This window comes from Cobetia sp. MMG027 (assembly GCF_027947415.1).
Classification (GTDB): domain Bacteria; phylum Pseudomonadota; class Gammaproteobacteria; order Pseudomonadales; family Halomonadaceae; genus Cobetia; species Cobetia marina.
The window spans coordinates 173014-229832 of sequence record NZ_JAQJIO010000007.1 but is presented as its reverse complement, the minus strand read 5'-3'; the positions used below and the strand labels follow the sequence as shown (position 1 = coordinate 229832).

General features: G+C 61.2%; 53 protein-coding genes (1 of these 53 running past the window's edge). 26 read left to right on the top strand and 27 right to left on the bottom strand.

Going from position 1 to position 56819, the window contains the following annotated elements:
- Nucleotides 1-248 precede the first annotated feature (248 nt).
- The 14 genes from PJK54_RS11705 to PJK54_RS11640 all read left to right on the top strand — a co-directional run bounded on the left by PJK54_RS11705 (nt 249) and on the right by PJK54_RS11640 (nt 9982).
- Nucleotides 249-407: a hypothetical protein gene (locus PJK54_RS11705; protein WP_271302909.1), complete on the top strand. Its 159-nt coding sequence runs from the start codon at nt 249-251 to the stop codon at nt 405-407.
- Entirely contained in the window at nt 394-960 is a 567-nt protein-coding gene (locus PJK54_RS11700) for a 3'-5' exonuclease (protein WP_271302908.1), read from the top strand. Before PJK54_RS11705 ends, PJK54_RS11700 begins: the two co-directional genes overlap by 14 nt.
- Nucleotides 961-1228: 268 nt before the next feature.
- Entirely contained in the window at nt 1229-3727 is a 2499-nt protein-coding gene (locus PJK54_RS11695) for a primase-helicase family protein (RefSeq protein ID WP_271302907.1), read from the top strand.
- 10 nt (nt 3728-3737) lie between these two features.
- Nucleotides 3738-4604 (top strand): PD-(D/E)XK nuclease family protein, encoded by an 867-nt coding sequence (locus PJK54_RS11690; RefSeq protein WP_271302906.1) that lies wholly within the window; start codon nt 3738-3740, stop codon nt 4602-4604.
- A gap of 159 nt (nt 4605-4763) precedes the next feature.
- Nucleotides 4764-4916: a hypothetical protein gene (locus PJK54_RS11685; RefSeq protein WP_271302905.1), complete on the top strand. Its 153-nt coding sequence runs from the start codon at nt 4764-4766 to the stop codon at nt 4914-4916.
- Complete coding sequence (locus PJK54_RS11680; protein ID WP_271302904.1) at nt 4913-5065, top strand: hypothetical protein; 153 nt, start codon at nt 4913-4915, stop codon at nt 5063-5065. Before PJK54_RS11685 ends, PJK54_RS11680 begins: the two co-directional genes overlap by 4 nt.
- Nucleotides 5066-5073: 8 nt before the next feature.
- A complete protein-coding gene (locus PJK54_RS11675) occupies nt 5074-6459 on the top strand; it encodes an SNF2-related protein (RefSeq protein ID WP_271302903.1) in 1386 nt (461 codons plus the stop codon).
- On the top strand, nt 6456-6728 hold the full coding sequence (locus PJK54_RS11670) for a hypothetical protein (protein WP_271302902.1): 273 nt from the start codon (nt 6456-6458) through the stop codon (nt 6726-6728). The genes PJK54_RS11675 and PJK54_RS11670 overlap by 4 nt, the downstream gene beginning before the upstream one ends.
- A gap of 1 nt (nt 6729) precedes the next feature.
- On the top strand, nt 6730-7101 hold the full coding sequence (locus PJK54_RS11665; RefSeq protein ID WP_271302901.1) for a gp33 family protein: 372 nt from the start codon (nt 6730-6732) through the stop codon (nt 7099-7101).
- 77 nt (nt 7102-7178) lie between these two features.
- The gene (locus PJK54_RS11660; RefSeq protein ID WP_141391752.1) at nt 7179-7883 is read left to right on the top strand and encodes a hypothetical protein; all 705 of its coding nucleotides are present in this window, start codon (nt 7179-7181) and stop codon (nt 7881-7883) included.
- Nucleotides 7884-8206: 323 nt separating this feature from the next.
- Nucleotides 8207-8611, top strand: a complete 405-nt coding sequence (locus tag PJK54_RS11655; RefSeq protein ID WP_271302900.1) for a hypothetical protein — start codon at nt 8207-8209, stop codon at nt 8609-8611.
- 50 nt (nt 8612-8661) lie between these two features.
- Nucleotides 8662-9303 (top strand): helix-turn-helix domain-containing protein, encoded by a 642-nt coding sequence (locus PJK54_RS11650; protein WP_271302899.1) that lies wholly within the window; start codon nt 8662-8664, stop codon nt 9301-9303.
- The gene (locus PJK54_RS11645) at nt 9300-9752 is read left to right on the top strand and encodes a hypothetical protein (RefSeq protein WP_271302898.1); all 453 of its coding nucleotides are present in this window, start codon (nt 9300-9302) and stop codon (nt 9750-9752) included. The genes PJK54_RS11650 and PJK54_RS11645 overlap by 4 nt, the downstream gene beginning before the upstream one ends.
- A gap of 8 nt (nt 9753-9760) precedes the next feature.
- On the top strand, nt 9761-9982 hold the full coding sequence (locus PJK54_RS11640; protein ID WP_271302897.1) for a pyocin activator PrtN family protein: 222 nt from the start codon (nt 9761-9763) through the stop codon (nt 9980-9982).
- A 166-nt stretch (nt 9983-10148) separates the two neighbouring features.
- Here PJK54_RS11640 and PJK54_RS11635 read toward each other — a convergent pair whose 3' ends face one another.
- Nucleotides 10149-11228: a site-specific integrase gene (locus PJK54_RS11635; RefSeq protein WP_271302896.1), complete on the bottom strand. Its 1080-nt coding sequence runs from the start codon at nt 11226-11228 to the stop codon at nt 10149-10151.
- Between the two features lie 235 nt (nt 11229-11463).
- Here PJK54_RS11635 and PJK54_RS11630 point away from each other — a divergent pair, with 235 nt between their 5' ends.
- A complete protein-coding gene (locus PJK54_RS11630; protein ID WP_442870679.1) occupies nt 11464-11874 on the top strand; it encodes an NAD(P)H-dependent oxidoreductase in 411 nt (136 codons plus the stop codon).
- A 154-nt stretch (nt 11875-12028) separates the two neighbouring features.
- On the opposite strand, the gene PJK54_RS11625 is transcribed toward PJK54_RS11630, so the two are convergent.
- The 4 genes from PJK54_RS11625 to PJK54_RS11610 all read right to left on the bottom strand — a co-directional run bounded on the left by PJK54_RS11625 (nt 12029) and on the right by PJK54_RS11610 (nt 16988).
- Complete coding sequence (locus tag PJK54_RS11625) at nt 12029-14197, bottom strand: TonB-dependent receptor domain-containing protein (RefSeq protein ID WP_271302895.1); 2169 nt, start codon at nt 14195-14197, stop codon at nt 12029-12031.
- A complete protein-coding gene (locus tag PJK54_RS11620; RefSeq protein ID WP_271302894.1) occupies nt 14194-15711 on the bottom strand; it encodes a PepSY-associated TM helix domain-containing protein in 1518 nt (505 codons plus the stop codon). The genes PJK54_RS11625 and PJK54_RS11620 overlap by 4 nt, the downstream gene beginning before the upstream one ends.
- Before the next feature lie 111 nt (nt 15712-15822).
- A complete protein-coding gene (locus PJK54_RS11615; RefSeq protein WP_271302893.1) occupies nt 15823-16296 on the bottom strand; it encodes a hypothetical protein in 474 nt (157 codons plus the stop codon).
- Entirely contained in the window at nt 16293-16988 is a 696-nt protein-coding gene (locus tag PJK54_RS11610; protein WP_271302892.1) for an SCO family protein, read from the bottom strand. Before PJK54_RS11610 ends, PJK54_RS11615 begins: the two co-directional genes overlap by 4 nt.
- A gap of 255 nt (nt 16989-17243) precedes the next feature.
- Here PJK54_RS11610 and PJK54_RS11605 point away from each other — a divergent pair, with 255 nt between their 5' ends.
- Nucleotides 17244-17666: a VOC family protein gene (locus tag PJK54_RS11605; protein WP_077371280.1), complete on the top strand. Its 423-nt coding sequence runs from the start codon at nt 17244-17246 to the stop codon at nt 17664-17666.
- Between the two features lie 52 nt (nt 17667-17718).
- On the opposite strand, the gene PJK54_RS11600 is transcribed toward PJK54_RS11605, so the two are convergent.
- The 9 genes from PJK54_RS11600 to PJK54_RS11560 form a co-directional block, all read right to left on the bottom strand.
- Nucleotides 17719-18885 (bottom strand): hypothetical protein, encoded by a 1167-nt coding sequence (locus PJK54_RS11600; protein ID WP_271302891.1) that lies wholly within the window; start codon nt 18883-18885, stop codon nt 17719-17721.
- Between the two features lie 50 nt (nt 18886-18935).
- Nucleotides 18936-19817: a type II secretion system F family protein gene (locus PJK54_RS11595; protein ID WP_271302890.1), complete on the bottom strand. Its 882-nt coding sequence runs from the start codon at nt 19815-19817 to the stop codon at nt 18936-18938.
- A complete protein-coding gene (locus PJK54_RS11590; RefSeq protein ID WP_167592994.1) occupies nt 19814-20677 on the bottom strand; it encodes a type II secretion system F family protein in 864 nt (287 codons plus the stop codon). The genes PJK54_RS11595 and PJK54_RS11590 overlap by 4 nt, the downstream gene beginning before the upstream one ends.
- A gap of 1 nt (nt 20678) precedes the next feature.
- Nucleotides 20679-22115, bottom strand: a complete 1437-nt coding sequence (locus PJK54_RS11585; protein WP_077371272.1) for a CpaF family protein — start codon at nt 22113-22115, stop codon at nt 20679-20681.
- Complete coding sequence (locus tag PJK54_RS11580; protein WP_077371270.1) at nt 22112-22879, bottom strand: tetratricopeptide repeat protein; 768 nt, start codon at nt 22877-22879, stop codon at nt 22112-22114. Before PJK54_RS11580 ends, PJK54_RS11585 begins: the two co-directional genes overlap by 4 nt.
- 10 nt (nt 22880-22889) lie before the next feature.
- The gene (locus tag PJK54_RS11575) at nt 22890-24827 is read right to left on the bottom strand and encodes a pilus assembly protein N-terminal domain-containing protein (RefSeq protein WP_077371268.1); all 1938 of its coding nucleotides are present in this window, start codon (nt 24825-24827) and stop codon (nt 22890-22892) included.
- A 131-nt stretch (nt 24828-24958) separates the two neighbouring features.
- Nucleotides 24959-25705: an SAF domain-containing protein gene (locus PJK54_RS11570; RefSeq protein ID WP_077371266.1), complete on the bottom strand. Its 747-nt coding sequence runs from the start codon at nt 25703-25705 to the stop codon at nt 24959-24961.
- A gap of 80 nt (nt 25706-25785) precedes the next feature.
- Complete coding sequence (locus tag PJK54_RS11565; RefSeq protein ID WP_077371264.1) at nt 25786-26166, bottom strand: hypothetical protein; 381 nt, start codon at nt 26164-26166, stop codon at nt 25786-25788.
- A 270-nt stretch (nt 26167-26436) separates the two neighbouring features.
- Nucleotides 26437-27207: an extensin-like domain-containing protein gene (locus PJK54_RS11560; RefSeq protein ID WP_077371262.1), complete on the bottom strand. Its 771-nt coding sequence runs from the start codon at nt 27205-27207 to the stop codon at nt 26437-26439.
- A 232-nt stretch (nt 27208-27439) separates the two neighbouring features.
- Here PJK54_RS11560 and PJK54_RS11555 point away from each other — a divergent pair, with 232 nt between their 5' ends.
- The gene (locus PJK54_RS11555) at nt 27440-28450 is read left to right on the top strand and encodes an LLM class flavin-dependent oxidoreductase (protein ID WP_176494097.1); all 1011 of its coding nucleotides are present in this window, start codon (nt 27440-27442) and stop codon (nt 28448-28450) included.
- 102 nt (nt 28451-28552) lie between these two features.
- Here PJK54_RS11555 and PJK54_RS11550 read toward each other — a convergent pair whose 3' ends face one another.
- Nucleotides 28553-30184, bottom strand: coding sequence for a BCCT family transporter (locus PJK54_RS11550; protein WP_077371258.1), 1632 nt, complete (start codon nt 30182-30184; stop codon nt 28553-28555).
- A 361-nt stretch (nt 30185-30545) separates the two neighbouring features.
- On the opposite strand from PJK54_RS11550, the gene PJK54_RS11545 reads away from it, so the two are divergent.
- Nucleotides 30546-30977 carry a hypothetical protein gene (locus PJK54_RS11545; protein WP_258038139.1) on the top strand — a complete coding sequence of 144 codons (432 nt, stop codon included), beginning with the start codon at nt 30546-30548 and terminating at the stop codon, nt 30975-30977.
- Between the two features lie 233 nt (nt 30978-31210).
- On the opposite strand, the gene PJK54_RS11540 is transcribed toward PJK54_RS11545, so the two are convergent.
- Together PJK54_RS11540 and PJK54_RS11535 are read right to left on the bottom strand one after the other, a co-directional pair.
- A complete protein-coding gene (locus PJK54_RS11540; RefSeq protein ID WP_077371256.1) occupies nt 31211-32263 on the bottom strand; it encodes a capsular polysaccharide synthesis protein in 1053 nt (350 codons plus the stop codon).
- Nucleotides 32264-32493: 230 nt separating this feature from the next.
- Complete coding sequence (locus PJK54_RS11535) at nt 32494-33222, bottom strand: HAD family hydrolase (RefSeq protein ID WP_077371254.1); 729 nt, start codon at nt 33220-33222, stop codon at nt 32494-32496.
- Between the two features lie 262 nt (nt 33223-33484).
- Here PJK54_RS11535 and PJK54_RS11530 point away from each other — a divergent pair, with 262 nt between their 5' ends.
- Nucleotides 33485-34276 (top strand): OBAP family protein, encoded by a 792-nt coding sequence (locus PJK54_RS11530; protein WP_271302889.1) that lies wholly within the window; start codon nt 33485-33487, stop codon nt 34274-34276.
- 197 nt (nt 34277-34473) lie between these two features.
- On the opposite strand, the gene PJK54_RS11525 is transcribed toward PJK54_RS11530, so the two are convergent.
- Nucleotides 34474-34668: a DUF3008 family protein gene (locus PJK54_RS11525; RefSeq protein ID WP_077371330.1), complete on the bottom strand. Its 195-nt coding sequence runs from the start codon at nt 34666-34668 to the stop codon at nt 34474-34476.
- A gap of 275 nt (nt 34669-34943) precedes the next feature.
- Here PJK54_RS11525 and PJK54_RS11520 point away from each other — a divergent pair, with 275 nt between their 5' ends.
- Nucleotides 34944-36392 carry an amidase gene (locus PJK54_RS11520; protein WP_271302888.1) on the top strand — a complete coding sequence of 483 codons (1449 nt, stop codon included), beginning with the start codon at nt 34944-34946 and terminating at the stop codon, nt 36390-36392.
- 191 nt (nt 36393-36583) lie between these two features.
- On the opposite strand, the gene PJK54_RS11515 is transcribed toward PJK54_RS11520, so the two are convergent.
- Together PJK54_RS11515 and PJK54_RS11510 are read right to left on the bottom strand one after the other, a co-directional pair.
- Nucleotides 36584-38416: a dipeptidase gene (locus PJK54_RS11515; protein WP_240704312.1), complete on the bottom strand. Its 1833-nt coding sequence runs from the start codon at nt 38414-38416 to the stop codon at nt 36584-36586.
- Nucleotides 38417-38683: 267 nt separating this feature from the next.
- The gene (locus tag PJK54_RS11510) at nt 38684-39574 is read right to left on the bottom strand and encodes a LysR family transcriptional regulator (RefSeq protein WP_077371248.1); all 891 of its coding nucleotides are present in this window, start codon (nt 39572-39574) and stop codon (nt 38684-38686) included.
- A 134-nt stretch (nt 39575-39708) separates the two neighbouring features.
- On the opposite strand from PJK54_RS11510, the gene PJK54_RS11505 reads away from it, so the two are divergent.
- The 3 genes from PJK54_RS11505 to PJK54_RS11495 all read left to right on the top strand — a co-directional run bounded on the left by PJK54_RS11505 (nt 39709) and on the right by PJK54_RS11495 (nt 44223).
- Entirely contained in the window at nt 39709-40824 is a 1116-nt protein-coding gene (locus PJK54_RS11505; RefSeq protein ID WP_271302887.1) for a 4-oxalomesaconate tautomerase, read from the top strand.
- A 206-nt stretch (nt 40825-41030) separates the two neighbouring features.
- Nucleotides 41031-42164, top strand: coding sequence for a Bug family tripartite tricarboxylate transporter substrate binding protein (locus PJK54_RS11500; protein ID WP_077371246.1), 1134 nt, complete (start codon nt 41031-41033; stop codon nt 42162-42164).
- A gap of 79 nt (nt 42165-42243) precedes the next feature.
- Nucleotides 42244-44223: a tripartite tricarboxylate transporter permease gene (locus PJK54_RS11495; RefSeq protein ID WP_271302886.1), complete on the top strand. Its 1980-nt coding sequence runs from the start codon at nt 42244-42246 to the stop codon at nt 44221-44223.
- A 132-nt stretch (nt 44224-44355) separates the two neighbouring features.
- On the opposite strand, the gene PJK54_RS11490 is transcribed toward PJK54_RS11495, so the two are convergent.
- Complete coding sequence (locus PJK54_RS11490) at nt 44356-45420, bottom strand: helix-turn-helix transcriptional regulator (RefSeq protein ID WP_271302885.1); 1065 nt, start codon at nt 45418-45420, stop codon at nt 44356-44358.
- A gap of 395 nt (nt 45421-45815) precedes the next feature.
- Between PJK54_RS11490 and PJK54_RS11485 the strand changes: the two genes are divergently transcribed.
- Nucleotides 45816-46928, top strand: a complete 1113-nt coding sequence (locus PJK54_RS11485) for a CNNM domain-containing protein (protein WP_271302884.1) — start codon at nt 45816-45818, stop codon at nt 46926-46928.
- A 144-nt stretch (nt 46929-47072) separates the two neighbouring features.
- Here PJK54_RS11485 and PJK54_RS11480 read toward each other — a convergent pair whose 3' ends face one another.
- Both PJK54_RS11480 and PJK54_RS11475 read right to left on the bottom strand, forming a co-directional pair.
- Entirely contained in the window at nt 47073-47882 is an 810-nt protein-coding gene (locus PJK54_RS11480; protein ID WP_077371238.1) for an NYN domain-containing protein, read from the bottom strand.
- Nucleotides 47883-47982: 100 nt separating this feature from the next.
- Nucleotides 47983-48876 carry a LysR family transcriptional regulator gene (locus PJK54_RS11475; RefSeq protein ID WP_271302883.1) on the bottom strand — a complete coding sequence of 298 codons (894 nt, stop codon included), beginning with the start codon at nt 48874-48876 and terminating at the stop codon, nt 47983-47985.
- A 118-nt stretch (nt 48877-48994) separates the two neighbouring features.
- Here PJK54_RS11475 and PJK54_RS11470 point away from each other — a divergent pair, with 118 nt between their 5' ends.
- Nucleotides 48995-50206 carry an NADH:flavin oxidoreductase/NADH oxidase family protein gene (locus PJK54_RS11470; protein WP_077371236.1) on the top strand — a complete coding sequence of 404 codons (1212 nt, stop codon included), beginning with the start codon at nt 48995-48997 and terminating at the stop codon, nt 50204-50206.
- 111 nt (nt 50207-50317) lie between these two features.
- Here the strand turns inward: PJK54_RS11470 and arfA are convergent, their stop codons facing one another.
- Nucleotides 50318-50497 (bottom strand): alternative ribosome rescue factor ArfA, encoded by a 180-nt coding sequence (gene arfA / locus PJK54_RS11465; RefSeq protein ID WP_077371234.1) that lies wholly within the window; start codon nt 50495-50497, stop codon nt 50318-50320.
- Nucleotides 50498-51398: 901 nt separating this feature from the next.
- On the opposite strand from arfA, the gene PJK54_RS11460 reads away from it, so the two are divergent.
- The gene (locus PJK54_RS11460; protein WP_271302882.1) at nt 51399-52808 is read left to right on the top strand and encodes an NAD(P)-binding domain-containing protein; all 1410 of its coding nucleotides are present in this window, start codon (nt 51399-51401) and stop codon (nt 52806-52808) included.
- Nucleotides 52809-52948: 140 nt separating this feature from the next.
- Here PJK54_RS11460 and PJK54_RS11455 read toward each other — a convergent pair whose 3' ends face one another.
- From PJK54_RS11455 to PJK54_RS11445, 3 genes are all read right to left on the bottom strand, one after another.
- The gene (locus tag PJK54_RS11455) at nt 52949-53116 is read right to left on the bottom strand and encodes a hypothetical protein (protein ID WP_157109453.1); all 168 of its coding nucleotides are present in this window, start codon (nt 53114-53116) and stop codon (nt 52949-52951) included.
- A gap of 138 nt (nt 53117-53254) precedes the next feature.
- A complete protein-coding gene (locus PJK54_RS11450; RefSeq protein ID WP_077371230.1) occupies nt 53255-54613 on the bottom strand; it encodes an ammonium transporter in 1359 nt (452 codons plus the stop codon).
- 355 nt (nt 54614-54968) lie between these two features.
- Nucleotides 54969-56819: the 3' portion of a DUF1989 domain-containing protein gene (locus PJK54_RS11445; protein WP_271302881.1), read on the bottom strand. The gene runs 576 nt beyond the window's last position; 1851 of the gene's 2427 nt are visible here — the last part of the coding sequence; the start codon falls outside the window, past its right edge; the stop codon is at nt 54969-54971.

The window sequence follows — 56819 nt, the reverse complement described above, 5'->3', positions numbered from 1 at the left end:
TTCAAAAACACAATAATCAACATACAATCAAAATCTTATCTATCCACTAGAAAAATTCGAGCAAAATACAACAACTAGACAGTAGCACGAAAATCATAGTAATTAAGTACTAAGTATAGTAGGTCGCATGCACGCCTAGTGTTTGTAAACACACTAAAAAAATGATTTTCAATGCAAACCAATTATTGCGCCCAGGTAATAAATCCTTGAAGTGTAGGTATTATCCAACTTCCGATATTATCCCTCTAATGAAAGCATTTAAATTTTTCACCCAGCTCAACCGTGCTCGCGCCGCCCTGGATCGCACGCTCAATTCGCCCGGCAGTAACAGCGAGGAAGCGGCCGAAGCCCTCGACAAGCTGATCGAAGTAGCTCAAGAAAGGAGCCTGCCCCATGTCCGAGTATGAACTGCCCGTTTCCATCGATCTGGAAACCCTGTCAGTCCGACAGGACGCCCGTATCACCACGATTGGTGCCGCCGCCCGCGTGAACGGCGAGCTGGAAACCTTCGTCTGCTACCTCGACGTCAAGACCTCCCAACGGGACCGCCACATCGATCCGAACACGCTGACCTGGTGGCGCAAGCAAGGTGAGCTGTTTGATCAGATGATGGCCCGTTGCGCGGACGGTGTATCGATGCGCGATGGCCTGCTGGCATTCCAGTCCTGGTACATCCAGCTGGGCGACAAGGATGCCCGCCTCACGCCCTGGGGCAACGGGTCCAGCTTCGATGTCGCCATGCTCGAGCACGCCTTCCGGTCCCACGGCATGCAACCGCCCTGGGCATTCTGGATGGCGCGTGACTTGCGCACCCTCAAGGCACTGGCCGAGGACCTGGGCGTATACACCAAGGTCGAGCGCGAAGGCACGCACCACGACGCCCGTGATGACGCCATTCACCAGCTCCGTATGATCGAGACTCTGAAAGAACAGCTGAAAGCGGCTAGACCACAACAATAAGCACTGCTTATACTCAAGCGTCACACGTCAGATTTATCAGGGGCTCTATGGATCACGACCTCGACGACGAGAAGGCGCAGGAGATCGCGGAGGCCATGATTGATCATGGCCTTCGTGCTGCACGGCAAGCCTCTCAGCTACCACCGGCCACAGGTCGGTGTTTCGACTGCCAGGAAGCACTCGACGACCCCGAGACACGCTTCTGCGACACAGACTGCCGCGATGACTGGCAAAAGCGCCAACATGCCAGCCATTTCAGGAGGGGATGATGGACCAGTTCCCAGCCACATTCGTCAATGCCCAGGTCCACCTGGGGAAAACCTACACCCTCGAGGGGCGGCAGAACCCGCCCCATGCCAAGAACCTCACCTCGATCGAGTACCCGCTGACGGCGGACTTCGAGGGACTGGACACCCTGGCCAAGCTGATCGCCCGCCACTCCGGTGGCGGCGATGCGTTCTTCACCGGGCACTTCCCGACGCCACTGGCCAACGAATCCCGTGCCGGTCGCAGCGACCCGAAGTTCCGCCCGCAGATTCTGGTCATCGACATCGATGACATGCCCCTGGGCAACATGGATCTGCCGCGCCCACTGGGCAAGCAAGCGCTGACCGCCGCTGCCAACCGCGCCCGTGATTATTTGCCGGACTCTCTACGCAATACGGCCTGCGTCGCGCACGCCAGTTCCTCCTTCGGCATGAAGCCCAAGACGGCCAGCCTGCACCTGTTCTTCCTGCTCGACGCCCCCGTGGTACCCGGCAAGCTGAAGGCGTGGCTGACCGAGGCCAACTTCGCGCACCCGGACCTGGATGCGCAGATCGAGCTGAATCCGTCCGGTCAGTCGCTGCACTTCACCCTGGACCGCTGCACGGCGGACAACAGCCGGCTGATCTATATCGCCACGCCGTTGTTCCTCGGCGAATTGATCCAGGACCCGTTCACCTCTCCCCAGGAGCGCGTGGCCCTGATCCCCGGCGAAACCCCGGTGGCCAACGTCTCCAAGGAAATCAATGCGGTTGTCCCCCAGACCGCTGACAACCTGATCAAGCAGAAGGTCAAGGAGCTACGCGCCCTGGCCCAGCTGCCCAGCCGCGTCGGCAAGACCAAGGTCATCGAGACGCGCAAGGGTCACTACCATGAACTGCTGACCAACCCGGATACGGTCAGCATCGAGATTGCCTACGAGAACGACCCATTCGTCTACGCGAACCTCAACGGCGGTGACTCCAACGCCTATTACTGGCCGAAGGACAACCCGAAGTACATCTACAACTTCAAGGACGAGCCTGTCGTCGAGATGGTCAAGGTGGCCCCGGACTTCTACCGGGATTACATGGCCTCGATCTCGGATGAAGTCGTCGATGAAACTGTCTCACCGCTGGTCTTCCGCGACCGGGATGCCGATACCTACTCGACGGTCCTCTACAACACCGAGGACAGCACCCTGGTGCATCACGCCTATGCCAGCCGTGTGGCACTTCGGGACTTCATGCTCCAGTACGGCGCCGACCTTCCTGACCCGATCGAGTCCTGGCAGGTCAGCTTCGACCCGAAGTCCACCACGGGCCAGATCGACTCAACGAACAAGCACTTCAACCTGTTCCGCCCCTCGCCGTACATGATGCGCAAGCCGGAAATCAGCGAGGAGTTCCAGGGCGTCCAGTACGGCTATGCCGCCGGCTACCTCAACCAGGTCGCGCCCAACATCCACAAGCTGATCGACCACGTCGTGGGTCACGGCCAAGCGGAGTATGAGCACTTCATCAACTGGCTCGCCTTCGCCTTCGTGTACCGCGAGAAGACGTCCGTCGCCTGGATGTTCCACGGGGTCGAGGGCACCGGCAAAGGCTTGCTGTTCCACCAGATCATCAAGCCGCTGTTCACCGAGCGCTACAGCTCCCTGAAGAAGATTTTTGACCTGGAAGACAACTATGACGGCTGGCGCGAGCAGATGCTGCTGGTCGTCATCGATGAATTCCGCATGGCCGATGCCAAGGAAGGGAGCCGGATGTACGAGAAGCTGAAGAACATGATCTCGGAAACCAGCGGCTCGGTGCGCCACATGCGTTCCAACCAGAAGAACGTCGAGCTGTTCGAGAACATGATCTTCTTCTCCAACACCCGCGACGCGCTGAAGATCAGTGCCACCGACCGCCGTTTCTGTGTCGCCCCGGCCCAGAACACGCCGATCAATGCACTGTACGACACGGCCAAGTTGATCTTTGCCATTACCCAGGAATTGCCGCAGTTCGCGGACTTCCTCACCACCTTCAAGATCGACAAGGCATTCGCCCGTATTCCGCTCCAGACCGAAGCCAAGGCGGCGATGCGTAACGCCTCGAATACCTGGGTCGATGACTACGTCGATGCACTGCGCGGTGGCGACTTCGAGTGGCTGATCAACAACGTCCTGGATGTTCGCCCGACGCAACCGGATGACGCGGTACGTCTCAGCCAGGCGAGCGAGGTGTTGGCGCGGCTGGCGATCGACATCCTCGAGGCGGGTGAGTCTCGGGATTTTCTCAACCTCGACGACGCGCTGATTCTCTACAACGCCCTGGCGGGCGACGTCACTCGAAAACTGAGTTTTTCCAAGATGATGGCCCGTTACGGCCTCAACTTCGAACGTCGTCGCATCGCAGGCCAACGGATTCGTGTCGCCCCCGTCGCATGGGAAATCAACGAGGACGTCGATCTCATGGCCTTGATCCGTGACAACGGCACCCCGGCCCAGCAGAAGTCGCTCTCTTCCATCCAGACCCACTAGGAGCCACCCCATGAACCTCTTCGGTAATGGGCGCCCCGACGGCGCCACCACGCCTGAAAAGCAACCGGCCGCGACGCCCAAGGGGCCGAGCGTCACCAACCACAGTCTATTCGCCGGCAAGCGCCCGGACGCCACTGCCCTGGCCGAGGATGCCCTGTCACTGGCCGATGCCCCGCGCGGCCCGGTACCGGCCTGGTCGTTCTCGGTCCTCAAGAAGTTCGAGGAATGCCCCTACCGCGTCTACCTCAGCAAGGTGGACAAGATCGCCGAGCCGTCCAGCGAAGCCGCCGATCGCGGTAACCGGATTCACGACGAGGCCGAGCACTTCATCCGTGGCGAGCTGGACACCGACAAGGTGCCCAAGAACCTCGAGAAGCTGGGCTTCGAGTATCGCACGCTGCGCGAAGCCTTCGACGAGTCCCCGGAGCAGTTCGAGCTGGAACAGAACTGGGGCTTCACCGCCACCTGGGGGCAGACGGGCTTCTTCGACAAGGACGTCTGGTGCCGCATGAAGCTGGACGTGTTCCGTCGCTGGGGGACCTCGGCCCACATCATCGATCACAAGACCGGCAAGAAATTCGGCAACGAGCTGAAGCACTCCGATCAGGGGCTCCAGTACGCGGTCGGTGCGTTCAAGCGCTACCCGGAGCTTGAGTTCATCAAGGTCGATTTCTACTACACCGACCAGGGCCAGAAGCTCGAGAAGTCCTTCACCCGTGAGCAGGCGATGGTCTTCCTCCCGCGTATCGAGAAGCGGGCCTTCGCGCTCACTAACGCCACAGCCGAGCAGCTGTCCCGTCCGAAGCCGTCGAAGAACAACTGCAAGTTCTGCCCGCACGCCGAGACTGGCGCCTGCCAATGGAGGGTCGCCGAATGATCACAGCCCGGTTCCTGCAGATGGTGCAACGGGACCGCCCCTTCACCGTGGCGCAGTGGGCCGAGGCCATGAACCTCGACCGCTACAAGTTCTGCCCGCCGCGCGTCTTTGCCCGCCTCTCGGGCACTCCCCTCCACCTGATAGAGAAAGGAACCACTCATGAATCTAAGCAAGCCCCTGGTCGCCATCGCCCTCACAGGCGCGATGCTGGCCGCAATCCATAACGCGATCGGCTACTTGCTGATTGCCCTGATGATCATGGCCGCTGCCCTCGGGCTGTTGTGGCTCGTGACTCCCAGGAGACGTGAATGACGTTCTTGCTCTTGCTCCAGAAAATCGCGTTCACCGCGACCACCGTCGTGCGCACCGTGATGGCCACCCTGCAAATGATCCAGTTGCTGGTCGTCGTCGTGGCAGCGCTTCTCAGTGCCAACCGTAATCGCAAGGCGTATGCCTCATAGGAGACTCCATGGAGCTGTTTGATCATCAGGAACACACCGCTGTCTTTCTGACGAACACTCCCCGCGCCTGGGTCCAGAGCGACCCGGGAACGGGCAAGACGATCAGTACGCTGGAAGCCTTCCGCCGCTGGCGCCGTGACGGTGGCCAGGGCTGCATGCTGGTCCTCGCTCCGCTCTCGATCCTCAAGCCTTCTTGGGGCGATGACATCGCCAAGTGGCTGGGTGACGAGTTCACCTACTCGATCGCCTACGCCAAGAACCGCCTGGAAGCGTTCCTCTCCGGCGCCGACATCATCATCACCAACCACGATGCGGTGAAGTGGGCCACCAAGAAGGAGAACGCCCGATTCATGCATGAAGCATTCCCCGATGACCAGGAACACTGGCTGGTCATCGATGAGGCCACGGCGTTCAAGAACGCTACTAGTCAGCGGTCCAAGGCCATGCTGACCCTTCGCACCTATTTCGACCGTCGCATCGCCATGTCCGGTACCCCAACGGCCAAGGACGTGCTCGACATCTTCCATCCGACGCTGATCATCGATGACGGCGAGCACCTGGGGAACAAGTTCTTCCAGTTCCGCAACCAGGTCACCGACCCCATCCAGGTCGGCCCAGACCCGAAGATGGTCAAGTGGGTCGCCAAGGACGGTGCCGAGGAACACGTCGCGCAGGCACTGGCCGATATCTGCATCCGCTACCGCTTCGAAGACTGCCTGGACATCCCGGCCAACCAGACCCTCACCTACCACGTCGATCTCTCCCCGAAGCAGCGGGCCCTGTACCTGCAGATGCTTGAAACCAATGTGGTTGAGAACGACGACGGCGAGCGAGTGACAGCGGTCAATGCCGGTGTCCGCGTGCGCAAGCTGCTCCAGCTCCTGACGGGTGCGGTCTACAACGGCGACGGTGATGTGACCACCTTCCACCAGGACCGTTATGACCTGGTCATGCAGCTGGTCCAGGAACGCGAACACAGCCTGGTCGCCTTCAACTGGAAGCATGAGGTCGAGGCACTGACCAAGCTGGCCGACAAGCTGAAGATTACCTACGGCGTGATCGATGGGTCGGTGAAGAACGAGGACCGCATCAAGGTGGTCGAGGACTTCCAGGCCGGTCGCCTTCAGGTGGTCTTTGCTCACCCGCAGTCCGCCGGCCACGGGCTGACCCTGACCAAGGGCACGGCCACGATCTGGTGCTCCCCGACCTACAACGCCGAGCACTACCAACAGTTCAACCGCCGCATCTATCGCGCCGGCCAGACCAAGGCCACGCAGACCATCCACATCGCTGCCCGTGACACCGCCGAGGAACAGGTCTACGAGCAGCTGGAGGGCAAGCTGACCCGGATGGATGACCTGCTCGCCCTCTTCCAGCAACGGACGGCGGCATGAAGCATGTCGTGTTCACGCATCACGCGCGGGCACGGTGGGCCGCTCGCTTCGATGACCTCGACGGCATCGAGGACGAATGGCACCAGGCACGACCCGCGTCTCGCAGAGTGCGCCAGCTCCTCGGCCACCGCGCATTCCCGCACATCCGCAACAACAAGCATGCAGGGGCCAAGCCCGGCTTCTACATCACACGGCGCTGCGTCTTCCCTGTCGTGCGCCTCTCCAACGGTAAAACGGTCGTGATGACCGTCTACAACAGAGACTTCTGACATGAGCGAACTCAACGACCTGATCACTCGTTTCAGCGAAGCCAAGGCCGAGCTGAAAGATGCCAACGACCGCGCCAAGGTGCTCAAGAAGCTGCACGACGAGCTGGAATCACAGCTGCTCGAGTACCTGAAGGAAAACGAGCTGGATCGTGTGTCTGCGGCGGGCCATACGGCCAGCTACAGCACCGAGACGGTCGCCAGCGTGGACGACTGGGAAGCGTTCTTCGGCTACGTGAAGCAGCACGATGCGTTCTACCTGCTCCAGAAACGCATCGCCAGCGCCGCCTACCGCGAGGTGCTGCAGGTAGACGGTGTGGTGCCGCCGGGCACCTCTCCGATGGAGCGAGACAAATTGTCATTCCGTAAGGTGTGACAATTCAATAAGCATTGCTTATATTTGGGGTTGTGCGTCACAACCTCAGAATCAATCGAACCAATAGGACCGATATCATGGCTAACGATCTCATCGTCAACAATGACTCCAAGAAACTGCCGTCTCACGTTGCCAACGCAACCGGCGCGGGTAACGAGAACGTCAGTTCTGCTGACATGGCCATCCCGGCCATCAAGCTGCTCCAGGACCTCTCCCCAGAAATCAAGAAGGACAAGGCGGAATACGTGCCTGGTGCAGAGCCTGGCAAGATTCTGGTCACCCTGGGCAGCGCGCTGCACGACGAGCTGATCCTGATCAACCTCTACTACGATCACGAATACGCGCTGTTCCGTAAGCGCAAGTTCGGTGGGGGTTTCCATGGTGCCTATCCGACCGCCGATGCCGCAATGGCCAAGGCCAAGGAAGAAGGCGGTGGCAGCACCGAGATGTTCGAGGTGGTGGAGACGGGTCGCCACACCGTCCTGATCGTCAACCCGGAAACCGGCGAGCTGCGCCCGGCCATCCTCAACATGAACTCTACCAAGCTCAAGATCAGCCGCCGCTGGAACACTGATCTCAATGAGTTGGGCGGTGACCGCTTCTCCAGTGTCTGGAAGTTGAGCGTCACTTCTCAGTCCAACTCCAAGGGCGACTTCTACAACTACAAGGTCGAGAACCTGGGCTGGGCGTCCGAGGACCTGTACGAGCACGCCAAGCAGTTCTACACCCAGATCAAGGCGTCCTTCGAAGAAGAAGCGGAGAAGTCGCGCGAAGCAGCATAAGCAGTGCTTACTGACCTTCAAGATAAGACCGGCTCCGGCCGGTCTTCTTGTACCCCCACCTTGAGAACGGATGACCAAGACAATGCCTGTGACACAACGAGTGGTGTACGTCGCCTCCGACGGCACCTCACACGAAACGGAGCAGGAAGCCCGGGATCACGAACTACGGCTGGACCTGGCGCCTCGAATTGACGATTTTTTACGCAGGAATGCTGTAGGATCAACCGTGCGTAGGAACAAGGTCGCTGACCTCGTTCTCGATTTTTCGTTAGAATTGCTATCGCCCCCCGTGCCGCTACCCTCCTACAGGGAGGAAAGCGACGATGAATGAGCACGGTTTTGTGCGAAAGGTACATCGGGCGCTGAAGGAAGAACGCAGGCTCACCCGCATCTGGAAGATCAATGACAACTTCCAAGGTGGGGTACCTGACGCCTTCTATTGCGCTAAAAATCAACTGTGGGTTGAATATAAATATATTAGTTGCATCCCTAAGCGGGAGAGCACAGTTGTTATCCCCGATGTATCAGAATTGCAGTACGAATGGTTGGAAGGCTTACAGAAATCTGGGATAGATGCGTGGGTCATTGTTGGTCACCCGAAGGGGGTTCTGGTCATTACTGATCTGGACGAATGCCGACAGGGTTATACGACGAAAGCGCTAGTCGAAAAATCCATTTCGTTTGCCGATTTCATACAGTCGTTACTGTATATTTGCACAAGGCCATGAGCGTTTGGGGGGTATGTAGTAGCCCCTAACTCCGTTGGAGCTGAATCACTATGACTGCCCCGAACCGCCGGATCACAGAACGCGACCGTGAAGTCGCGCAGCGAATAAAAGCCGTGTGGGACGCTAACAAGAAGAACCTGGGTCTAAGCCAGCACCAAGCTGCTGCTCGTTTGGAGATGTCACAACCCGCCCTCTCGCAGTATCTGTCTGGAAAAGTTGCTACCAACACCGACTTCATCATTCGTTTCGCCAGTCTGATGGGTGTCGAACCGCGTGAGCTGGACCCGAAAATCCTTGTCAGTGAAGCCTACCCACGGATGACGCTCGTCACACGATCTGTCATGTCTAAGGGAGGAATGATGAGCAACGCCACCAAAGGGGAAATAGTGGATGTCACCGCTGATGCCGCTATACCCGCCGAGAACCTGACGGTGATCGTGGTTGATTGCGACCACTACCAGCCTCGCTATTTCCTGGGCGAACGACTGCTGCTTCAACATGTTGATCCCAAGGAACTGAAGGAAGGTGAAGAGGTTCTTGTCTACCGGGACGATACAAACGAGCTGTTCCGTGTCGGCAGTAAGATCAGCTACATCATCCAGCTCGATGACGCCCTTAAACCGGGTCACGTTATAAGCAGTGCGGATACTCGGGAGGACATCGACTTTTATAGAGTGGTATCACGCCTATGAAAGACCTTGTTGCACTTGCCAAGAACCGCAAGTCAGGCGACAAGCTGACTCATGCGCAGCTGAGGGCATTGGCCGAGAAACATGGGCTCAAGTTCGCCACAGTACGTTCCCGGTATGTGCGCGGGCACAGGGGCGACAAGCTGGTCGCCCCCATCCGCCCATCCTTCCAGGCCCGGTGCAAGGCCCACGGTATCGCGCCCAAGACTGCCTATTACCGCATGAGTCAGCTAGGCATGACGGAAGAAGAAGCCCTGACAACCCCTCTGCGCGGGGGGTTGGTCCGTCAGGCAGTCGCCAACGGCTTGAGCCCCGATACGTTTTACCGCCGCCGCAAGCTCGGCTACCCCATCAAGCGCTGTTTGGACCCACGCCCCATTACCTACTCTGAGTCCAAGCGCTTGCGGAAATTAATAAGCACTGCTTATAATAATCACACCAGTAACCAGTAGGAGCTACCATGAAAACCGAATTCGCCCTGCTCGCCCTGTATGAAACCGTCACGCTCCCGCTGCCCAAGGTCGCGGAAGATATCCTGGGCATCGCCCTGTCCACTGCCCGGAACCAGATTTCCCAGGGCACCTTCCCGATCAAGGTTACCCGCATCAATGGCAAGCCGATGGTTCACATTACCGATGTTGCGGAGTACATCGACAAACAGCGTGCGGAAGCCGCCGCCTGACCACTTGCCGGCGGGCCTAGTGCCAAGGTCATTCATGCAGTGTCCTTTGCGCTAGGCCCGCTCTGAGGCAAGCGGCAAGGAGGTGATCCTATCTAGCCAAGGACCAGACGCTGTGAAGCGATGACTGGTACCAGCGCCCCGGACAACCGGGGCGTATTTGTTTGCCCTATTCCCCCTCTCCAGCCGGTGGGCGGTCCTTCTTTGCCAGCTGCTCACGCTCACGATTGACCAGATCTTCCGGGCGCAGATTCGTATAGCGTTTCAAACTTCCCCAGTCCCGATGACCTGACACCATTGCGACTTCCTGAATCTGATATCCCTGTTCAAACAGACGGCTAATCCCCTCATGGCGCAGGTCATGGAAACGCAGGTCCTTGATCTCCAACCGCTCACAGATACGGGTAAATCCACCGCCGATCTGCGTCTTTGTGTAGGGGAAAATCCGCTTGTCTACACGCGGCTGTCGCTGAATGATTTCCAGGCTTCGGCCCATTAACGGGACGCGCTGGTGGTTGCCCGACTTCATGGTGGGGTGTTTGCGATCGCGGATCACGATAATCCCCGACTCTGCGTCCAGGTCATCCCAACGGATCGACAGAATCTCGCCCTGGCGCATGGCGGACTCCACGGCGAAATCCACTACATCATGCAACGGTGACGTCAGCATGTGGCGGGTGTGGTACGCCGCCGTGATGATCGCGTCCAGCTCCCTGGGCGATGCACGACGCTCACGGCTCTGCGGCTTGCCGGACAAGCCTGACCGCCCGACCTGCTTGCGCCACTTCTTCATCTCCACCACATACGACGACGGCAGGTCCAGTGTCATGGTCGCCGTGGACAGTGCGCTGGACAGTGCCATCAAGGTGCGCTGGTTGGTCGCGGGGGCAACGCCATCGTGCTTGACCCGGTATTCACAGAACTTGACCAGGGCGTTGTAGTCCAGCTCGCCGATCGGCATATCGGAGCCGAAATACTCGTTCATGATCTTTGCGTCGGTCAGGTTCCGGTAGTCCCGGCGGTGCGACTGATGCTTCAGATGCTCGACGTGGGACTTCCATATCTCACCCAGCGTGATGCTCTGTAGACGCGCGTCTTCATCCATTTTTCCCGAGGCCATGTCATCCTCGATTTTTCGCGCCCACTCCTGGGCCATGCCCTTCGTGCGGAACGTTTTGCTCTGCACGGGAAACCCTTGTTTTCTAACGATTGCTCTCCAGCTGCTCCCCCGCTTTTGGTATGTTGCCACGCTGCCTCCTTGGTACAGTACCAAGCCGAAAAATGGCTCGATTCTGGGTTAAGAAACACTGTTTGAGAGTACCAAAATGTGTACCATCCCCTCTCATTTGGTACCAGTAAGTCATTTGGTACACTGATGATACAGAAAGGGCCGTAATTGGTGATATACAACGGTAGCGTGGAGGAAGACAAAAACGCCGCAAACCCGCGTGGTTGAGGCCCGCAAGTAACATTAGAGAATTAGTATGAATCGCCGGGAAAAAGCGCTATTCCCATGGTGGATGGGCCTGCCGTGGACCGTGAAGCAGTATCTCGATGATGTCCTGACAGAAGGCCATGGTGCCTTGTATGCCAGCGATGGCCGTCACCGCACCAACCCGACCCAGGGCTACGGCACGGGTGGCTTGATGCAGGGCCGCAGCTACATGCTGTCACTGACCTGGAATGCACCCCTCGAAGCCTTTGATGAAGCGGGCAACTTCTTCGAAGGCAAAGGCATCGATGCCGTCTACTATCCCGTGCACAAGGCGATGGAATTCCTGGGCATGTCGGCACTTCCGACCTATCTGGCCACTGATGTGATCAAGAATCCCGATCTGGAGGCTTACACGCGGGCCTATCGTGAGCATCTGCGCGAGCATATCGGCCGCGCCTGAAGGCTCTGAGGAGAACCCACCAGCGCTGAGAGCCATCAAGCTGTAACTTGCCTTGAACAAGAAGCCCGCCATCAGTCATGTTCGACGACCGATGGCGGGCTTCTCGCGCTCTAACGGATAACGACCAGCGCTCACTGTTGCAGTGACGCGGACCTCAGAAACTCCAGCGGGCATGCGTCCAGAAGATCCGCCCGGGCTCATTGACGCGCACGTCGCCTTGCAGCGGATCATCGTAGAAGCGATTGACGTGGTAGGCGTAGGCCTTGTCGAACAGGTTGGAGATGCCGGCGCTCAGCTCGATGGCGTCAGTGACACGATAGCCCCCTTCCAGCCCGACGATGCCGAAACCTGCCGTCTTCTGTTCGCTGTCGGAGATGCGTGATTGGCGTGCTGCCGTATCGAGACGTGCACCGGCCCACCAGGCATCGGCGTCATAGCGTGTCGCCAGATAGCCATTGAACGGTGCCACCTGGGACAACGGCGTGCCATCGCTCAGGTTGGTGCCGTGGGTGGCGGCGACGCCTGCCGAATGCCGCCAGCCATGCTGCTGCCAGCTGGCCTCCAGCTCGAGACCATAGATCTCGGCTTCGACATTGTCATAGGTGGTCAGCGAGTCCCCTTCGCGCAACTCGATCCAGTCATGCACCCGGTTGTAGTAGGTGTCCGCCGAATAACGCCAGGCGCCCTGCCTGACTGCCACGCCCAGTTCGAGCTGCTGATGGATCTCGGGCTCAAGCTCGGGATTGCCCAGCCAACCGTCAGTCTCGGACTGGCGGTTGTAATAACGCTCGGTGGCGGTAGGGAAGCGCACGCTGCGACTGAGCGCCGCGTAGCCTTTCACCTCATCATTGACGCGATGCTCCAGGCGCGCCAGCGCACTGAATTCCCCATCCCGCTGACTGGCCTCGACATCCTCTCCGTACTGATCCCTCCAGGCGGAGATGGCCGAGGCATTGCTGCCCACCACCTCATCGGCATCTCGCGCATCGCTTAGGGAGACGTCATAGCGCGCGCCAGTCACCAGACGATTGTCCTGATCCAGCGTGGTATCCAGCTCGGCAAATACGCCACCGCGCGTGCGCACGACATCCGGCCAGGTCTGACTGTCCGAGAGGCTGTCCAGCGACATGCCCATCCGGGAGTCGGCGTTGCTTTCCAGACGCTCGGCGTCAGCGCCCAATGTCAGTGTCGCGTCACGCCCGGCGACGGTCAGCGGGATATCGCCCTGGGTGCTGGCATACCAGGTCTCGGTGGTCGCGCTGGAGAACATGGCCATGTCGCTCATGTCCATGTCCGAGCTCATGTCCATGCTCGAGCTCATGTCCATGCTCGATCTGGAGTCATCAACGTCACGCAGGGTGACGTTGTCCATGTCGTGCACGACGCGAGCATGGTTGATCTGCGATTCGGTATGCGAGAAAGGCCCGACGTTGTCGATGGTCAACTTGAGGTACTGGCGGTCCATGTCACTGCGCGGCGCATCCATGGTGGGATAGAGCGCATCGTCGATCCTGACGACAGCGATCCCTGCCTCGATGGCGACATCCTCGGTGGCGAAGGCGCCGACACGGACACTGCCATTGTCGCTGCGATACGCGCCTGACTGGGTATTGCCGTTGCCATCCTCATAGTTGTTGCGCTCGGAATGCTCGACGTCCAGCGCAGCCCAGACATCGCCCTGCTTGGCGGTCAGCGACAGCGTCTCGCTGGTGGCATCGTCATTGCTGCGCCAGCCGGCCCCCAAGGTGCCATGCACGCCGTCATCGTCGGTGCGTGATGGCGTGTGACGCGTCACCTCGACGGTGCCTGCGGCAAAGCTGGGACCACGACTGACGCTCTGCGCGCCCTTGTAGAGGGTGAGATCCGACTGACTGCCGGTGGTCGCATAGCCCAGCGTGGTGTCCATGCCCCCGGGGCAGGCCGGATAGAGCGGCGCCCCATCGACCTCCTGAATCAGGCGTTCACCGCCCTGCGCCCGAAAGATGGCCGAGACACCATGACTGCCCAGACGAGAGCCACTGACACCGTTGACCTCACGCAACTGCTCACCGATATCCAGATTGCCCTTGGCATGCCCCTGGCTTGACTCGACGATGGGGCTGGCCATGGGTGCCTCGGCCTCGACATGCACCAGAGGCAGTTGCGAGACGGAGCTCTCCTCGGCGTGGACGCCAAATGAGGCACTGCTCGCCAATACCGCCGCGACCGTCACTGGCAGACGCCGACGACTGGGCAGACCGCTCATGGCCTGCGCGAGCGGAGAAGACGGAAGTGATGGGAAGACGGTTGAGGGAAGTGATGAGAAGGCGGATGACGGCTTCATGCGCTGGCCTCCGCCGCATCGTGGTGACGAGAGGCACTGACACGAATCCACAGCCAATCGAGCAGGCCCATCACGATCAGCGAGAGGCCGACCAGCGGGAAGATCACCCCGATGATCATCATCAAGCCCCAGACACCGGCGATACGCTTGCGCTCCCTGGGCAGCGGCGGGATACCGATACCGCCCACCGGACGACGCTTCCACCACATCACGCCTGCCCCGACGCTCATCATCACCATCGCGAGACACGCCATCAGCAGAATCAGCTGATTGATCAGGCCGTACTGCTGCCCCAGATGCACATTGATGCCCCACTCCAGCGCCCGTCCCAGCGGCCCGTAGTCGGCGTAATGCATGTCGAGCAGCACATCGCCGGAGTAGCGATCCACATGCACGACCTGCTGGCGCTCCAGCGCATCCGGATACACGGAGCCGGTATAGACGCCCTGAGCGGTGCTCGGCAGATTGATGGCATAGCCCGGCGCCAGGCCCTCGCGAGCGAAGATGCGTTCTGCCTCGTCGAGACCGATATCGGCGTGGGCAATCGCGGCAGCGCTCAGTGGCACAGCCGCTTTCACCAGCGCGGAACTTGCGCCAGAGCCGCCGTGACCGGCGTGCTCACCCTCGTCGACAATGGGATCAGCGGTGTCACCCGGCAAGGAAGATAACGGGATAACGGCTTGTTCAAGCGACCAGCTGGTCAATTCCTGATCCACCAGGCGGGCATCCGACATCGGCGTGTTCACGCGCACGCCATCGGGATACCCATAGTTATGCCCATTGGCCAACTCGTTGACCTTGGCCCCCCAGACCATCGACCACGGCATGCCGGTCACGGCGAGAAACACGATGAAGCCGGCCGCGATGATGCCACACACGGCGTGCAGGTCCCGCCACCACAGCCGGCGCGCCGGCGTGGTCCGCAGCGTGACCACCCCCCCTTTCTGCCCCCGCGGCCACCACAGATATAGCCCGCTGAACACGAGCAGGATCGACCACCCGGCAGCGATCTCCAGCGCCGCGTTACCGATCGGCCCCGTGATCGCGAGGCTATGCAGACGACGTACCGTCCACATGATGCTGTCGCGGTAGGCCATCTGCCCCTGGACTTCCCCGCTGTAAGGATTGACGTAGACGGCCTGCTTGCCACTGCCATCGGCTGCCACGATATCGACTTCCGTGGTCAGGTCACGGGCGGGAGATGGCACGACGCGCACCGGCGTGCCCGGAAGACTCGCGAGCGCCTGATCCACCTGCTCGCTCAACGGCAGGCTTGTCACTGCCGGATTCTGAGCACTCTGCGTGACGGGCGTGTTGACCTTCATCAGGTCGGAATGGACGAATTGATCGATGCCATCGCGGAACAGGTACAGGCCTCCCGTCACGGAAAGCAGTACCAGAAACGGCAGCACCAACAGGCCGGCATAGAAATGCCAGCGCCATACTGCCCGGTAGATATCGCTGAACCCCCGCCCGGCGCGGCTGGCGGTTCCAGTGTCTGTTGCGGTCTTCATTGCACAAATTACCCATCAGCAGGCGCCCCACGTGCGACGGATCCAGGGTCCGTCGGTCAACGCGGGGTCACCGAACATGGTCTGGAGCCGTCACGACGGCCCCGGAAGCGTTCACGCAAACACTGATGGGAAAGGAGGTGCCCGCCCGGGAGGACGTAGATGGACATCGATCTCCCGTCGGGAGACCGGCAATGGGCGAGGCGTGTCGTCTCGCCCGAGGACTGCCAGCATCAGTACCAGCACGGCGGCGATCACTGCCAGCGTGAAGGCGGCCATGCTGGCCAATGGGCAATCCGAGGCGGCAGAACTGTGGGTGATCTGCGCCTGGGAGCCACTCTCGCGTGCCGCGCGAGTGATCCAGTCGCTATCCCCGCTGACCCAATGTCCGGCACCGGGACTCTCGAAGACAGCGTGATCATTCACCATCACCACACGCGGCGCTGCCAGTGGCATCACCAGCATCGCGGCCAGCGCCAGCAACATCACGAAGACCGCGTGGCCATTGGCCGCCGTCAGGCGTGACAGTGCACGGTGGAAGGAGACGGACTCATCTCGAGTCTGGCGCGAGCATGGAGCCGACATCATGAGGCCGACTCCGCTGGCACATCATGCCCCGTGCCCTGATCTATCGAGTCGTGCACCGAGTCATGCACCGAGTCATGCACCGAGTCGAGCAGCTGTTCGATGCGATCGGCCAGCTGGGCCGGCGTCTGACTGAGCGGCAAGGTATCGCGCAGACGGCCCTGATCATCGAGGACGAGAATCGCCACGCTGTGGTCGATCATGTAGTCGTCAGCAGGATGAGCGGCTGGACCGTGCTCGCGCACATGAAACTGGAGGCCCAAACGCTGCGTCAGGGTCTTGAGACTCTGCTCATCGTCCGGGGCCGTGCGAAGGCCTGTCACCGGCAGGTGGAAGGCGGAAAGATAGCGAGTGAGGACAGGCAGGGTGTCGCGGGCGGGGTCCAGGGTCAGGAACAGCGGGTGCAACCTGTGTTGATCCTGAAGGTCCAGGCGCTGCCAGACCATCTGCAGACGCGCCAGAGACAGCGGGCAGATATCCGGGCAATGGGTGAAGCCGGGGATCAACAGGCTCAGATGCCCGGATTCATCACCGGCCAGCGTGCCGGGAGTCAAGGTGCCGCGCGTTGAAGACAGTTCCAGCGTCGTCGGCCAGGCCTCGCGCGGTTGATGGGAGGCATTGAACCCCATCACCAGCACGATCAACATGATAGCGAGAGCACTGAGCCCCATGAGGGCCAGTTTGCGCAGCGACATGAAAGCCCCGGAAGCATGGCAATGAGCGTCACCGCACGATGCGGTGCGCCTGGACGATGGGCACTGACTCTGTCAGTTGCACGGATGCTAACGGTTCAGTCGCGAGATACGACAAATGCGACAAGTTGCCACGCCACGCTCGGTGCACGCTGCGATAGCGACAAGCCATCATGACCATCATCAGATTCAAAGTGCGTCGCCCTCGGACTGCCACGACACTAGGCTCATTCCCTCCCTCTTGTCATGAGGTCCCCCATGATTCAACGCCTGTCCCTGCACCCAGCCATTCTGGAGGTGCGCGATCTGGAAGCCGCCTGCCGCTTCTTCCAGGAGACTCTCGCCCTGCCCACATTGCTGCGCAACGCGACCAGCGCGACGCTCGAACTGCATCACGCACCCGATGGGCAGACCAGCGTCCTGTTGTTGCAGTTGAGCGCAGAGCAACCGGACAGCCGCAAATTGACCCTGGAGGTGGATCGCGATGACTTCCCCCATGTCAGGTACCTGCTGCAGGCCCACGGCGCACACTTGATGGAAAGCCACGGCAGCAGCGCCCCGGGCTGTGCCTGGCAGGTCCTGGACTGTGTGTTGCCTGATGGGCATCGCCTGCGCGTGGTCAGCATCAACCCCGAGCGCTGCGCGCCGGTGATCAGCCGAGGTGTCAAGAACGCGCAGTGAAAGACGCGCAGTGAAAGACACGAAATAAAAGACACGCCGATGGCTCATGCCGCTAGCGCCCTTCTCCATCCGGCGAGGTTCTGAACCAGACATTGCCTGCGCTGCCTGGTGACCGCAACTGGAAGGGCGCTGCCAGTCCTTCGAGCGCATTGTCGGAGGGATTCTCGGCAGAAGGCACGCTTTCCGCCAGCTGGAAGCCCCCTTCCGCGGAGCATTCAAGCGTGCCGGGGAGCAGGTTCGTCACCTGCTGCAGCAAGGGCTCGATCAGTCCCAGGTCAGTGGTAGCTCGCAATTGATCGAACAGCGAACGTACCAGTGCGGTCACCAGGTCACCGTCCTCCTGAAGCTGCGTCCCCACGGGACAGTACAAGGTTCCCACCTCCACTTCTGGAACACAGACTCCCAGCAGACTACAGGTGGGCAATGCATTCACCGTGCCCAGGGTCGCATCCACCAACGCATCCACCGGGCCGAGGTAATTGGTGAGAATGTCATCCTGCGCGACGGTCCCGGGGGGTGGCGTGCACAGGTCGAGCACCCCGGTGCTCAACAGACAGCTGGTATCCGCCGGCGGATTCTGTTGCTCTTCCAGCGTGAACGTCTCGCAAGGCGTCCCCGCGATCACCTTCTGCGATATCCAGCGCGACTGCACGTCCCTGCCGCTGAAAGGACATTGCTGGGGTGTTCCACGATAGAGAAATCCCGGCAAGGCGGCAGGTTCGCCAGGGCCGATGGCATAGACAGGTCCGCCCTGCAGCGCATGCAGATAGCTGACACTGCCGGCATTCACGTCACCGGCGATATCACGGCTGTCGGTCGCTTCATCACTGGCGGACTTGAGACAAGGGTCACCACTGCAGTTGGCAGTGGCGTAATAGAGTGGCTCACGACTGGAGAAGCGGTCATCCCGTATCCCGATCAAGGCGCGACTGACCACGGGAGGCTGGCTGCGATCGAAATACAGAATGCGCGGGGCGTCATGCTCATCGACATCGAAGACCTCACCCAGCGCGCGCCCGTTGGCATCCTCGACCACCAGCTCGCGTGACTGCTGGGTCATGTAATGCTTGAAGAGGGCATCCCGTATCGCTGCCAGCCCGACCAGCGAGCCGATGATCAGGATCGAGGTGATCAGGATCAGCTCGATGGTAATGATAAAACCGCCCTGTCTGCCAGGCGAATGGCATGCGTGAGTGACCGACCTCTTATCTGCCGCCATGTGCTTTCCCCCGAGATGATTGTGCTGGCGAGGCTGTCGGCCTCGCCGCATTACCACAGCTCTCTCATCAGGATCAGAACCTCCTGAACGCGCAGACTGGCCGGAAAGATCACCAGCACGAAGAACAAGGGGCCGCCGACGAGCAACATCGGAAACAGCGCCTTGACGCTGCGTTGCTGCATCGCCTTGCGCTGGCGCTCGCTCTGTTGGCGCGCCAGCTGGGCGGCAAAGGCTTCCAGCACATCATGCAAGGGGTTGCCCATCCGGTTGCCCGCCACCAGCAACATGGCGAACTGGTGCAATTCGCGGCTGCCAGTGCGCCTGGAAATTCGCGAGGCAGCTTCCTTGAGCGACAACCCGCCTTCCAGTTCTGCACTGAACAGTTCGAGCTCGAAGGCCAGCGGATGGGCAGGCGGCAGTGCCTGACGAGCAGCTTCGCGCAACGATGCGGCCAGCGACAGGCCATGGCGCTGATACGCCAGCGAGACAGCCAGCAGATGGCCCAGCGCCGCGGCGATGCGTGTCTGGCGTTCACGCCGACGCTGCCCCAGCCACAGATGCGGCAGGAGGATTCCCATCAGCAGGCCCGCCAGACCGCCAAGCCCCGTACCCATAACACGCAGAACCAGCAAGCCCAGTAGAACGGGCAACATCAGCTGGAATACCCACCACCAGACCACGCGACGCGACTCCAGCCCGGCCTGACGCATGCGCCGTCGTGGCGTGAGTGAGCGGCCTTGTCGGATGTCGTCGGGATTGCGCAACAGCTCCTGCAGCAACTGCGCGATGCCGCTCTGCTCCAGACGAACCCTGAAGGTGCTCTGCAGGGCCAGATACAGCGCCAGCAGCGCGCCCAGCACACACAGGATGATGATGTCCGGCAGGTAGGCGTCGGGGAGCGACCATGACGGCAGCGAGGCAAGGACATTCATGGCTGCTTCCTCATCATGTGACGCAGCCAGGCAAAGCCCAGAATCTGGCAGCACACGGCGCCCAGCAACAGCACGCTGCCCAGCGGGTGCTCCAGCAGCAATCTCAGCCAGTCCGGCTCCTTCCAGAGAATGAAGGGCACGATGGCGTAGGGAAGCAAGGCGATCACCAGCAGGGAGTAGCGCGCACCGGACAGTTCGGTACGCAGCTGACGGCGCATCTGGTAACGCTCATGCAGCGTGGGCAGCAGAGAGGGCAGCAGGCTTGCGAAGCTCATGCCACGCCGCTCGGCGCTGATCATCGCCGCCGTGAACAGCCTGACGCTCTCGCAGGGGTAGAGGCGCAGCATCCGCTCGCAGGCCTCGTTCAGTGACAGTCCCATATCCAGCCGATAGACAAGCTGCATCAGTTCGCGGCGTGAGGCCTTGAGGGACGATGCCCCCGCCAGGCGCAGCCCGTTGCGCAGGTTGTCTCCCAACTTCAGGCTCGCTTCCAGCATGTCCAGCGCCTGGATCAGATCCCCCTCGAAGCGGAAGATGCGCCGACTGGCGAATTCATGCAGCAGGAAGCCGACCAGCAACAGGCTCGTCATCAATGCCAGTGAGGCGAGCAACAGGTTGCCGGGGAACCAGCCGAGGAAGATCACGAAGATCATCACGCTGCTTCCCCACACGCCCGCCACGAACAGCACCGGCCGCATGCTGATGTCCAGCAACGCCAGCAGGCGCTCGAGACGCGGCATCTCTCGGCGGTGCATCAGCCCGAGCGTGGTATCCGCGCCCATGAAACGCTGCGCCCTGATCATGCTGATGATCAACCACAGGGCAGACAGCGCGATGCAGACCAGCAGCAGGATCAGCATGTCAGTTCCCCTGCGGTGACGGGCCCTGGCACCAGCCATCCCTGACACCGCTTGCCAGGGAAGCCCCGCGCGATGCCAGATGCGCGAGGAAGGCATCCAGCACCTCCGGGTCGGCCTGATAGGCGTCTTCATCACATGCCTCACCGGCCGGCATGCCTGCACGACGCTGCAACAGCTCACGAGGACGCGCCTCACCCAGCCAGGCCAGGCTGGCAAGCTGACGGTGGCCATCGGCATCGCGCTCGAGATGCACGATCAGCGCCCCGCTCAGACGCACCATCTCCTCGATCACCTGACGGTCCGGGTGAGCACTGCTCATCAAGGCCAGTGCCAGCATGCGCACCGGCACATCCAGCGCGCCATTGGCATGCAGGGTGGTCAGGCTGCCGTCATGCCCCACCGTCATGGCCTGCAGCATCTCGAAGACTTCACCACCACGTGCCTCGCCGACGATGATACGGTCCGCGCGCATCCTCAATGCCGCGCGCAGAAGCTCCCCCAGCCCCTGTGGGCGCGGCGTGTCTCCGGCGACGGGATAGCTTTCCAGCCTGACGACATGCGGATGCTGCAGATCCAGCTCGGCGCACTCCTCCACGCTCACCAGCCGCTCGCGCGCATTGATGTAACCGGCCAGATGGTTGAGCAAGGAGGTCTTGCCGGCTCCGGCACCGCCGCTGATGACGATGTTGAGCCGAGCGACCACGGCCGCTTCCAGCAACGCCAGCAGGCCCGGACTCAAAAATCCGCTGTCCACGAGCCTCGCCCCGGTGAGATGGTGCCGGCGGAACCGGCGAATCGAGACGAGGATGCCATCGGGGGTCAGGGGTGCGCAGACCGCATGCAGACGACTGCCATCGGCCAGACGTGCATCCACGATGGGGTTTGAGGCATCCAGGTGCTTGCCGAGCGGCGCGATCAGGCGCGCGACGAAGCGCTGCAGATGCGCCTCGTCATCGAAACTGAGTGAGGTGGCCTCCAGTCGCCCGCCTCGATCCACCCAGATCTCATCAGCGCCATTGACGAGGATGTCACTCACGCTCTCATCACTCATCAACTCGGTGAGCGGACCGAAACCACAGAGATCATTGGTCAGACTGGCCAGCAGTCGCTCGCGACTGGGCCCATCGAGCTGGATCTGGTACTCCTCGCAGAGCACGGTGAGCGAGGAGGCCAGACGCTGCTTCACCCCTTCCAAGGCAGTCTGATGATCTCCCTCCAGCTCACCCTGGCGCGTCCCAAGACGACGGTAACGCACGGCCTGTCCCTGCTCATCGGCCAGACGCGTGACCAGTACGCGCTTGAGACGATCCATGATCTCGGGCGCGATCAAGGCACATGTCTCAGCAACCGGCACCTCCTCGGCTTCGCTCACTGCGAGGCGTTCAGCATCCTGTGAGGACGCTCGGCTACGTCGCATGCGTGACAGTGCGCCGTTCATGAGGAAATCCTCATCCCACCAGCCGCTGCCTTCAGGGCATCGCCCCGACAATGCCCTGCCGTCGCCAGGCGCAGCAGATGGGCACGTGCCGGTTGATGGTCCTGCCTGCGGGCCAGACTGGCATCGAACTGACGGCAGGCGTCCGCCAGATGCCCCTGCGCCTCATTGATCAAGCCGCGGTGATACTCCACCCGCCAGGCAGGCGCCCCGAGACGCGAGGCCAGCGTCAACTGCTGCTCGGCATCGTCATAACGCCCCTCGACATAGCCCACCGCAGCCAGCCCTTCATAGAGACCGGCATAATTCGGGTGCAGCAACATGCCACGTTCGAGCACGTTGCGCGCCAGGGTCGTGTTGCCCTCTTCCAGCGCCAACTGACTGCGCAGCACGAAGGCCTCCGGCGGGTGCGAGGGCCCGATGCTCATTTGATCAAGGAAGAACTGGGCCTTGTCTCCACGTCCCGCCGCATGACTCAGCAAGGCATTGAAGTACAGGACTTCGGGATTGCGCGGGTACTCGACGTGCAGCCGCTCCGCTTCCCGCAGCAGGCGCTGGCAATCCACCATCGGGCTTGCCACATCCTCAAGCTCCAGACAGGTTCGGCCCTGCACCATCAACTGCTGATAGCGCTCGTTGAGGTACTCGAGGCGATCTCCGGCATCCGGGCGAGACTCCCGCATGCTGTCGATGGAGCCACAGCCAGCCAACCACCCCACCATCACGCCCAGTACCCCAAGACGACACACGGATTCACGAATGTTCATGACGGACTCCTCAACGCGAAGATGGCAGACGACTCAGCGGCATGTCGGCAAGACGGCTGGCACCATCCGGGAAACTCCACTGGGCGACTTCATTGATCGGCTCCCGTATCAAGGTGGGGGTCACGATGATGACCAGCTCCTTGTCGACATCGGAACGATTGAAGGAGCGTGTCATCCAGCCGAGCAGCGGGACATCACTGGCGCCGGGCACGCGGTCTTCCTGGCCACTCATGTCACGCGAGACCAGTCCGCCCAGAATCAGCGGCTGCCCGTCGCGCAGGCGCGTGGTGGTGCGCAGGCTGCGCACATTGAAGGCGGTACTGTTGAGTTCGGAGCCGGTGCTGTCGGCAATCTGCTGAGTCAGCAGGGTGTCCGGCGTCGAGATGGTAGGCAGCACATCCAGCGTGATGCGATCATTTTCATCGACCAGGGCACGCACGCTGAGCTGGACCCCGAACGACTTGAAGTCAGTCCCGCTGAACACCCCGTTGGTGTTGGCGCCCAGAGTGTCATCCTGGCCCACGCCGGAAGGCGCGAAGGCGGAGGGAACCGGAATCTCGCCGCCGACCTGGAAGACCGAGCTCTCGCCGGCCAGCACCGTCAAGGTCGGGCGTGACAGCGTGCGAGAGATGCCTTCGTTCTCCATCAGGCTGAACAGCAGGTCAAAGGCGATGTCACTGCCGCCGATCTGCAGGTTGTTGATCAGGGTGCCATCCAGAATCTGCAGGGCATTCTCGAGCCCCGAGGCACCGGCGGCGCCGGTCTCGCCCAGCGCCAGCGGACCACTGGCGTTGTAGCCGTTGGTCATGATGCTCAGGTCCGGACGCCAGGCCTTCATGCGCGAGCGATTGACCTCATGCATCTGGATCGCCACCCGTACCTGCGGCACGTCACGGACCTCGATCATCGAGATGAGGCGCCCGCCCGCGATGGAAAGCACCTTGGAGCGGGCGATATTGTTGCGAATGTTGTTGCTCAGGCTGCCGCCACCACCGACACCACTGCTGGAGGTGATCGAGCCTCCGTAGCCCCCGGCGCGAGCGTTGTCCCCCATCAGCGCCCCGGACTCATCCGCCAGCACATCGATCCCCGCATCACCACCGGCCAGCGGACTGCCCCCGACAACGCGCGCCGCGACATTCAGAATCCGCGTCAACGCCACCTGATCACGCACCTCCCCTTCCAGCAGGAAGGTATCGAAGAGATCATTGGGCATCTCACCGAATTGCAGCCGCCTGACCGTGACCTCCTCTCCCCCCAGCGACGCGATGGCCTCCTTGAGCTTGTCGGCAATCGGCTTGGGCTTCTGGGTCACCTTGATGAGGTTGATGACCGGGCTTGCCATGCTGGTGCTCATGCCCATCGTCGGTGCTCCCGCTGGCATTCCCGCGGCAGCAGGCTGGATGCCACCCCGCTGACCGGAGAGCAAGTAATCCATCGCGGCCTGCTGGGCGGCCTGACGATAGTCCGCCGTGGGCACCTTGCCGCGCATCACCAGTACAGGCCTGTCCGGGGCGGAATGAATGGAGATGGAGGGGTGAATCTCGCGCAGCGCACTGCCCAGGACACTCAGATCCGGGCTCACGCTGAACAGAAAGGATTCGTTGCTGCCATCGGCGTACCACACCATCACCGTGGTACGACCGACTTCCTTGCCCAGCATCAGGACTTCCCGGCCGCCGATCACCTCGACCTCGATGATGCTCTGCTTGCCGACGGCAATGCGTTCGATGTCCTTGCCGAAGGCCAATCGCGCGTGCGTCCACTGCACCAGGGTGCGCGAACGGGAACTGCCGCTGCTGTAGGCCGTATCCACATTGATGAGTCCTTGAGCAGGTGTGCTGTCGTTACCCATCTCGGCGGCCACAGCATACTGCCCAGCACAGGCAAGCGACAGGCAGAGAATGACGCCAGAGCATTCTGGGAGAAAAGCGGTAAGCTTGCTCATATCATCTCCAGGCGATAGTGATGTTGCCGACGTGGCCAAGGGGGCGGTCGCAAGAAAAGAGGTATTGCACGTGCCTTTATGAAGTTAACTCATCAGTACATTTAAATATCATTGAAACCTTGACCAAGGGCTTACAACCTTATTTCCACCTTCCGACGTTGCAATCCCTGATAAATCTCGATTTGACGCGTCTGAACGGCAGGTGCGATAGGTAAACGATGCTTGACCTCCTTGCCATGCAACACCAATGACACTCTTTCCTGCACGCCCAGGCTTGCAAGCCGGAAGATATCCTCAGGAAGAGCCGCGATGACCAGGCCGGATGTCTGGCTGGAAGACTTGCCGATGACCTGAGGTGACAGCGATGACAGGGGGCCACTCTCCACCGGAGAAGGCTGCGGATTGTTCATGGTACCCATCAGGCGAACCTGCTGTGCAATGACACGAACTCGCCCGTTCAGGCTACCGATTACATCGAAGGTATCACTGGGTTTTATCTGTGAGACGGGGAAAGAATGGCTCGCCATGGGGAGCGAAAAAAGTACTCTATCCTCAGGAATGTAGTGCGAGAGACTTTGACGTTTCACCGGCTGGAGATCCTGGGACTGGATGACATCCCCTGGCAGACGATTGCGCGTCATGACCTTACCGATTGCCATGCTCATGTCCTGCAACCCTCCTGCCACATCCTTCATCATCTTGAGTTCCAGCATCTGAGGGGTGACGATCTGACCCCGAGCGATGAGATCGTTGGCCACCAGCACCTCTTCAGCCCCCACACGCTCGTACTGTCGATACCCCAACAGGCTTGCCATCGAGGTGGATATCAGGAAAACGACCATAGCGATCGTCGTGCTGCCATTGAGACGAATGTTCATGGCATCCTCCGATATTCAGTTAAGGCATGGCGGGCGGGCCGGGCATCCTGACGCTGATACCCGACCCGTGGCGATGTCGATTACGGAGTGAAGCTGCTGGCACTTGCCGCATCATCCGCAGCGCCACCAGTACTTGGCCCCGAGCCATTTGCAGCGCCGGACTCGGTGAAGTCGACCGCCACGAAATCAAAGGTAACTTCGTCACCGGCATTGGTATCGGTACTGTCAATGAAGCCCGAACCTTCCAGGAATGCCGTACCTTCCGCGTTAACCAGACCATCAAATGCATAGGATTGATCAAGCTGGCCGATAGCTTCTGCCACATCTTCCATTTCAGCCGTCAATGAATCTCGCATGGTGACCAATCCGACGACCATGCCGATTACCATGACGGAAAGAATCAGCACCAACTCGGTCGTCATCACGAAACCTGCCTGGGACTTCTTGGTTATCTTTTTCATCTGAGAATCTCCAGTGAGGATATCTACGTCAGCGTCGCTTTCCTGTCCGACAATTCGTGGCCACCGTCAGACTTTCATCTGCATCGTCTGCCCACGCCATGAAGATTAATGGGTTCTGAGAGTTTCAACTGCAAAATAATGTGTCGTGCCATGTCACACCGGAAATGGCGAAGTCATCAGACATGAAAAAGGCACTGTGCGAGTCGCATCAGTGCCCTTTTCGATCAAGGTTGGCCGGCTTGGCAAGCGCCGCTCAGACGCCGTGAGGAATCACCGGCAGAATCGCCAGCCCCGTGTGCCAAGATGGAAATGATCACGATGTGCCGCGTTGTAATCTGGCCCCAGCACGGTGCCGAAGCTCTCGCAGGCAGCGTCTTGCACGGCGCGCAGGAAACGCCCCGGGGCAGCCTCATCCTCTGGTGCCGTCCAGTCGCGTGGTAGGCGGACCTGACGCCCATCCGCCAGCGTGAAGCCTGAGACATCCAGCGCACCTGCGGTGGCATGCTCACTGCGACGTGCGTTCTCACGCCCATAGATATTGCGACAGGCATAGCTCCCCAGATGGGCCACCTGCGCCACCCTACTCCCCATCACCTCCTGCGCCGCCGTCTGCAGGCCATGGCGCTCGAAACGCAACCAGCTCACGGCCAATGGACAGCTGGCGATGAAGGACTGGTTGAAGCGAACGCCCTGCCCCTTGCCCGTGTCCCCGGGCACGGCATGCATGCGCACGCTGTTGATGAGCCCACAGCCACTGTCACTGGAGCGATCCGGCAGAAAGGTCACCCGTTGCGGGGCTTCCCGCTCGAGAAAGGCGCGACAGGCGGCCGGGTCATCGTTGAGTCGTGAGAGCTTCCAGCCGGTCAGCATGCCGGGCGGGTCGCCCAATTGCAGGGGCGTCCACGGCAGATGATGCGCGGGTATCCAGCGTGACAGCACGAGGATGTCCCGCTGAAGCGCGACGCCCAACAGGATGACTGCCAGGCAGGTCAGCGTGACCCACCGGCCCTTGTGTCCTGCCTTGCGTTGCGGTCTGTCCATGACATGTCTCCTCTTCGTGACTCGAGCCCCTCGTCGCCGCGTTAGGCTCCCGGCATGCCCGAGACATCTCCCATGCATGCCATATCAGAAACAGTGAAATGAAGGATGAGGCGCTGCCAGACACTCGCCTGTCCACTATGCTGGGCGCAATCCAGCAGAGCGGTCAGACGCACCCAGATGGGCCGCGATCCTCTGGCTGCCTCTGCACGGCAACGCGATTTCAGGAGCGAACATGACGACAGCATCCACCTCACGACTGGGCAGGATACCGCTCTCGGTACTGGACCTTGCCCCCATCCGAGACACCGGCAGTGTTGCCGAAACCTTCCACAATAGCGTCAGCCTCGCCCAGCATGTCGAAGCGCTGGGCTTTCATCGCCTGTGGCTGGCAGAGCATCACAACATCGATGGGATCGCCAGTGCCGCGACATCAGTGCTGATCGGCCATGTCGCCGGCAAGACATCACGTCTGAGAGTCGGCTCCGGCGGCATCATGCTGCCCAACCATCCCCCTCTGGTGGTGGCCGAGCAGTTCGGTACCCTGGCCACGCTCTATCCTGACCGCATCGATCTGGGACTCGGGCGAGCGCCGGGCTCCGATGGCATCACCATGCAGGCGATGCGCCGCGATCCCTCCGCCGGCGTGCACGACTTCCCTCAGCGGCTGGCCGAGCTTGAGCAGTACCTGGGCGAGGCTTCCCCCGCCCAGCGCGTCAAGGCCATGCCGGGTCAGGGCACTCATGTGCCCCTGTGGCTGTTGGGGTCGAGTGATTTCAGTGCACGCCTGGCGGCCGAGAAGGGACTGCCCTTCGCCTTCGCCGGCCAGTTCGCGCCCGGCTACATGCTGGAGGCCATCCGGCTCTATCGTGAGAACTTCACGCCCTCCGAGGTGCTGGACGCGCCCTACGTGATGCTAGGCCTGCCGTTGATCGCCGCCGAGAGTGATGAACGCGCCCACTTCCTGGCCAGCACCCAGCAACAGAAGTTCCTCAACCTGATCCGCGGCGAGAGCACGCGCGCCCTGCCACCCCGCGAGACGCTGGACTGGTCAGCGCGGGAAGAAGCCATGGTCGGCCAGAATCTGGCAGCCGCCATCATCGGTGGGCCTGAGCGCATTCACCGCGAACTCGAGCACTTGCTGGAAGTGACGCAGGCGGACGAATTGATGTTCAACTCGGACTTCTATGACCACGCGGACCGTCTGAAGAGTTACGAGATACTGGCCGAGGTCGCCAGGCGTTGACCGAAAGGGGATTTCCCCACCACGCTCCACCCTCCTGCCCCACGCAAGACGCCGCCCACATGACATGTGAGCGGCGTCTTGCTGTCAGAGCATGGGCTCGGCTCAATGATGATCGCGCGGGTTCACTCGGCGATTCTTGACGTCCGGCGCACGACGGATGCGGTCTTCCTCGGCCAGGCTATCAGCCTCGAAAACATCCGCACCGACCGGTGTCTCGCCATGACGGCGATAGAGCTGGCTGAGCATCTGGCGGCGGTCTGCACGCAGCTCCTTCACCAGCACCACGATCATTCCGTAAAGAATGAAGGTGAAGGGCAAGGCCGAGAGGACCGAGGCCGACTGCAGGCCCTTGAGACCGCCCGTCGAGATCAGCGTCAGACAGATGGCCGCGATCAACACGCCCCAGACCACACGCTTGTATAGCGGCGGGTTGATCGAGCCGGCGTCCGTCATCTGCGCCACGATATAGGAAGCGGAATCCGCCGACGTCACCAGGAACACGAAGATCAGCAATATCGCGACAACGGACAGCACATTGCTGAAGGGCATCAGATCGAACATCTCGAACAGCGCGGACGTGATGTTGGCATCCGTTGCGGCAGCCAGTCCGACATCCCCGCCCAGCTCCATGTTGAGCGCCGCGCCACCGAAGACACCGATCCACAGACAGGCCAGCAGCGGCGGCACGATCAGCACTCCCACCACATATTCCTTGATGGTACGTCCCCGCGAGACACGCGCCACGAAGGTGCCGACGAAGGGTGACCAGGCGATGACCCATGCCCAGTAGAAGACGGTCCAGGAACTGTTCCAGTCATTGCCGTCATAGGGCGACATGCGCAGACTCATGCCGATGAAGTTCTGCAGATAATCGCCGATCCCCAGCGTGATCGTCTTGAGGATATCCAGCGTCGGCCCGGTGAACAGCACATAGAGCATCAGCGCGATGCAGATGCTCATGTTGAGGTTGGACAGTCGCTTGATGCCCTTATCGAGCCCGGACCAGGTCGAGGCCATGTAGGCACAGAACATCACCCCCATGATGATGAACTGCCACTGCCAGCTCTCCTCCACTCCGAAGACGAAGTGCAGACCACCATTCATCTGCAACACACCAAGCCCCAGCGACGTCGCGACCCCCATCACGGTGGCCACCACCGCGAAGACATCCAGAACTGGCCCGTAGCGGCGCACCTTGGGGTGCTTGGCCGTCACGGACGACAGCACCGAGGAGACCAGCCCCGCCTGCCCTTTCCTGAACTGAAAATAGGCGATGATCAGCCCGACGACCGAGAAGGCGGCCCACTGATGGACGCCCCAGTTGAAGAAGGCATATTGGATGGCGTAGCGCGCGGACTCAGGCGTCTCCCCCGGCATGTCACCGAAGGGAGGCTTCAGATAGTGCTGCATGGGCTCTGCCATGCCGTAGAACACCAGCCCGACCCCGAACCCCGCCGCCAACAGCATGCTGACCCAGGAAAAGAAGCTGTAGGAAGGCCGACAATCCTGCGGCCCGAGGCGGATCTTGCCGTATTTGCTCAGCGCGAGGCTGACCAGAAAGATCACGAAACCAAAGACGGAAATCAGATAGAACCAGCCGAACATGCTGGTCACGGCGCCAAGCGCCTGATCAGCCAATTCACCGAAACGGGTGGGGAATCCTGCCCCCAACGCGACCAGACCCAGAATGATGATGACTGACGCGCTGAATACGCGCTTTCCTCCAGATGTCATATATCGCTACTCCCTGTTAGCTGTGACAGCGGTGAGGTGGATCGCGCACCAGCGAGAAACGAGTAGCGCTATCGCCAACGAATATTCGCAGTGCCTTGTAGACATGACCCTGATTCCCCAGAACTTCAAGGGCCAGCGACGGAAAACTTGCGTCTGGCCGGCGCTGCGTGCGCCGAGGGGCAGTCAGATGACGGGCATCATCCTGATGTCGGAAAGCGGTGTGTGAATTCATGGCAGGCGAAGCTTGCCAGATGATTCCTGACAGGCAGCTCATGACGGGCATTGGCGAACACGCCGAAAGACTTCTACATTACTTGTACACAAGTGATAGAAAGATGACCTGCCACGGAGAGAATCCCCAATGCCTGTTCAAGCCTCCACCTCGCGCCACACGGCGAACACCGAGAATGCCACCCTCCCTACAACGCCCCCTGACACACTGCATGTCAGCTCACCTGCCGAGCGGCAGGCTGAGGCCAGCATGACGCTCGACTCCCTGTCGCGCGCCCTGCAACAGGGCATGGTGCCGGTCGTCGAGGTCATGTCATTGGATGGCATCTACAAGGTGCGCATTCATCACTGCCACGGCATTTCCGATCTGACTCGCCTTGATGGCAAGGCCCTGTGGTTCAAGGGCACGGGAGAGATACGCGATCTGATGAGATCGCGGGGCATCAGTCACGGCGTGCTGACCTGGGCGGATCAGTGGGGGGATGAGATGATCGGCATGGTGTCGCGCTCCCTCAACCAGGAGGAGTTGCTGGCCTGGGGTACGAGGATCTGCTTTCGCTAGCGATCACACGCCCAACGCCTCGCAGGCTCTGTGGGGCTCTCCGGCAAGCACACCTTCTGCCACCAGCTCCCGCCGCTACGTCTCATGACAAGACAGGCCCCCGGAGAGACTCCGGGGGCCTGTCTTGTCGTCTTGCTTTATTGCGTCACGCTCGCATCACCCTCCCGCCGACGCCGCTGACCTCGCTTGTCGACACCCCTGGATAGACACCGAGGGATGGACACTGGCCAGGCTCAGATCTCGGCCGCTTCTGGCGCAGCCTCGGGATGCCTTTCCAGCAGCGCCAGCAGGTGGGCCTTGCGTGCCTTGAACAACTCACGGTGCTCGTAGTCTCGCTTGTAGGTCTGCTTGGAGACCACGGCCGTCTCGAACACCTCGAACGGTGCACCATTGCTGGCGAAGCGGTTGTCCAGCGCCATGAACGCCTCGATCAGAGAGGGCGTGTAGTGCTGACGCAGGCTCTCGTTGAAGAAGTAGCCCACCGAGAAATACGGCATGAAACCGTGGCGCTCCGCGTCCCGAACGAAATCGGCATACAGCAGCGTGGGATGCTGACGTCCGATCCCCAGCTTCGCGTGATTCTTGGCACGATTGGACACGAACACGGCCGTCTGGCGTGGCTGGAACAGATGCTCCACGAACAGTGCCAGAACCCGCGTGACCACCGGGGACCCTTGCCGGGCGGCGATGAACCAGGCTTCCACGGGCCGGCTGGGTGCCTTGTGCTGACGGAAGGTGAAGACGCCATGTCTGGCGGTGGCGCCGGGCAACCATGTCTCGAGCGGCGCCAGGCAGAACGTCGTGGCATCCGCCCAAATGCCACCGAAGCAACTCAACAGATAGAGTCTGAGAACATCCGTCTTCATCGCCATCGACAGCCTGACGGTGGATAGCTCGAACGCCGCCATGAGGTCCACGCCCAGCACCTGCTCGAGATTGTCAGCGTTCAACAGTCGCACTTCGTGATCCGGATTCTGTCTCTGCCAGGATGCCACGCTCAACTGCACCACTTCCGGCGCCTCTTGTAGCGGGGCGTGCCAATACATCCAGATGATCTTCTCGACGCCCTGCTGCTCTTCACTCGTCTGGTGTCCGCTCGTCTGGCATTCGCACGCGGCGCGCAGATGCTCAAGCGCCGCAGAGGCTTGCTGATGCCGAGGGGTGCCGGGCTCAAGCTGGTCAATGCCGTAATGGGCGTCGTAGCGACGACTGAACCAGGGGACACGCTTGCGCAGCCAATAGCCCTTGTTTTCAAAGGTATCACTGGCAATGAAGGCGTTGATCATCACGATTTCCGAAAGACGAAGAGGTAGCTCCAGAAGCCACGAGGGAGCGATGAATGGACAGGACTGCCGGCATCTCGACACGCGAAGATGTCAGGCACAGCGGCTTGCGGCGCTGTGGCGACACCCTTGTGACACTTTTTCGATGACGGCACTCCCGCGATGTTACAACAGCCGGCCAGTGCCGTCCTGCGAGTTCATGATGTCAGTCGTTCACCTCGGACGGCATCGTGTCATGCCGGCTCCTGCACCTGGTGGCCTGCCTCCCGGCAGCGTTCGGGGAATTCCTCCCAATGCTTGATGAGCTGCCAGGCGCCGGTATCCCGCAGCACCTCGGCGTGGCCCGGCGGAATGTGGCTGGCCCCCAGATGCCCCACGACCTTGAGACCCGCAGCCACGGCTGCCTGCATCCCCGTGCGGCTATCCTCCACCACCAGGCATTCCTCGGCGGAACGCCCCAGCGTCTTGAGGGCAAGCAGATAGAGGTCGGGCGCCGGCTTGGGGTTGATGACGTCATCGGAGGTGAAGATCGGCAGTTCGCTGTCTCCGTTGGCTGCGGCGATCTCGTCCAGAATGCCACGCAGCCCCGAGCTCTCGAGATTGATCTTCATGCGTGAGGCGGAGCTGTTGGACACCACCGCCAGGGGCAGGCGCTGATCGCGAATCCACTCGAGCGTCTTCACCACGCCCGGCATGGCCTCGAGGCCATTGGCGAGACGCTGATCCACCTCCAGACGAACCTGCTCCAGGGCATCGGCCGGCAGGCGATGCTGACTGCGGCCTTCCAGGTCCACCAGGATGTCACGCGTCATCATCCCCAGGCAGCGATCCAGCTCATGCTCGATCTGCTCGCTCGTGCCGAGATCCGGCAGCCACAGCGGCAGCTTCTCCTTGAGCACGCCGTCGGCAATGATCTCGCTATCGACCAGGACTCCATCACAATCAAATATCAGCTGTTTCATTCAATCTCCAGGCAATCAAAGGGAGGTGCATGGCATCGGCCTGTCACCCGAGGGGGCTTGTCAGGGCAACGATGACGCCATGACAGTCATCATTTCTCTCATTCATGAGGGCGGAGGCGACACAAGGCAATCCTTGAGCACGAATTGCCGTGTTCCGAACGTCACCATCGCGCATCCCTTGACCTCGCCAAGCAAGATGCACTGCAATGAGAAGGTGTGACAGGGATTCTCACTTACTCGAGACGACCACGCAGGAGGAAGTATGCATCATCGTACGTCCACCCCATGCCATCACGCCTCACACTCCACGCGCGGCTTCGGCACTGGCCTGCTCGCTGGCGCGGCCGCGGCGACCGCCTTCTTTCTGGGACGCCGTCTCAACAGTGCTCGCAAGGTCAGCAGCGGCCATCCGCTCAAGCACCAGGTGCTGGACGCGGCCTCGCAGGTTATGCAGCGCAAGTACCCGATGGAAGCGATGAGCACCTACCTCAACGGCTTCCACCATTACGCCGATGACATGGGCCGCCAGGTGGAAGCCAGTCATTTCTGCATCCACCTGGAACATGATCTCCACCAGTGCGTCATCTTCGATTCCAACCGCAGCGACGCACGTCTGATCGGGATCGAGTACATCATTAGCGCCGAACGTTACGAGCGTCTCCCCGAAGAAGAGAAGCCGCTCTGGCACAGCCATCACTATGAGGTGAAGTCCGGCATCCTGGTGGCTCCGGGCATCCCGGAACTGGCCGAGCGCAGTTACTTCGAGGATCTGGTCACGACCTACGGCAAGACCTTCCACACCTGGCAGATCGACCGCGACGACTTCCCCTACGGGATTCCGCAACTGATGATGGCCTTCACCCGTGACGGCCAGATCGACGAGGAGCTTATGAAGCGCCGCGATGAACGCCTGGGCATCAGCACCGAGGAGCGCCGCAGCAAGCGTGCGGATATCGCGATGCCCAAGGTCAGTCCGAAGGCCAATGGCGGCCCGACACCGCCTGACAGCGAGTCGCATCAGCCGCCTCACGAGAGCCTGGACGACCAGCGCTGACCCTCTCTCGACAGCGAATGACGCGACTCATGACAGCACTCATGACAGCACTCATGACAGGGCGCCCGGCAATTGCCGGGCGCCCTGTCATCTGAGCAAACCACTCGGGGTGGCTTTTTCTCGGCACCACCTCGATCGTGGCGGTCGTGCTGGTTGTCGTTCTGGTCGTCGTGCTGGTTGTCGCTCTGGTTGTCGTGCTAATCGTCGCTCTGGTTGTCGTGCCGCGGTTTTCCCTCACGTGAGGTGGAGGCCATCTTCTCGAGTTCCTCCTCGCTCATGGAGTCGTACATCGAACGCGCAGCGCCCTCCAGCTCGCTCGCCTTCTGCTCTCCCCGGCGCGCGGCCAACGCCGCTCCTGCTGCCATCTGCTGTGCTCTGGACTTGGCTGGCATGACTCTCCTCCCATCACTCTGGATGAATTTCATGCGCCATGATCGGCGCCAACGAGCCTGACGCGGTGACTCGCTGTCATGCTCATTCACCGCCATGCGGCTCTCCCGCGAGCTTTTCAAGCCTCGACAAGCCTTGAGTTTCTCCCCGCTGACCCAAGGCCATGAACAACAGGCCACGCCTTGTCAGCGATGCGCCAGCCACAGCGTACCGCTCGTCCATGCATGCGCCATATGCCATCCATCGATAGGCCCCGTTCACCCGCAGGAGAGCCGCCATGCCCGACGCCGAATTCCCCCACGACCTGACGCCACATTCCGCCCAGGATGACCTGACCACCCTGGACGCCGAGCAGCTGTCGCGCGGCTATCAACGTGGCCAGTTCGACCCGCTGCAAGTGACACAGGCAGTGCTCGCCCGTATCGAGCGACTCAATCCGGCGGTCAACGCCTACGTGCATGTCGCGCATGATACGGCGCTGGAGGCGGCGCATCACGCCAGACAGCGCTGGCAGGCGGGCCAGCCCCTGAGCCCGCTCGATGGCATCCCGACCTCGCTGAAGGATCTCACCGATGTCGCCGGAATGCCGGCGCGCGAGGGCTCGCTCACCACGGTAGCCACGCCCTGTCAGCAGGACGCCCCTCCGGTGCGGCGCCTGCGCGAGGCAGGCGCAATTCTGCTGGGCAAGACCAATACCCCCGAGTTCGGCTGGAAGGCCGTCACCGACAATCGCGTGCATGGCGCCACCGGCAATGCCTGGAATACCGCGCTGACCCCGGGCGGCTCTTCAGGGGGTGCGGCCACCGCCGCCGCCCTGAACCTGGGAGTCCTGCATCAGGGCGGGGATTCCGGCGGGTCAATTCGCATTCCCGCCGCCTTCAGTGGTGTCTTCGGCTTCAAGCCCACCTTCGGCTGGACAGCCCAGTGGCCTCCCGCCCAGGCCGCGTCCCTGTCCAGTATCGGGCCGCTCACCCGCAGCCCGCGCGACGCCGCCGCCATGCTCAATGTCATCGGCCGTCATGATGCACAGGACCCCTACGCCACCCGCGGACAACCCGAGGATTGGGGCGTGGAGATCGGCACGCCACTGACAGGACTGCGGATCGCCTACTCCCCGCGCCTCGGGCAGGCCGATGTCGACCCCGAGATCGCCAGTCGGGTAGCACGCGCCGCAGAGCGTCTGGCGGGGCTTGGCGCCGAGATCGTGGAGGTCGATCCCCCCATCGACTCAAGCCTCGAGATGTTTCGCAAGATCTGGTTCACCGCGTCGCTAGGGGTCTGGGAAGGCTGCGATGCCCGCCAGCGCGAACAGCTCGACCCCGGCCTGGTCGAGAATGCCATGCGTGCCCGCGACTGGACCTCGCTGGAGTTGTTCGAGGCCTTCGAGGCCCGGCACCGGCTTACCCAGCAGCTTGAGCGCTTCCATCAGGACTACCCTCTACTGCTGACGCCGAGCGTCGCCGTCCTCCCCTTCGCCCTGAATCATCAGGTGCCGCCCGCCAGCCAATGGCACGACTGGGAGGAATGGGCGCCGTTCTCGTACCCCTTCAATCTGAGCGGCCAACCCGCCGCCTCGGTCCCCTGCGGATTCACCTCGCAGGGGCTGCCGGTCGGCTTTCAGCTGGCAGGCGCCAGGCACGCTGACGTCCATCTCCTGAAAGCGGCCACCGCCTATATGGACGCCTACCCGACCGCGCACCCCGCCGAGCCCTACCGCCCGAGGTGAGATCGCGCGGCCGCACTGGCCGACCGGCGACCTTCACAGACGACAACGCCCGCCACTGCCCCTTCATCAGGGGCGGTGGCGGGCGTTGACATGTGATGCCTGTCACCCAGGCAAGAGGCAATTTCCAGGGCTATTTCAATATGCCATGCAAAAGGCGATTCACATGACGGCGGCCCCGCGAACTCACCCGATTACTTGAGCGAATCCTGATTGCCGATGCGGGCCATCATCTCGGTGAACATCTGGATGTCCAGCAGCAGATTGTCGACACGCTTGAACTCTTCAGAGGTATGTCCGGTATAGGTCTCGCCCGGCATCGACGGCCCGAAGTTGATTGCATTGGGCAGCAGCTTGGCGGTCGTGCTCCCCGCCGAGGAACGCGGCTCGGCATCGAGTCCCGTGGTATCGCCGAAGATGTTGAGCAGCGTCTGGAGCCAGGCACCGCTGGGGTCACGCAGCATCCAGTCGCGAATCTCGACGTTCAGCGCCACGTCCATGCCCTGCTCCCTGGCATAGGCAGTGAGCTTTTCCTTGATCACCTGGCTGAGTTCCTCAGGCGACTTCTCGCCCGCCGGAGCCCGCACGTTGACCGCGACACGCAGCGCGTCGTCCTCCTTCTCCAGATAGGTCGGCGTCACCTTGAGCGGCCCCATGAAATCATGGGAGTAGGCAATACCCAGCAGCTTGCCGTGATAATCCAGCCCGTAATTGTCATTCAGGTAGTGCACGGCATCTTCATAGGCACTGTCCTGGAAATCGATACCGGAGGTGGCCAGCAGTCCCGCCAGTCGTGTCACCGGATTCACGCCATTGGCCGGTGCCGATGAGTGGGCCGACTTGCCCGTCACCGTGACGATGACATCCTCGCCCTTCACTTCACTGGCGACGCTGAAATCCTTGCCGTGCTCGTTGACGTAACGGCTGCCAAGCGCTTCCAGCTTGTGGTTGAGCGCCTTGGCACCTGCGGCATCACTGGCGTGCAGAGTAGCGACGGAGCGCTCGGGAATCTGGTTGGTCGCAAGTCCCCCCTTGAAGGAAGTGATCGCCGGCAGGGCATCCGCCGCCTGCCCCGTCTGTGTCTCGCGTGCCAGCGGGAAGCGCGCATCGATGGTGCCGAAGCCATTCTCGGCAGTGATTGCCGGATAGCCGCTGTCCAGCACGATGTTGTATTCGGGCAGCGCGTTGTGCGCCTTGTAATAGGCGAAGCCCTCACCGCCGGTCTCTTCCGTCGTCTCGATCATCAGACGAATGGTGCGCTTGACCGGCACCGCATTCTCCTTGAGAGACTTCATGGCATACAGCGCCGCGGCGATGGAGGCCTTGTCATCCTCGGTGCCACGCCCGTACAGCTTGCCATCGATCTCGGTGACCTCGAACGGATCCAGGTGGGTGCCATCCTCAAGCGTCCAGCCCTCCTGGTCCGCCGGCACCACATCCCCGTGGGTGAGAATGCCGAAAACATCCTCCCCCGTCCCCTTGAGCTCCACCTCGAAGACACGGTCATCCACGTTGCGGAACGTCAAGCCGAATGCCTCGGCCTTGTCCTTGATCAACTCACCGAAACGCGAGATCTCGGGGTTTTCATGCTGGGGTTTCTCACCGACCTTGAAGGTCGGGATCGCGACCATTTCCTTGAGCAGCTCCTGGACGTCATCGCCATACTGCAGTCGGTTGTAGACCCCCAGCAGGCGATAGACGTTGACGAAGTCATCCCCCTCCAGCGACTCGCCGGCCAGATAGTGGTCAATGGCACCGGAAACCGCGCTGTCTTCCTGATTGCGTTCCGCGACCTGCTTGAGGAAACCGTTGAAGTCTGCCGCCAGTGTCTCCTGCCCCTGCTCGACCAGACTGGCCAGCTGCTCATGCTTGAGCGTGTGCTCGCCCTGCGGCGCGCGCTTGCCAGTGTCATCGGCTGCCATCGGCTCATCTGCGCTGACAGGCAGCGCGCTGCCAAGCCCGAGTGCCAGGCCCAGCGCAAGGGCTGTCTGACGGGAGGTGGCGTGAGTGGCTATTCGGGTACTCATGGGCATGTGCATCCTTGTATTGGGCAGGTATCCACGTCATCAATGGCCTGACGGCAGGAGGTGGGAGCAAGCCCCTCACCGACCTGCGCCATCAGGCGGATCCCGCGACATCGAGACGCTGTCATCGGCCACGCCGTCGAACATGCTGGCCGTGACCTGTTCCTTTAGTGAAACACAAAAAACTTATACATAAACAACTCATATATTGAACCGAGGCTGGCCAGCCCCTGTACGCCTGACACTCATGGGCCCTTCCCTTGCGTGTGGTCAGTTCCAGCGCTTGAGCAGAATCTCGATGAACAGCTCCGCGATCGGTGACAGGGATTCCCCACGGCGCCGCAGCAGGCCAATGGTGCGATCAATGCGTGGCTCGGGCAGCTCACGCTGACACAGCACCTCGTGCTCCGGCCCGGGCATCGCCATCGACGGCAGGATGGCGACGCCAAGCCCGCTCTCGACCAGCCCCAGCGAGGTCGAGAGATGCTGGACCTCGTAGAAGCCGTCCAGATGCAATCCGGCGGACAGCAGGGTGTTGTCGAGCAGAATGCGGTTGCCGCTGTCACGCGAGACGGTGATCAGGCGCACATCATCCAGATCGCTCCACTCGACGCGCTGTTTCTGTGCAAGCGGATGGTCGCGACGCAGTGCCAACACGAAGGGATCACGATAGATGGAGGTGAAATCCACTGCCGGATGGTGGGCACTGACCATGTTGATACCAAAGTCTGCCTCCCCCGAGACCACCCTTTCGACCCCTTCATTGGCACTGACATCCAGGATGCGAATCCGGATGCCGGGGTACGCGGTGTTGAACTCGCGCACCACGCTGGGCAGGAAGTAGAAGGCTGCCGTGGGCAGGCAGGCGATGGTCAGCACCCCCTTGCGGTGGGTGGCCAGCTCGCGAACGCCCACCAGAGAGGATTCGTAATCTTCGAGCAACTTACGGGCTTTTGGCAGGAAATCACGTCCAATTGGCGTCAGTCGGCTTCTCCGCGTCGTACGCTCCAGCACTTTTGCACCGAGCACTTCCTCCAGTTTCTGGATACGGCGCGACAGGGCCGGCTGCGAGATGTGCAGTCGCTCCGCCGCTTCATTGAAGGAATGATTCTCGGCCACTTCGACAAATGCCGACAGATCCAGAAACTCCAATCTATGCATGCAACTATCCTATTGATTCATTATTCGGATTAATGCGCGTAATGGTGACAGTATAGTTTTTATTTGCATTTGATGCATAGATCATCGGCTGTGATGCTTCAGAAAGGCGCAAACAGAGAGGAGCGCGTTCCAACATGATGCATTCACTTCCTTGCATGATCCTACGTGGCGGTACCTCTCGGGGCCCCTTCCTGCGTCTGGATCACCTCCCCGCCGATGACGACGGCCGTCGCGAAGTCCTGCGCCAGGTCATGGGCTCCGGCCACGCATTGCAGATCGATGGGCTGGGCGGCGGCAATTCGTTGACCAGCAAGGTCGCCCTTGTCGGCCCCTCCACGCATCCTGAAGCGGATATCGACTATCTGTTCGCCCAGGTCGATGTGGAAGGCGACAAGGTCGATTTCTCGCCGAACTGCGGCAACATGCTGGCCGCGGTCGGCCCCTATGCCATCGAGACCGGCATGATCCCGGCAAAGGGTGACCTGACCCGTCTGCGGATTCACAACCTCAATACCCGCACCCTGATCGACAGCCAGGTCCCGACACCCGATGGTCGCGTCGCCTACCAGGGCGACACGCGCATCAGTGGTGTGCCCGGCGCCGGCAGCGCCATCAAGCTGGGCTTTCTGGGCGCTGTCGGTGCCAAGACCGGCAAGCTGCTGCCCAGCGGTCAGGTCATCGACGTGATCGAGGGCGTGGAGGTGACCTGCCTCGACTCCGCCACGCCGGTGATACTGATCGAAGCGGCAAGTCTGGGCTGGGCAGGCAACGAAGCGCCGGCCGAGATGGACGCCAACCGTGACGCGATGGCACGCCTCGAGAAGATTCGCCTCAAGGCGGGGGAATTGATGGGCATGGGTGACGTCAGTGACTCGGTGCTGCCCAAGCCGGTGATTCTCTCCGCTCCGCGCACCGAGGGCGGCACCCTGTGCGCACGCTACTTCGTGCCGCATCGCTGCCATGGCGCGCTGGCCGTCACGGGGGCCATCACGCTGGCCGTCGCGACCAGCCTCCCCGGCACTCTGGCCAACCGCGTGGCGCTGGCCGCCGGCACCCTGACACCGGGGACTCTGGCGGAGAAGGTGAAGCTCGAACACCCGGCCGGGTTCCTGGACGTCGAGGTCGAACACGCCGATGACGACCCGATGACCCCCAGCCGTGTGTCCCTGCTGCGCACGGCACGCAAGATCATGAGTGGCGAGGTGTTCTTGAACCTCCCGGACTCGCTGGAAATGCCTGAACGCGCCTGAGCGCAGTCCGCGCGCGTGCAGGATCGCCAGGCTTTCACGATCGCATGCACCTCTGCGCCGACAGCGCCTCGACAAGCGTGACGAAAGTACTGCAGAAGATTGATTTACAATGCATTTGATTGAAATGAAATGACCTCTCTGCGCCGCCATGCAGTTAGCGCATCACTGATTGACAACGCATTCCAACAATAATCAGGAGTCAGACCATGTCCCTCATCGTGTCTACGCCCAAACGCCATGCCCTCAAGCGCCATGCCCGCACCACCGCCCTGGCCGTCATGCTGCCCGTCATGGGCCTTCTGCCGCTGTCTTCCGCCGTGCACGCCGCGGCGGAAGTCCCTGACACCCTGACCTGGACCGTGCCCTTCGGGGTCGGGGGCGGCACCGATGTCTGGGCACGCTTCATGTCCAACTGGGTAACCAGGGACCTGCCGGGCAACCCGGCTGTCGTCATCGACAACGTGCCGGGGGGCGGTTCCATCACCGGCGTCAACCTGTTCAGCAAGCGTGCCGGCGATGACGGCGACGAGATGGTCGTCACCTCGGCCTCTACCCAGTATCCGGCCATGCTGCGCGACCGCCGCGTGCGTTACGACTATGCCGACTGGGAACCGATCCTCGCCGCCCCGACAGGCGGTGTCGTCTATGCCTCAAGCTCGCTGGGCAAGGACAGCGCCAGTGCGCTCAAGGCCCTCGCCTCCCAGACGGTGAAGTTCGCCGGCCAGAACCCGACCGGGCTCGAGATGCCGGTGTTGATGGCGTTCGATCTGCTCGACTTCCAGGTTGATCCGGTCTTCGGCATGAAGAGCCGTGGTGAAGGTCGCCTGGCCTTCGAGCGTGGCGAAGTCGCCCTCGATTTCCAGACCACCTCCGCCTACAGGAGCAACGTCACGCCGCTGGTCGACGCCGGCCAGGCCGTGCCGCTGTTCAGTCTCGGCGTGATGGATGACGAAGGCCACATCGAGCGCGACCCGTCCTTCCCGGACCTGCCGACCTTCTCCGAGCTGTATCTGGCGCAGGAAGGCCATTCACGCGATGACGAGGCCTATCAGATCTTCCACAAGTTCTTCGCCTCCGGTTACGCCATGCAGAAGATGCTGCTGGTGCCGAAGGGTGTCGATCCAGCACTGCTGGAGCAATACCGTCAGGCGGCACGTGACATGGCCAAGGACCCCGAGTTCCTCAAGGAAGCGGCGGTGAAGGTCGGTCCTTATGGCCTGATGGTCGGCAAGGCCGCAGCGGCGCAGTTGCAAGACGCCATGCAACTGAGCGAAACCCAGCACGAATGGGTCAAGCACTGGCTGATGGAACGACACGGTATTCGCCTGCAATCTCGTTGAAGCCCACTGACGCTCTCCAGCGCCATGACGCTGGAGAGCGCAAGAAGCACCAGAGAAGAACAAGAGGTTGAGCAACGCCATGATCGACACCCTCCTGTCCAGCATTGGACACGTCTTCACGCTGACGCATCTGCTATTCATGATGATCGGCATCTTCGTCGGCCTGCTGGTCGGCATCATCCCCGGCCTGGGCGGCATCGCCGGCATGGCGCTACTGCTGCCGTTTCTCTACGGGCTCGACCCCGGTTATGCACTGGGCACGCTGATGGGCATGGTCGCGGTCATCCCGACCGGCGATACCTTCGCCTCGGTGCTGATGGGCATTCCCGGCTCCAGCGCGTCGCAGGCCACGGTGCTTGATGGCTTCCCGCTGGCCAAGAAAGGCCAGGCGGCGCGTGCGCTGACCAGTGCCTTCCTGTCCTCCCTGTGTGGGGGCGTGATCGGTGCCATCATCCTGACCGGCTTCATCCTCGTCGCGCGCCCCCTCGTACTGGCCTTCTCGTCAGCAGAGCTGTTCGTGTTGACGCTGCTGGGTCTGACGATGGTGGCGGTGCTGTCCGGCAAGAACCTGTTCAAGGGCACGGCGGCCTGTGGTCTTGGCCTGCTGGTCGGTGCCATCGGCGCCGCACCGGCGACCGGCGAGTACCGCATGAATCTGGATATCGATTATCTGTACGACGGGGTGCCGCTGATCGTGCTGGGTCTGGGCATCTTCGCCCTGCCGGAGATCGTCGAGCTGCTGCTAGGACGTGGCAGCATCGCCAAGGACGGCAACACTGACCTGGGCAAGGGCTGGTCTGCCGGCATCAAGGATGTGGTCAAGAACAGGTGGCTGGTCGCGCGCTGCGCCGGGATCGGCAGCCTGATCGGTACCATCCCGGGTCTGGCGGGTTCCGTGGTCGACTGGATCACCTACGGCTTCGCGGTCAAGACCGCCAAGGACCCGAGCCAGTTCGGCAAGGGCGACATCCGCGGCGTCATCGCGCCGGAGTCCGCCAACAATGCCTGCGCATGTGGTGCCATGGTGCCGACCCTGCTGTTCGGGGTGCCAGGCTCCGGCACGGCGGCGGTCTTCCTGGGCGGGCTGTTGCTGCTGGGTCTGGAACCTGGCGTGTCGATGATCACCACCAATCTGGACATGACCTACACCATCATCTGGTCTTTGGCGCTGGCCAATATCCTGGGCGCGGGCCTGTGTCTGATGCTGGCGCGTCCGGTCGCGCAGCTGACGCGTGTACCCTTCGCCATTCTGGCCCCTGCCATCACCGTGCTGATCCTGTTCGCTGCCTATCAGGCCAGCCGCTCGCTGGGTGACTGGGCCGCGCTGGGCATGATCGGCATGATCGGTGTGCTGTTCAAGAGTGCTGGCTGGTCGCGTCCGGCCTTCCTGATCGGCTTCGTGCTGGCACCGGGCGCCGAGAACTACTTCTATCAGAGCATGCAGTTCCACGGCGCCGAAGCCTTCCTGCGTCCGGGCGTGCTGATCATTCTCGGCCTGATCCTGCTGGCATTCTTCCTGCCGGTGATCCGCAAGGCGATCATGCGTCGTCGCCAGACCCATGAGGTGGTCGAGACCGCGCCGTCGCCGGAAGAGGATGTGCTGGAATCGCGTGGCTTCGGTGGCGTCGACTTCCTGCTGCTGTTGATGATGGGCGCAGCCGCCCTGTGGGCGCTCTACGACGTCAAGGATTTGATGCCACTCGGCAAGGCCTTCCCGACGCTGGCCGCCTTCATCACGCTGCTCTCGGTGATCGCCGTGGTCTTCAACGGCTGGCGTCGCGGCATGATTCTCGTCAAGCAACCGGCCTTCAAGGCAGTGGGTGTGGTACTAGGCTTCTTCGTGCTGATAGGCGTCAGTGCGCTGCTGGGCTTCGTCTCCACCGCCGTGCTGTTCTGCCTGGGCTTCCAGCTCACCATCGCACGCAAGTCACCGCTGTTCGCAGGGCTCTTCGCGCTGGGCGTGGCAGTCTTCCTGCTCGGCATGCAGGCGGCGATGAACCTGCACTACCCGACAGGCCTGCTGGATGACGTGGTACTGCCGATGATTCCCTTCCTGTAAGGCCTCTCGCGCCGCAGACAGCCACGCAACGCAGCGCAAGAGACACCAGGCAACGACAAGAGAACGGGCACCCTGAGGGTGCCCGTTCTCTTTTCACGCCCGACCATGACGAAGGCTGACGGCCAGCAGTGCTCAGTCAGCCCGCTGCGGCCGAGCCCGCACAGCCTGGGGCGAGAGCCCGAAATGACGTCGGTAGGCCGTCGCGAAGTTGCAGGCATGCGCATAGCCGACACGATGCGCCACCTGCTGCACACTCATGCCCTGCAACAAGGCCTGACGTGCGCGCTGCATGCGACATTCGCGCTGATACTGGCTCAGCGAGCAACCATAGGTCTCGCGAAACTTCTGGCGCAGACTCGACGCGCTCATGCAGGCAAGCCGCGCCAGTTCCGGCAAGGCATGCTGACGCTCCGGCGCCATCTTCAGCCGCTGACGCACCGCCTCGAGATGTCGACAGGCGCCGTGGGGTCGCGATGGGGACGGTAATGGTGAGGAAGAAAAAGCCGGCACGCCCTGCACCTCACCAGCACCCCGCTTGAGTGCCGCCCCCAACAACTGCAGCGCAATCCCCTGCCACTCCAGCATCTCCCCCTCGCAGGCGGTGACCACAGGCGTCTCGCACTCCCCGCGTGCGCCATCACTGCCAGGGACTCTGACACACTCATCCAATTGCTGATGAAGCCAGCGCCCCGGCGTCCAGCCCATCGGTCTGGAAAGGCGCGTGCACGGCAATTCATCCCAGTTCGCCAGCCCGCGTCGCACCTGCAGCGACTGGCTCGCCTCGCCCTCCAGATGCAAGCTCAAGCAGCGCAGGCGACCTTCAGGGTGGTAGCTCTTCAGCGTCGGCGGCACAGACTGCGTTCTCGCCGGGCGAAAGATTCCCCCCTGCCCCGCGAGCAAGTCGACCCCCACGCCGTCCACGCCAGATAGCGTCAGCCGTCCTTCCAGCACCAGGCAGAGATAGAGGCCCTCGTGAAACTGATGCTGGCCATGATAGGCGCATGATACCTCGAGATCACACAGCGTCAGATGCGCATCCCGCCAGGGATGCAGCTCCTGCACCTGTCCCTCGCAATGCGGATATTTCGCCATTCGCCAGCCGCGCCGCTCGCTGGGCGGTGCGGAGCTCTGTTTAGGTGGGGCCATGGCGCGGCGAGTGGCCCGACTGTCGGCAGTGTCTCCAAGCGGCTGTGACATGTCGCTGCAAATCCCTGCAATGTGAATCCTGATGAAGGCATACCGCTTGCTGCGGATCGCACTGACGGCTGAAGAGTCGAACGGTGCCACTCAACGGCCATGTCAGGCCGAGGCTTTCGAATACGGCCGAGGCGACAAAATACAATGATTACCGAAAGCAAAACAATCTCATTATCATATAAGTATTGCATCTTGTCTCATCTAAAGCCCTGTTATCTCTTGCAGACCTTTTGCATTCCTCTTGCAGTCCTCTTGCATCCCTGGAGTCAACGGCACTTTGCCGCACAGACTGGCAAGCTTGGCCAGCAGGCTGAAAACTCTGCGAGAATTCACGGGTTTGACAGTGCTGTGCCTTATGTCACTAATGGATGCCTTTCCCTCAAGGAGCACGCCTCATGTTTCTGTTGATCCTGTTTGCCGCCATCGCGATTGGCATCTCATTCGTCTGCTCAGTGCTCGAGGCGGCGCTGCTGTCGCTCTCTCCCAGCTATGTGGCAAGCCTGAGAGACCAACATCCCAAGCGCCACGCCGCACTGGCCAAGCTCAAGGACAATATCGACAAGCCGCTGGCCGCCATCCTGACGCTCAACACCATCGCGCATACCGTCGGTGCCACGGGGGTGGGCGCGCAGGTATCGGTCGTCTTCGGGGAAGCCTGGGTCGGCGTGGCCTCGGCGGTGATGACGCTGCTGATCCTGGTGGCCTCGGAAATCATTCCCAAGACCATCGGTGCTACCTACTGGCGTCAGCTGTCGCCGATGCTGCCCGGCGTGCTCAATGCCATGGTCATCGCGCTCAAGCCGCTGATCTGGCTGTCGGAGTTGATCACCTCGCGCATCGGCAAGGATGCTCATGACATCGATGTGCGTGGCGAGATCAAGGCACTGGCCCAGATGGGGCTCGACAAGAAAGCCCTGGAAAATGATGAACAGCGCGTCATCACCAACATCCTCAATCTCCACGAGATGAAGGTGCGTGACGTGCTGACGCCGCGCCCTGTCTGCCAGACGGTCAGTCCCGAGATGAGCGTGGCCGAGTTCAATGACCAGTTGACGGTCTGGCCCTTCAGCCGCTACCCGGTGATGACCGCCGATGAAAGGACACTGGGCATGATCCACCGCGCCGATGCGCATCAGGCCGAACCCACCACTCCGCTCAAGGACCTGATGCGCCCTATCAGCGAACTGCACGCCGAAGACAACGTCGAACAGGCCTTCGCTCGCATGCAGCGCGAGCGCCAGCACCTGTGTGTCGTCTACGACAATCTCGGCAACTGGCTGGGGGTCATCACGCTGGAAGACGTGATGGAGACGATTCTCGGCGAGGACATCATCGACGAGACGGACAACGTGGCCAATCTGCGTCGCTTCGCCCGCCAGCGCTGGATCAAGCGCATCGGTGCCGCCCCCTCGACACCGGACGACGCCCGAGAGAGCTCTTCACAGAACGACACATCACCGACAGAACACAAGGCATCAACGGAGGACTCCAAGCCCGGCCAGTCGTGACATGGACTGCGCGAGCCTCGCACGCGTCAGGCGTGAAACCACCGCCACGCTGAACGACAGAAGCCCCGTGACAGCCAGACAGGAGACTGGTTATCACGGGGCTTCTGTGTCGAAAGGCATCGTGCATCGTGAGATGACGAGGATTCAGCTGGCGTTTGCCGTCTCCCTGGTCTTTTTCCGGACATACAAATGCACGGAACCGCCTTTGACAGGGCGTTGCCATTTGTCCAGATACTCCAATGTCTGAATCACTCCCCCCAGCTTGCTGGCACCATGATCCGCCGGCGTGAAGCCGGGCATCTTCTTTTTCAGGTAACTTCCCAGCGCTGACAGGGCCGTCCAGCCATCCGTCTGTGGCAGCTCATTCAGTGCATTGAGGATATGCGACCTCAGCTGTCGCTGTGCCTTGGTCGGCTTGACGAGGGTAACCGTCTCGGTCGGCGGCTTGCTCGGGGGCTTCTTCACGACAGGCGACTTGCTCGAGGGCTTCGCCACGGCGGGCGTATCCGGCTCCCTGCGCAGACACTCGGTATGCAGGAAACTGTCACAGGCGGAAACGAAGGGTTGAGGGGTCTTGGCTTCCCCGAAGCCATGCACGCGCATGCCGCTTTCCCTCAGACGTGTCGCCAGGCGCGTGAAATCACTGTCCGAGGACACCAGACAGAATCCCTCCACATTGCCCGCATACAACAGATCCATGGCATCGATGATCAAGGCGGAATCTGTCGCGTTCTTGCCCTGGGTATAACGGAACTGCTGGATAGGCTGAATGCCATGGTGCAGAAGTGGCTCCTTCCAGGGCGTCAGATTGGAGGTGGTCCAGTCCCCATAGGCGCGCTTGATACTGGCGATTCCCAGTTTCGCGATCTCCGCCAGCAATTCCTCACAGACGGCTGCCTGGGCATTGTCTGCATCAATCAGTACCGCAAATCGATCTTTTCCCGTTGGTGACATGTCTCGCTCCATGATCTACGTCACAGGAGTCTCAAGGTCGCTCCCTGGGTCAATATGTCATGAATCCTGCAAGACAATCACTCGGTAAATCGTCGTTTACTCACGTACGCTGAGCTTCCTCTGCGTCAAATCCCGCGATCAAGGCATCCATCAGCATTCTCACCCGGCGCGGCAGAATCGACGTCTCCGGGCGGACGAGGAAGATGCTGGTATCGGCACCGTCACCGCGAATGTCTTCCAGCAGCGGGATCAAGCGCCCAGAGGCCAGGTCATCGGCGATCAGGTAGTACGGCAGACAGGCAACGCCACGCCCTCCCAGACAGGCGGTATGCAGGGTTTCCAGGGAGTTCGAGAGAAAGCCGCAGCGCATCTCGGGCAGTGACGTGAGTCCCCAGGCGTTGAAGCAACCGGGGAGATTCAGGATCAGGCTGACATGCTCCGCCAGATCCGGCACTGAGCGCGGCGTGCCATGTCTTGCCAGATACTCCGGCGATGCACAGATGACACGCTGATTGGTGGCCAGCCGCCTGGCGATCAGGCCGGGCTCGGGCTTTGCGGTGCTGCGGATGGCCAGATCCATCCCCTCATGCACCAGGTCGACCACGGCATCCGTCAGGGTCAGGTCCACGATGACCTCGGGATAGCGCTCCATGAAGCGCATCAGCAACGGCATTACCTGCAATTTTCCCAATGCGTTGGAACACGAGAGACGAATGCGCCCCTTGAGTGCACCACTGCCCTCGGCGATCTCCTGCTCCACATTGCGCAGCCGCTCCTGCAGCTCCCGTGTCTCCGAGGCATAGAGCTGACCCGCTTCACTCAGGCGCATCCGCCGAGTGGAGCGAATCAATAACTGGGCACCCAGACGCTGCTCCAGATGCGCGATGCGCTTGCTGATCGCCGAGTGGGTAATGCCGAGCTGACGCGCCGCCCCGGTGAAGGTGCCGGCATCGACCACGGCATGAAAGATATCGAGATCCGTATACGTTTTCATATGTTCCATCGGCTCACGGATGCTGTACTCACACACCGGATTATCACCAGACACTGCCCATGTCACCATGGCATCTGTTCCTTCCATGCCATATTCAGTGCCCAGAGACATCGCCACCATGATAGATCAGCCGACCGCTTCCGCCCTGTTCACGCCCTTCACGCTGCCTTGCGGGCGAGTGCTCGCCAATCGCCTCATCAAGGCCGCGATGTCGGATTCTCTCGGTGATGGTACGGGGCATCCGAGTGACACCCAGATTCGCCTCTATGAGCGCTGGGCGGAAGGCGGCGTGGCGGCGGCGCTGGTCGGGGAAGTGCAACCGGACCACCACCACGCCGAGAAGCCCGGCAATCTGGTCCTCAATGCGCAGTCCGACCTCGCGGCCTTCACGCAACTGGCGCAGCGCGGCCAACAGCACGGAGCCGAGCTCTGGCTGCAGCTCGGCCATGCCGGCGCGATGGCCTACCCGCCGACCAGTACGCCACATGGCCCCAGCGCGCTGGATATCCCCGGGCTACGTTGCGAGGCCATGAGCCTGGAGGCCATCAAGGCCTTGCCTGCCGCCATGGCAACCACGGCTCGCCTGGCTCGTGACGCCGGGTTTGGCGGGGTTCAAGTACATGCCGCGCATGGCTTTCTGCTCAGCCAGTTCCTGTCTCCCCTCTTCAATCAGCGCACGGATGACTACGGCGGTAGCCTCGACAACCGCATGCGGCTGATGCGTGAGGTGATCATTGCCATGCGTGAGGCCGTTGGCCACGACTACCCGGTGGTGGTGAAACTCAACTCGAGTGATCAACTTGAGGGCGGTTTCGAGGAAGCCGAAGCGCTACAGGTGATAGCAGCGCTCGATGAGCTACCCATCGATCTGATCGACATCAGTGGCGGCACCTATTTCCCCGGCGCCAGCTCCGCGTCGGACGCCAGTGCCAGCGGCCCCTACTTCGTCGAGTTCGCCAGGCGTGCACGCGAGGTGACGACCCTGCCGCTGATGGTGACCGGCGGCTTCAAGACTCTGGCGCAGGCCGAAGACGCCGTGGCACAGGGCGCCGTCGACTTCGTCGGCCTGGCCCGCCCACTGGCGCTGCACCCGTCACTGCCCACGCTATGGCGAGCGGGAGAATGCCCTGCGCCAGAATTCCCGCGTTTCAGCGCTCCGCCGGAAGGTGGCGTGACCGCCTGGTATACGCTGCGCCTGACCCAGCTGGGCGAGGACCGTGAGCAGGAATCACTGGGCGAACTGGAGACGGTGCTGGCCGACTATGAAGCCCGCGACGCCGCACGCGCCAAGACCTGGAACGCGCACTTCGCCGACTGTCTCCGCGACTGAGCCGCTTCTCGAAGTGGCCAGATACGCGAACGCCGCAGCGCTGATGCTGCGGCGTTCGTGTGACCAGCGCCTCAGACAGGGGCTCCCTTCAGAGGCGGCAATGAGGCTTCTTCAAGCGGCACAATACACACCGACTGAAGGAGCCTCACTGCCACCGCTACCCCCTTGTTGCTTGCCATTGCGCTGATAGCTGCCCTTGCCCTTGCGCGCCTTCACGACACGCTGCTTGAACATCGGGGTACGCAGCACTGCCTTGAGGGCGTTGTCCTGCACCTTGCGCTTGTGAGTCATGGTGTCTTCTCCTGTGGCCTCTCTGTCACCGGCCCAGTATACGCCCTTTCGCCATGCAGAGTGATCAACCTCCACTTCCCCCTCGTCGCTGGTCTGGTGCGTGAATAGCCCCGCAGATCCTCTAGAAAATCCTCCAGCGAGGATCATTCGATAATCTGGCACCCTTTCCCCTTCTGATTTCTGTTCTTTCTCCATTCTCACGCCACTCACTACTCCGACACTACGTTCCCATCCTTCTCACACCCTTATTTACTCCACACCTCAAAATCACGATCGCCAACCTGCTTGACAAAGAGGATATTTTAGCCCACCACCCGCTTGACAAATTACGCATTGAAGAGACAGAAAATCATCCACCTTCCAAGCGGCATTGCAACACGGAAATCTTCTTTTTTCTACACAGAAAAACACGCCAAACGACGCCATAGAAATCCACCACGACATAAAAAAGATGCTGAAAATCAACAATTTACCAAATAAATACACCAACCATAAGCCGATAAACCACATCCTTCATCCTGGCCATTCTGGAGAAAGACACAATCCACAAGGATCTTGCCACTAAAGCCTAAACACTCTCATGATCGTGTACACTTCATGCACTCAGAATCAACACCTCACATTTGAGATGACGCATCATTTCTGCGAGGATGCCTCACGTTCCGCGAGCCGTAGATGGCTCTCAAGGCAATAAAAAATACGCCTTCCGTGCTCAGGCTCAGCGAAATGACAGGTGGCCAGTCAACTGGATTCCTTACCTTTCCAGGCCACCCAAGCGCTGGATAATGCTCATTATTATCGCGATCCACTACAGAGGAAAAAGCACCTGGTCAACACGACATCCCGCAACGCGGGGTTCACGGAACACGACGTCTCATTACAGTCTCAACAGGAAATACCCATGACAAAACGCATTGCGATCATTGGCGCAGGGCCGAGTGGCCTGGCACAGCTGCGCGCCTTTCAATCTGCCGCTGACAAGGGTATCGACATTCCCGAGATAGTCTGTTTTGAAAAGCAGAGCGACTGGGGCGGCCTGTGGAACTACAGCTGGCGCACCGGTCTTGATCAAAATGGTGAACCCGTCCACGGCAGCATGTACCGCTACCTGTGGTCCAACGGCCCCAAGGAATGTCTGGAGTTCGCGGATTATTCCTTCGAGGAGCACTTCGGCCACCCGATCGCCTCATACCCGCCTCGCGCGGTCATCTTCGATTACCTCAAGGGTCGGGTCGAAAAGGCGGGCGTGCGCAAGTTCATTCGCTTCAATTGCCCGGTGCGCCATGTCAGCTTTGACGACACCCGCCAGCAGTTCACCGTCAGCGTCCATGACCAGCAGTCGGACACGGTCGTTCAGGAGCAATTTGACCACGTCATCGTCGCTTCCGGTCACTTCTCGACTCCCAACGTGCCCGAATTCCCGGGGTTCTCGGAGTTCAATGGCCGTATTCTGCATGCACATGACTTCCGCGATGCGCTGGAGTTCAAGGGCAAGGACCTGCTGCTGATCGGCAGCAGCTACTCTGCCGAAGATATCGGTTCACAGTGCTACAAGTATGGCGCTCGCAGCATCACCACCAGCTATCGCACCGCCCCGATGGGCTTTGCCTGGCCGGAGAACTGGGAAGAGAAGCCGCTGTTGCAGAAAGTGGACCGCGACACCGCCTACTTCCGCGATGGCACCCGCAAGAAGATCGATGCCATCATCCTGTGCACCGGCTACCTCCATCACTTCCCGTTCCTCGATGAACCGCTGCGCCTCAAGACAGCCAACCGCATGTGGCCGCTCGGTCTCTACAAGGGCGCTGCCTGGGAAGCCAATCCGCGCCTGTTCTATCTCGGCATGCAGGATCAGTGGTACACCTTCAACATGTTCGATGCCCAGGCATGGTGGGTGCGTGACGTGATTCTCGGTGAGATCGCGCTGCCCAGCCGCGAGGCCATGCAGGCAGACAGTCAGGCATGGCGTGACCGGGAAGAGACGTTGGACAGCGATGAATCGATGATCCGCTTCCAGGGCGATTACGTGAAGTCACTGATTTCCAAGACGGATTATCCGAGCTTCGATATCGACGGCGTCAATCGCACCTTCCTCGAGTGGGAGCTCCACAAGCACGAGAACATCATGACCTTCCGTGACTACTCCTATCGCTCGCTGATGACCGGCACCCTGGCCCCGCGCCATCACACGCCCTGGCTCGACGCGATGGATGATTCGCTGGAAGCCTTCCTGGCGCAGCCCGACAAGAGCGCCAGACAAGCAGGCGGCGAGACAGCCGCCGAACGCTCCCTCGCGACTGACAAGGTCTGAGTGACGGACAGGATCTGATTGACTGACGGCCTTGTGTCACCTGACATGTGACATCGGGCCTACAGAATGCACAACGCCGCGAAGCATGGCTTCGCGGCGTTGTGCATTCTGTGGTTGCGGAGCAAGAAGGCCCCGATGGATCAGAGGGTCTTCTTGCTGCGGAATGACGCTTTCTCATGGCGCAGGATATTGACGCTCAACGAGATGCAGACGCCAGCCGCGATCAACAGACTGACCGCCACCATCCCTGAATTGCTGAAGAAGAACGCATAGTTGGCAGCATGTACCGCAGTATCGACAGTTTCCATGACAAGACTCCTGGAGAAGAAAGAAAACGAATCGGCCCGTTCGCTCCGTCACTGGCTGGCAGCCAGACTTCAGGACAGATGGCAACGAACGCTGCAACAAACGAGCCAATCCTCATGCGGGTAATCGTCAGAACCGACTCAGCTGATGTCCGGACGCTTGTCCATCGGTGCTGCCACTACCCCACCGGAACGTGCCGGCACGCTGGAAGATGACTCGGTTGCCATGCTCTCCGGGTAGGCCTTGGCCGGCACTTCGAACAGGTCCAGCCCGAGCACTTCGACATGCGGCGGCACGCGCAGCAGGTTGAACTTCTTGAGCAGATAGGCAACGCCCCAACCCGGCACGAAGCCCGTCACTGCCATCACCACCGCGCCTGTCAGCTGCCCGGTGAAGGAGACGTCCGGCACGCCTTCGCCGACATTCGGGAAGCCCGCGGCGAAGACACCCACCAGTACCACACCATAGAAGCCGCAGAAGCCATGTACCGCGAAGGCACCGACGGAGTCGTCCAGGCCACGCTTCTCGAGCAGCGCGCCAATCTTCGGCATCAGGGCGCCACCGGTGACCGCCAGCACGAAGGCCAGGCCCGGGTTGTAGAGATCCAGCCCCGCCGCGACGGTGATGATGCCGCCCAGCGCACCGGACATGGTCCAGAAGGGATCACGCGAGGACAGATAGGCACCGATCACGCCGCCACCGAAGCCCATCAGGGTATTGAAGGCGAAGGCCGAGAGGTTGGTGCGATTGCCGTAGATGGTGGTCCAGCCGATGTCACCGGTGTTGAAGATGATGCAGCCACCGAGGAAGCCGAAGAAACCGACGATGATCAGCATCAGCCCGATCAAGGTCATCGGCATGTTGTGCGGTGCGATCACCTGCGGCTTGCCATCGTCACTGTACTTGCCGATGCGCGCGCCCAGATTGAGCAGCACGCCCAGCGCAAAGAAACCGGCCACGGCATGCACCACGCCCGCCGCGCCGACATCGTGGTAGCCCAGCTTGTGCAGCATCCAGCCATCCGGATGCCAGCCCCAGGCACCCGCCAGGATCCAGACACCCGCACCGAGAATCACCGCCAGCAACAGGAAGGCGCCCAGGCGGATGCGTTCGATCACCGCCCCCGAGAGAATCGAGCCCGTGGTCGCACCGAACAGGGCAAAGGCCGCGAAGAAGATACCGGTGCCCATGTCATCGGCGTCCGGGCGCATGCTCGCGCTCCAGGGCAGTGCCGCGGAAGCCTCGATGGGAATCAGCCCGTTGGGGAAGGCGTTGTAGATCCACCAGCCCACGAAGTAGAAGGCGGGGATGATCGAGGCCAGCGTCAGCACGTTCTTCATGCCGGATGCCAGGGCATTCTTGGAACGGGAGGCACCGATCTCGTAGGCCAGAAAGCCTGCGTGGATCAGGAACATGATGGCGGTACACCACCAGTAGAACACCTCGATGTTCATCGCCTGGTGCATATCCAATATGCTTTGCAACGTCTTTTCATCCATCGTCTTTTCTCCTTTTCCGGGCCGGGTCTGCCACCGCATGCCTGCCGGTGGAAACCCTGTCTGCCCGAAGGTTGTTGTTGTTTTTCAAGGGGGACCTGCTGGATAAAGCAAGCGACATGCCAGATGACCCCTGATGGCCACCTTCAGTAATACGTTGTTTTCATTGATATCTTCTCGAAATCGTGGACACCTCTTCACATATGAAGCCCGGAAATCACCACCTAGCAAGAGGGTGTTCGTTATTGAGGCAGGCAGGCGGCGTCCTGCACCGTGATATGACGTGAGTCGTACTGCATATACGGATCGTCACCGGCCAGCCTCACGCGCGAGGTCTCGGTCATGCGCCATGCATCCCTCAGCTACGCACCTTGAGGCGCTCAGGGTCATGGAAGGGCAATGTCACCACCTCGGCGACGAGGCGCTTCTGATGGCCATCCAGCTGGCCGATCTCAAGCTGCGTTCCGGGGCTTGAGAAATCCGGGGCGAGACGACACATGGCGATGGACTGGTTGAGCAAGGGAGAGCGGGTCGCGCTGGTGATCACCCCGACCGGATAGCGCCCGTGATAGACGAGGTCGCCGTGGCTGACCAGCTCGCTGCTGTCCACCCTCAGGCCCATGATCCGATGGCGGGATTCCGGCGTCTCGCGCTGCATGGCCGCACGCCCGACGAAATCATCCTCCTTGCTCTTCATCGGCACGGTGAAGCCGATGCCCGCCTCGTAGGGAGACGTCTGCGGGCAGAATTCATGGCCAGCGAAGATCAGCCCCGCCTCTATCCTCAGCATGTCGAGGGCATCCAGCCCCAGCGGCGCGATGCCATGCGGCTCACCGGCCGCCCAGATCGCCCCCCACACGGCCGGGGCGTCATGCGGATGACACCAGATCTCATAGCCCAGCTCACCGGTATAGCCGGTCCGCGACACCATCAGCGGGATGCCATTCGGCCCCGCCAGGCGACCGACCATGAAGCGGAACCAGCCCAGCGTTTCCACCTCCGGCTGGGTACGCGCATTCCAGATCAACGGCGCCAGCACCTCGCGGCTCTTCGGCCCCTGCAGCGCGATGTTGTGCAGCTGATGGGTGGAGTCGCGCACCGTGACGCGATAGCCCTGCTGCTCTGCGAGATCCCGCAGCCACTGGCCGCTGGCCGGATCACCACAGATCCAGCGGAAGGTCTGCTCGCCCATGCGGAACAGGGTGCCGTCATCGAGCATGCCGCCGGTTTCCTGACACATGGCGGAATACACCACTTCTCCGATGGAGAGTCGGCGCACGTTGCGGGTCAGCGCATATTGCAACAGGCGTTCGGCGTCCGGTCCGGCGACCTCGAACTTGCGCAATGCGGAGAGATCCATCACCGCGACCCGTTCGCGACAGGCGAGATACTCCGCCTTGGCCCCCCACCCCTCGTAATGGGTGGCCAGCCAGTAGCCGTGGTAATCGATGTACTGCTTGGTCAAGGCGGAGGTGCAGGGATGGAAGGCGGTGGGCAATGTCATGCGCGGCAATTCCTCGGGCCGGTTGCGATAGGCGATACCGCGGGGGAAGTCATGTTCAGCGGCGTAGATACGCACATGGATATCGGTCGGCACCCAGCCGTTGGCGGCGTCGATGTCGTCCGGACAGGCGGATGAGGCACAGATGAGGTCACGGTCGGCGCGCAGCAGCACATAGTCGCCGGGTCGTGACCAGGGCTCATCCACCGCCAGGGTGCCGCAGGGCTGTACCCAGGTATTGAAGAAGAAGTTGATGGCCGGCCAGCTGGCACGCTGTCGGATACCATGAGACGCCGACAGGGCATTGTTGAAGTTGACCGTGCAGCTGTCGTGACCGAAGTAGCCGTGGTGTTCGTAGTACTGCGGCGAGCAGGCAAGCATGAAGCTGTCATGACGTCCGACCGTGTCCTGGATCACCTCGAGCATCGGATGCAGGTGCTGATCAAAGAACACCGAATACAGTCCCGGATTGGGCATGCAATGCCCGGACAGGCTGCGCGTAGCGCCGGCATCCAGCCCCAGCTCCTCGCCCTGTGCCCAGGCAGTGGCGTCGAAGGCCACGAAGTCGGAGCACTGACGCCCCGCCACATCGATGATCTGGATCCACTCGCCCTGCTTGACCTCATAGACCTCGACCGTCCCCGCCGCGACTCTCGTCTCCTGGCGGATCGGCGCCAGCGGCACCGGCAGATGTTCCAGCCCCACAAG

Bases quoted from the DNA above. Each gene is read 5' to 3' on its own strand.
- PJK54_RS11705 (WP_271302909.1), top strand. From the start codon at position 249: ATGAAAGCATTTAAATTTTTCACCCAGCTCAACCGTGCTCGCGCCGCC.
- PJK54_RS11700 (WP_271302908.1), top strand. From the start codon at position 394: ATGTCCGAGTATGAACTGCCCGTTTCCATCGATCTGGAAACCCTGTCA.
- PJK54_RS11695 (WP_271302907.1), top strand. From the start codon at position 1,229: ATGGACCAGTTCCCAGCCACATTCGTCAATGCCCAGGTCCACCTGGGG.
- PJK54_RS11690 (WP_271302906.1), top strand. From the start codon at position 3,738: ATGAACCTCTTCGGTAATGGGCGCCCCGACGGCGCCACCACGCCTGAA.
- PJK54_RS11685 (WP_271302905.1), top strand. From the start codon at position 4,764: ATGAATCTAAGCAAGCCCCTGGTCGCCATCGCCCTCACAGGCGCGATG.
- PJK54_RS11680 (WP_271302904.1), top strand. From the start codon at position 4,913: ATGACGTTCTTGCTCTTGCTCCAGAAAATCGCGTTCACCGCGACCACC.
- PJK54_RS11675 (WP_271302903.1), top strand. From the start codon at position 5,074: ATGGAGCTGTTTGATCATCAGGAACACACCGCTGTCTTTCTGACGAAC.
- PJK54_RS11670 (WP_271302902.1), top strand. From the start codon at position 6,456: ATGAAGCATGTCGTGTTCACGCATCACGCGCGGGCACGGTGGGCCGCT.
- PJK54_RS11665 (WP_271302901.1), top strand. From the start codon at position 6,730: ATGAGCGAACTCAACGACCTGATCACTCGTTTCAGCGAAGCCAAGGCC.
- PJK54_RS11660 (WP_141391752.1), top strand. From the start codon at position 7,179: ATGGCTAACGATCTCATCGTCAACAATGACTCCAAGAAACTGCCGTCT.
- PJK54_RS11655 (WP_271302900.1), top strand. From the start codon at position 8,207: ATGAATGAGCACGGTTTTGTGCGAAAGGTACATCGGGCGCTGAAGGAA.
- PJK54_RS11650 (WP_271302899.1), top strand. From the start codon at position 8,662: ATGACTGCCCCGAACCGCCGGATCACAGAACGCGACCGTGAAGTCGCG.
- PJK54_RS11645 (WP_271302898.1), top strand. From the start codon at position 9,300: ATGAAAGACCTTGTTGCACTTGCCAAGAACCGCAAGTCAGGCGACAAG.
- PJK54_RS11640 (WP_271302897.1), top strand. From the start codon at position 9,761: ATGAAAACCGAATTCGCCCTGCTCGCCCTGTATGAAACCGTCACGCTC.
- PJK54_RS11630 (WP_442870679.1), top strand. From the start codon at position 11,464: ATGAATCGCCGGGAAAAAGCGCTATTCCCATGGTGGATGGGCCTGCCG.
- PJK54_RS11625 (WP_271302895.1), bottom strand. From the start codon at position 14,197: ATGAAGCCGTCATCCGCCTTCTCATCACTTCCCTCAACCGTCTTCCCA.
- PJK54_RS11620 (WP_271302894.1), bottom strand. From the start codon at position 15,711: ATGAAGACCGCAACAGACACTGGAACCGCCAGCCGCGCCGGGCGGGGG.
- PJK54_RS11615 (WP_271302893.1), bottom strand. From the start codon at position 16,296: ATGATGTCGGCTCCATGCTCGCGCCAGACTCGAGATGAGTCCGTCTCC.
- PJK54_RS11610 (WP_271302892.1), bottom strand. From the start codon at position 16,988: ATGTCGCTGCGCAAACTGGCCCTCATGGGGCTCAGTGCTCTCGCTATC.
- PJK54_RS11605 (WP_077371280.1), top strand. From the start codon at position 17,244: ATGATTCAACGCCTGTCCCTGCACCCAGCCATTCTGGAGGTGCGCGAT.
- PJK54_RS11600 (WP_271302891.1), bottom strand. From the start codon at position 18,885: ATGGCGGCAGATAAGAGGTCGGTCACTCACGCATGCCATTCGCCTGGC.
- PJK54_RS11595 (WP_271302890.1), bottom strand. From the start codon at position 19,817: ATGAATGTCCTTGCCTCGCTGCCGTCATGGTCGCTCCCCGACGCCTAC.
- PJK54_RS11590 (WP_167592994.1), bottom strand. From the start codon at position 20,677: ATGCTGATCCTGCTGCTGGTCTGCATCGCGCTGTCTGCCCTGTGGTTG.
- PJK54_RS11585 (WP_077371272.1), bottom strand. From the start codon at position 22,115: ATGAACGGCGCACTGTCACGCATGCGACGTAGCCGAGCGTCCTCACAG.
- PJK54_RS11580 (WP_077371270.1), bottom strand. From the start codon at position 22,879: ATGAACATTCGTGAATCCGTGTGTCGTCTTGGGGTACTGGGCGTGATG.
- PJK54_RS11575 (WP_077371268.1), bottom strand. From the start codon at position 24,827: ATGAGCAAGCTTACCGCTTTTCTCCCAGAATGCTCTGGCGTCATTCTC.
- PJK54_RS11570 (WP_077371266.1), bottom strand. From the start codon at position 25,705: ATGAACATTCGTCTCAATGGCAGCACGACGATCGCTATGGTCGTTTTC.
- PJK54_RS11565 (WP_077371264.1), bottom strand. From the start codon at position 26,166: ATGAAAAAGATAACCAAGAAGTCCCAGGCAGGTTTCGTGATGACGACC.
- PJK54_RS11560 (WP_077371262.1), bottom strand. From the start codon at position 27,207: ATGGACAGACCGCAACGCAAGGCAGGACACAAGGGCCGGTGGGTCACG.
- PJK54_RS11555 (WP_176494097.1), top strand. From the start codon at position 27,440: ATGACGACAGCATCCACCTCACGACTGGGCAGGATACCGCTCTCGGTA.
- PJK54_RS11550 (WP_077371258.1), bottom strand. From the start codon at position 30,184: ATGACATCTGGAGGAAAGCGCGTATTCAGCGCGTCAGTCATCATCATT.
- PJK54_RS11545 (WP_258038139.1), top strand. From the start codon at position 30,546: ATGCCTGTTCAAGCCTCCACCTCGCGCCACACGGCGAACACCGAGAAT.
- PJK54_RS11540 (WP_077371256.1), bottom strand. From the start codon at position 32,263: ATGATCAACGCCTTCATTGCCAGTGATACCTTTGAAAACAAGGGCTAT.
- PJK54_RS11535 (WP_077371254.1), bottom strand. From the start codon at position 33,222: ATGAAACAGCTGATATTTGATTGTGATGGAGTCCTGGTCGATAGCGAG.
- PJK54_RS11530 (WP_271302889.1), top strand. From the start codon at position 33,485: ATGCATCATCGTACGTCCACCCCATGCCATCACGCCTCACACTCCACG.
- PJK54_RS11525 (WP_077371330.1), bottom strand. From the start codon at position 34,668: ATGCCAGCCAAGTCCAGAGCACAGCAGATGGCAGCAGGAGCGGCGTTG.
- PJK54_RS11520 (WP_271302888.1), top strand. From the start codon at position 34,944: ATGCCCGACGCCGAATTCCCCCACGACCTGACGCCACATTCCGCCCAG.
- PJK54_RS11515 (WP_240704312.1), bottom strand. From the start codon at position 38,416: ATGAGTACCCGAATAGCCACTCACGCCACCTCCCGTCAGACAGCCCTT.
- PJK54_RS11510 (WP_077371248.1), bottom strand. From the start codon at position 39,574: ATGCATAGATTGGAGTTTCTGGATCTGTCGGCATTTGTCGAAGTGGCC.
- PJK54_RS11505 (WP_271302887.1), top strand. From the start codon at position 39,709: ATGATGCATTCACTTCCTTGCATGATCCTACGTGGCGGTACCTCTCGG.
- PJK54_RS11500 (WP_077371246.1), top strand. From the start codon at position 41,031: ATGTCCCTCATCGTGTCTACGCCCAAACGCCATGCCCTCAAGCGCCAT.
- PJK54_RS11495 (WP_271302886.1), top strand. From the start codon at position 42,244: ATGATCGACACCCTCCTGTCCAGCATTGGACACGTCTTCACGCTGACG.
- PJK54_RS11490 (WP_271302885.1), bottom strand. From the start codon at position 45,420: ATGTCACAGCCGCTTGGAGACACTGCCGACAGTCGGGCCACTCGCCGC.
- PJK54_RS11485 (WP_271302884.1), top strand. From the start codon at position 45,816: ATGTTTCTGTTGATCCTGTTTGCCGCCATCGCGATTGGCATCTCATTC.
- PJK54_RS11480 (WP_077371238.1), bottom strand. From the start codon at position 47,882: ATGTCACCAACGGGAAAAGATCGATTTGCGGTACTGATTGATGCAGAC.
- PJK54_RS11475 (WP_271302883.1), bottom strand. From the start codon at position 48,876: ATGAAAACGTATACGGATCTCGATATCTTTCATGCCGTGGTCGATGCC.
- PJK54_RS11470 (WP_077371236.1), top strand. From the start codon at position 48,995: ATGATAGATCAGCCGACCGCTTCCGCCCTGTTCACGCCCTTCACGCTG.
- arfA (WP_077371234.1), bottom strand. From the start codon at position 50,497: ATGACTCACAAGCGCAAGGTGCAGGACAACGCCCTCAAGGCAGTGCTG.
- PJK54_RS11460 (WP_271302882.1), top strand. From the start codon at position 51,399: ATGACAAAACGCATTGCGATCATTGGCGCAGGGCCGAGTGGCCTGGCA.
- PJK54_RS11455 (WP_157109453.1), bottom strand. From the start codon at position 53,116: ATGGAAACTGTCGATACTGCGGTACATGCTGCCAACTATGCGTTCTTC.
- PJK54_RS11450 (WP_077371230.1), bottom strand. From the start codon at position 54,613: ATGGATGAAAAGACGTTGCAAAGCATATTGGATATGCACCAGGCGATG.